This window comes from Legionella steelei (assembly GCF_001468005.1).
Lineage (GTDB): Bacteria > Pseudomonadota > Gammaproteobacteria > Legionellales > Legionellaceae > Legionella > Legionella steelei.
Genome location: NZ_LNYY01000016.1, coordinates 57,672 through 115,342 on the forward strand (window position 1 = coordinate 57,672; position 57,671 = coordinate 115,342).

Below are 57,671 nucleotides of genomic sequence, written 5' to 3' on the forward strand. Positions count from 1 at the left end.
GCAGATAAGGATTATCTATGAAAGATGCCTGGGTAAGCTCTGGGTTATTTAAATAACCTTGAGCTAATCCAATTCCAGAAATGAATAGTTCCCCAGGTTCGAAACCCGTTAAATTAAGCTGCTCATCTAACACAAATAATTGCGTATTTTGGATAGGTTTTCCAATTGGGATAGTTCGATAGCGCTTGTGCTGCTCACAAATAAAATAAGAAACATCTATTGTGGCCTCTGTAGGGCCATATAAATTAACTAATTGTGTTCCCTGGTTTTGAAACAGCTTATTAAATAAATTAGCGCTTCGCGCATCAAGCGCTTCTCCGCTTGAAAAGACATACTTTAAAGATCGTAAGCGATTCATTGAAAAATCCTGCTCAATATAACTTAAAAAGATACGTAATACAGAAGGTACAAAATGAATAACATGAAGCTGATAGTGCTCTATCATCTGAATAAATAACTTAATGTCATGTTCTTTTTGGGGTGGCAAAAGGGCCACTCCTGCGCCCGCAACAGACCACCAGAAAGTCTCCCAAACAGAAATATCAAAACATGTGTGTGTTTTATGAAACACAACATCATGGCTTTGTAAGGGAAATGTGTTTTGCATCCAGAGAATTCGGTTAGCCAGAGCCTGATGCGAAATCATAACCCCCTTGGGTTTTCCGGTAGTTCCTGAGGTATACATCACATAAGCTAAATCATGCTTTTCTCGCAGTAGATTCAAATTATGGCATTTTTCATCACACACCTGATCACGAATGCTTAATACCTGAAGATTATCTAATCCAGATTTGGCGGTTAATAATGAAGGATCATCTACGATTAGAAATTGGATTTGGCTGTCTTCAATGATGGTTTGATTTCTCAGTACGGGCGCTAGAGGATCGATTGGTAAATAGGCACCTCCCGCTTTTAATACCGCAAAAATAGCCACAAGCATTTCAAAAGAACGCGGGAGTTGAATGCCAACAATTCCATTTAATGGCAGCCCTTTTCTTTGCAGATACCGTGCATATTGATTGACTTGTTTATTAAAGACCGCATACGAAATGTGGCGATCTTCTAGGAAAATAGCAGTATTTTCTGGATTTTTCCTTACTTGTTCCTCGAATAAGGAGAAAATTGTTGTGTGCTGCACTGAAGAGTTCATTTTATAAAACATCCTCTATGAATTGCTGCAAAGCTTAGAAATAAGAATTTCGTGCATTTGTGAGGTTCCTTCGATGATCTCCATGACCTTAGCATCTCGGTAATATCGTGCAACAGGATATGTTTCCTCAAAACCCGCTGCACCAAATATTTGCAGTGCATGATTTGATACAAAAACAGCCATTTTTGACGCAGCGTATTTGGCGACTAAAGTTTCTGCAATGTATGCCGGATTTTTTTGTTGTCTCAGCACCCCCGCATAAAAACACAATTCGCGGGCAGCTTTAACCTGCACAATCATTTCAGCAATCATTTTTTGAATTAACTGATGCTCATCTAAGGTACGGTCAAATTGTTTTCGTTCTTGCGCATAGCGAAGTGCTGCATCCAAGCATGCTTGTCCTAGACCAACACATCCATATGCGGTTGTATAGCGCCCTTCATCCAAAGCTGCCTGGACAACATAGCTAAGCCCCATACCAATACGACCTAATACATTGGTTTTGGGAATACGGCAATTATCAAAAGAAATTTCTGCCAACATATTAGAGCGTAACCCTAAAAAATGAGACATAGGTGAAATAGTTACGCCTGGTGTGCTTTTTTCGACAAGAATCGCTGTGGGTTGATCTTGGCAGTTTGCTAAAACTAAAAATAAATCCGCGATTTGTCCTAAAGTGATGTATTTTTTGCTCCCTTTCAGAATGAATGCATCCTCTTTATCCACCAACTGAGTTTCAACATGTTCCAAATCACTACCAATATTTGATTCAGTTAATGCCAATGCTGCTAAAACATCCCCAGATGCAATCTGAGGTAGCCAGGTTTGTTTCTGCACCTCGGAACCAAACTGAATAAGCGACTTACTCACCATGCCCAGTACAGTTAAAATATTTGCCATGGAACACAGCTCTTTAGCAAACGACTCATGCATGATACCAACAGTCAATTCATCCCATTGCTGCCCACCAAATCGCTTAGGAATGCCCGCACCTAAAAAACCATTTTGGGCTAATGTATAAAAGAAATCGCGCGGAATCTGTTGTTCTTTATCAAAGCGTGATGCATAAGGATGCAAGCAACTTTCTATAAATTGCTTAAAGAGTTGCTGTTGTTTCACATATTGAGGTTGGTAGTTAGGCAAAATTCCTCTCCTTAGGATCTTAAGGTTTGTTTACAATTTGCTGGCTTGAGTGAAAAACACTGCCGCGTCATCCCTGTATATATTAGGTAATTCGTTGACAAAAATAGCACGGGCAGGCTGGGCTGTTAAGCCCAGCATTTGCAGAGTTAATTCTTACACTCCAAATCCTTAGCTGGCAATGTTACATGCTGGGCTTAACAGCCCAGCCTACGATTCTTGAGCTTTGGCAACGAATTACCTAACAGATACAATCCCGCGATAACGGGTAACTTTTGGCTCAAGCTAATGCATTAAACAAACCTTATTCATATTGATAAAATCCTTTTTTCGTTTTCTGCCCAAGAAGCCCGGCATCGACCATATTTTTTAATAACCAGCATGGTCGATACTTTGGATCATTGAGCTGTGAATATATTGATTCTAAAGAATAGAGAACCGTATCCAAACCAATCAAATCTGCCGTATGTAATGGCCCCATTTTATGGCCAAAACATTGTTTAAATAAAATATCAATGTCTTCGATTGAAGCAATGTGTTCCTGTACCATAAAAATGGCTTCATTAATAAAAATCATCATTGCCCGATTACTCACAAAACCAGCGGAATCCTTTACAACAATCATTTTTTTATGAACTTGCTCAAGTAGCGACCTGGTTTTTTCTATAGTCAATTCGTCAGTGTGATACCCCTTAATCACCTCGACCATAGGCATTAATGGCGCTGGGTTCATAAAGTGTGTCCCTATAACGCGTTGAGGATGCGCAACAAGTGATGCGATTTTAGTAATCGAGATGGACGATGTGTTTACCCCAAAAATACAGGTTGTACTGCATTGTTCATTTAATACCTGGTATAACGCTTTTTTCTGTTCCCAATGTTCAGGGATGTTTTCAATAATGTATTCAGAGTGCTTAAGCTCATCGAGTTGTGTTGTAAAAGAAATTGATGCCAATATTGTTTCAATGGAATGTTTCGAGGGCACATTTTGCGTTAATAACAAATAGTGTAAATTTTTAGCTATAACATCTTTTGCTATATCTAATTGCGATTGGAGATTATCAATTAAGGTGACATAAAATCCACATTGTGCAAACAGCTGGGCAATGCCTGTACCCATTGTCCCTGCACCAAGAAGAGTCAGTTTTTTTTGTTTCATGTCGTGTGTCCATTTCTACATACATTGATCCGGCCAAAACTTTATCAGTAACCATTTGAATTATAGTTTATTCGCAATAAAGTCAGCAATCGCATCAATACTCGTTAACTGCTTTGGCTCAAACTCACCAACCTCAAGATCAATTTTATATTTCTTCTCGATAAAAACTAATAATTGAATGAAAAATAACGAATGCATCGCCCCTGTATCAAAAAGATTATCCGCATAACCAATATCCTTAATTCTAAAAGAATTAAGTAAAAATAGTTTTACTTCTTTTTTAATGTGGTTAATTTTCATCAGCTTGCCCTGTTTGATAAAGGTACATCTTAATTATCGTAAAAAAAACTGTTGGCTTCCACTATGAATATCTACTGTCGTAAGTCGGGCCAAGGCCCAACCCACTTTTACTTAGGATAATGGCTAGTAACTGAAATTGAGCGTAGCATATAATTCTCGATGGCCGCATAATTATCTTTAAGATACAAGGGAGTAACGCCATTCATGCCAAACGATATTGCTATTTCGATTACAGAGCTGCAAAAGATTTATGCCAATGGTTTTAAAGCACTAGATGATATCAACCTAGAGATTCGCCGGGGTGAAATTTTTGCGTTGCTTGGTCCGAATGGCGCAGGCAAAACAACGCTCATTAATGCCATTTGCGGCATTGTGCAACCCACTAGTGGCACTGTTGCCATAGCGGGCTATGATAACATCGCCCAATACCGCGAGGCACGTGCGGCTGTCGGCTTAGTCCCCCAAGAACTCACGACTGATGCATTTGAAACAGTATGGGACACAGTGACCTTCAGCAGAGGTTTATTTGGCAAGGCAAAGAATTCTTTATATATTGAGGAACTACTGAAGCGTCTTTCACTGTGGAGTAAAAAAGACGAGCAGATTCAACATTTATCAGGTGGGATGAAACGCCGAGTCATGGTAGCCAAAGCGCTATCACACGAACCTGAGATTCTCTTTTTAGATGAGCCTACAGCAGGCGTCGATGTGGAATTGCGCAAATCCATGTGGGCGCAAGTACGTACCTTACGCGAAACAGGTATTACGATTATTCTCACCACGCATTACATCGAAGAAGCACAAATAATGGCCGACCGCGTGGGTATTATTGATAAAGGCAATTTAATTCTGACTGAAGATAAAACAACGTTAATGCAGAAAATGGGTAAACACCAGATGATTTTCGTTTTACGCGAGCCACTAGCAACCATACCCCCAGGATTAAAAGACTATCCGTTGACGCTGGAAAAAAATGACAACGGTGGCAAATTGATTTTGACTTATGATGCTGAAGCGGAGAATGATATTTCAGAGGTATTGGATAGTCTAAAATCGCATGGCATACGCCCCAAGGAAATTAATAGTCATCAAAGCAGCTTAGAAGAAATTTTCATTGGATTGTTGGAGACAAAATGAATATACGTGGTGTTCGTGCAATTTATACATTTGAAATGGCGCGCATGTTGCGTACGCTTGGGCAAAGCATTGCCTCTCCGGTAATCTCGACTGTCCTTTATTTTATTGTGTTTGGATCTGCTATCGGTTCCCGCATGCAAGATATCAATGGCATACCGTATGGTGCTTTTATTGTGCCGGGCCTGATTATGCTAACCGTTTTGGGACAAAGTGTATCCAACGCATCATTTGGCATTTATTTTCCGCGATTTACAGGCACTATCTATGAAATTCTCTCCGCCCCGCTTTCTTTTGTCGAAATAGTGTTAGGCTATGTGGGTGCAGCAACAACGAAATCGGTGATCATTGGAGTGATTGTACTCACAACAGCCTGGTTTTTTGTGCCACTGCATATTGCACATCCATTTTGGATGACATTTTTTTTAATTATGACCAGCGTGACCTTTAGCCTATTGGGCTTTATCACGGGCATATGGGCCGATGACTTTGAAAAATTGCAACTGATACCGCTCCTCATCATTACACCACTCACCTTTCTTGGCGGCAGTTTTTATTCCATTCATATGCTACCTCCCTTCTGGTATCGCGTGTCACTAGCAAATCCAGTTGTTTATTTAGTAAGCGGCTTTCGCTGGAGCTTTTACGGGCATAGTGATGTGAGTCTCACCATTAGTGTCACCATGATTTTAACATTTACCGTAATATGTCTGGCAATTATTAGCTGGATTTTTAAAACGGGATATGGCTTAAAGAAATAAATCTTTATCTAGCGCGTAGTCTGGGTACAACGGAGTGAAACTCGGGGTTTCGATGCTTCGAAGTACCACGCAGACCACCCCTGGCTATGCTTTATGCACTTGATTAATCAACGATAACAATTTTTTGTCTTCTTCAGTTAATTGACTGTCTGAATAATCAGGATTGGGCTCGTACCACCATTGTTTTTTAAAGTAACTTTGTAAGTCAGGAGAGTTAAATTGTCGTCCGTATTGAGCATAAATTGTATTGCGTAAAATCTGCAATTCTTTAGTCCTCAATTTTGCTAAAGCACGCACAGGATGTTCTGAATTGAGTGCGGGATAAATCATGGTATGACGAACATAGCTTATTGGTGTATATAGGCACAGCAACAGATCGGACTTAGGTTGAAAATGAGCCAGATCCCATACATATTTCCTTTTTTTGCCATCACCAACAATCTTGATACCAGCCGGTGTAGGCTGAAGATACTCTTCTTTAGGATTGATTTCAGAACACAGACGAGTAGGCGTGTTGGGAATAACCTCTAATTGCGTATGACCAATGGTATTCTCATGCCATAGTGCTCCGGTCTTGAGAACATAGGACACCCAATGATAACCCATTACATCATAAGTTGCTCCAGTCACATAATCATGGTGAATGTTGACGGTTGCCAAAGATGGAAAGGTGGTATCCCATAAGTAAGCATCTTCGTAATTTAAATTTTTTTCCTCATTCGGAGCAATTTTTTCTCTATGTGAAGAAACTGGAGTATCATTCACGCGCACCTGGAAATCATAAACCAGGGCTTTTCCTTCATTGGTTTTTTGACCTTGGGGAAGAGCGATCTCACTCATTCCATTATTGATTGGAAAAGGAAAGCCCATAGATACCTTGAGCGCTTTGTTTAAGGTATTTTTAAATTGGAAATCACAACTAAAATGCCAGGAACCATCCCATTCAGAATTATTTAAGTTCTTACCGGTGATTATAATGACTTCTTTAACCATCTTGATGTCAGGTTGTGACATAGGAATTGGCAACGCACCACTACCCCCAAACGAACTGTCATTCGCATACATGCTTTTAGCAAAAAGCACAGTTAAGAATAGGGCAAAATATTTTGCTTTTTTACTCATGATTTGATTAAGCAAATTCATATGATCGTCCTGAATAAGAAATAAACTCATACTTTATTTTTTTATATGTTTCATAGCAAGAGTAAGCCTAATCTATGTTTCTTGATACCGACCTTGCTTTATGACACGCAAGGTTACACTCGATAGTGAATAGACATGCTATAAATTATAAGGGTATCTGATTAAAAATTTTAGGGAGAATCATATGCATACAAGAATTGATTTTTATAAATCCGCACCAGATGCGATTAAAGCGATGTTAGGCGTTGAAAAGTATGTCACCAGTTGTGGGTTAGAATCATCTCTTCTTAATCTGGTTAAACTACGTGCCTCGCAAATTAATGGCTGTGCCTATTGTGTTGATATGCACAGTGCTGAAGCAGTAAAAGAAGGTGACACTGAACGCCGCATTCATTCAGTAGTCGTATGGAGAGAATCTCCTTTTTTTAATACACGCGAGCGCGCCGCCTTAGCTTGGACGGAGGCAGTTACCTTATTACCAGAGTCCCATGTTCCTGATGATATTTATAATGAAGTCCTAACTTGTTTCCATGAAAAAGAACTCGTTGATCTCACTATGGCAATTATCGCTATTAATAGCTGGAACCGCTTAGCGGTTAGCTTCCGTAAATTACCAGGCTAAAAATGATAGTAAAAACAGACAGCGCTTGCATTGTCGGGCCTTAGCCCGACCTACACCGTTTAATTGACATCATCAATTTTAAAGGTACTATAGCAACTCTTGGTTAGAACTAGCTCATCAAAAGTACGTTCAGCAAACCAAAATCTTATTTTAAAGGAGTGTGGTTAAATTTATTAATCACGAAAATCAATTTGTCCCTGATCAAGGAGTAGTTCATATGTATAGCCATTTCGATCAAAATAATGATGACTCTTTCTCAAGTGCTTATATGCAATTTATCCTGCTGACAGGCCTTGCTTTAGCAACGTGTGCCGTCATTCTAAAATACGCTGAGTCGAAGAATCGTCTTAACTACGAAGATCGTTTTGCCCGTGTCGCAGCCGGCCTTTTGGTGCTTATGATGCGTATGATGCATACAAAGAGTGGCGATTTAGAGATTGATAACACAAAAGATGAAGGCAGCCTCATTGCCATAGGCCCACATCAATCTGGCCTAGTAGATGCAGCGGTTGTCGCCTCAAAAATGCAGGGCAAACCACCTCGTTTTTTTGCCACAACGGGTTTTAATGGCCTGCCCGGCGTTGCTCGTTTTCTGAAGATGTTTCAAACGATACCAGTAGAAGCCACTGCAAAGAAAGGTGAAGGACGAACTGCTAATGCTGGCGCGATAGAAAAAGCAAGTGAAGTACTGAAAGAAAAGGGTTGCGTTGCACTGTTCCCACAAGGTAATTTTTCAAGAATCGGTCAAGAGCCACCCAGAGTCTACACCGGGGTAGCCAAGCTAGCATTGATGAATAACATGCCTATTCAGGTTATTCGACTTGATGGTTTTTGGAGTTTACAAAATCCGCTGATTCCTTTATTTGTTCGCAACAGTGCTGCTTATCGTGCCTTTGCAACTGCATTGCATATGAACAACGTACGCGCCACATTATGTTGTGTAATTGATTTTCACTTAAAGCCAGACAGTGAGAAACTGACTGAAGAGGAAAAAGTTGAGGAGATATGTGCGCAACTGTATGCGTTCTATCGCCATACACAAGAACTCTCTCCGAAACAAATTGAAGAGATTAAGAAAGAAATCGCCAATGGAGCTCATCGCAAACTTTGGGACATGAAAGTCCAGCGAGAAAAACTAGGAAAAGAAATTGTGAGCTTAAAAAAAGAAGAAGAGAAACTGGAAGAAGCTACTTTTGCATCAATGACATTAAGTTAGCGTAGGTCGGGCCTTGGCCCGACAAAACCAAAATTATTCTCGAAAACAATTCGCTATTGTCGGGCCAAGGTCCGACCTACACATATCATTTAAGAATTACCTAGAGATTGGCGTCCTATTTTCAAAGTCTTAGCAATTTCAGCAACATGCTTTCCATAATATCGGTTGACGCGGCACCATTTGCACCAGCAAGCGTTGTTGCGCCCATAGGGCGTTCCGTCAGTAATTTCAGCCACTCTGGGGTTAACTGAAGGAAAAAGATTTTTGAGAGTATTGCGTACCAAATAAATAAACTATACTGATTGGGAACTTCTTTTCGAGGCAAGAACAATGCTTTGTGATTAAAAGGTTGCCCCAAATAACTTATTAACAAGGAGAGTAAAACATGTCAGCCAACACCATAAAACCTCTAGTAACTGCAACAGCGATTAATACAGGAGGGAGAAATGGCCATTCGGAAACTACGGATCATTCTGTGAGCGCCAATTTTTCTGTTCCCAAAGAGATGGGAGGCCGGGGTTTACCTAACACGACAACTCCCGAGCATCTTTTTGCTGCTGGTTATGCAGCATGCTTTGGTGGCGCATTGGAATTTGTGGCAAGCCAGCACAAAAAAAATGTTGAGGGTACAACTGTAACATGCCACGTTTCTATTGGACCACGTGAAGGTGGTGGGTTTGGCCTTGCGGTGAAAATGAATGTCAATGTCCCTTCCCTGCCAACCGCTGAGGCACGTGAGTTGGTACAGGAAACACATGACAAGATTTGTCCCTATAGCCATGCTACCCGCGGTAATATCGATTTTACACTGGAAGTTAGTGGAAACTAATACCTTCTTAACAAACTCTGCATGCTGGTTGGATCCAATAATCCAACCAGCATGAGTGCTCATATTTCAGCAAATTTGCTTTCCTATTGATGAATAGAATATATTCAAAAAGATGCATCATATGGGGAACATCATGATCGAGATAAAAAAACTAGACCAATCACATATCGAGGAATTGTCATCCTATCTCAATCATTATCAAGAAACGACCATGTTCATGAGGAACAATTTATATTACTCAGGAATCACCTATCAGGATGCACCATTTCATGGCGAATATTATGGCTCGTTTGAGAATACCCAACTTAATGGGGTTTTAGCGCATTATTGGAATGGAAATGTCATGATGCAAACTGAAAATTTTTCCATATTATCCGCTTTGGTTGATACGTTTAAACTGAAAAGAACAAGAGCAATTGCTGGCATATTAGGCGAAGATTCGCAAGCTCGTTTTGTCATGGATAAGCTGGAATTATCCTCGTCTCAATTCGCCATTAATTATCAAGAACAATTATTCTTACTTAATCTTGAACAGATGATAATACCCAAAGCAATGCATTTATATCATTGCGCCCTCAAAACAATGCAAGAGTGTGATATAGAGGTCATCAAAGAATGGCTTATTGCTTATCATATAGAAGCACTAGGAGATGACGCTGGCGATCCTAAACTTGAGGAATCTGTGATGGATGAAATTCAAGATACGCGGCTGAGTCAAAATCGGTGGGTTTTATTTGTAGATAATATCCCTGTTTCACTATGTGGATTCAATGCCCAGTTACCGGATATTGTGCAAATCGGTCCAGTTTATACCCCCCCTCCTTTAAGAAATAAAGGTTTTGCCAGAATAGCTGTGTATTTTTGCCTACAACAAGCGATGGTGAAACAAATCAAAAGAGCTATTCTATTCAGCAATGAGCGTGCTGCTGTACGTGCTTATAAATCACTTGGCTTCCAAGAAATAGGAACATATCGATTAGCCTTATTAAAATAAATAGCCTTTGATTGTAGATACTGTCTTTAAAAACAAACCTTAAGATTAAAGACAGTATCTGCACTCTTAAGATCAGTTTACAATTCGGCCAAAATGATGTGATTTTAGCGCACCGAAACGCGGTATACACTAAGTATGTGAGTATCGGAGCGCTAAAATCGCGTCATTTTGGCCAAGATACAAGATAGTAGAACTTATTGTCCCTGTAACATTTTTGCTATATTTGCAGCAACTAAATAAGCTGTGGCCATAGGAGTACCATCCATCGCAACAGGATCAACGGAAGCATCCGCCACAATAAGATTTTGCACCCCATATACATGGCCTGTACTGTCTACAACCCCTCCTTGATTTAAGGGTGCCATACGACAATGGCTTTGAAAAACCATGTTACTCCCCACTTCTTGCCTTATAAAATCAATTAACTGCGGAACATCATCAAGCAACCCTGGATCGGGAAAAATCATCTGATAAGTCGGATCAATACTTTGTAATTGAGCATTGATATTCTTAATATAATTTTGCATCGTACTGATATAAAGCGCGAGATCAGATTGCGCTTGAAACTCGCCTAAGTTCACAGCAGGTTCTACAAAAGGATCTCTGCTTTTAATCACGATAGAACCACGACTCGCTGGTTGTACCAGATCCAAGAAGACCACGGTAATGCCAGGAATTGGATTTATTGAGGCAAATCGCACCGCACGTACTCCAGGATTGGCTCCACTAGGATCTGGTAACCATGCAATTTGTGCAAATAAACCATTTGGTACATTCACCTGAGAACCAATGTATTTAATAAGTTCTTGGCCAATGGGCGTATTGGCTAAAGCAGAAATAATATTGCCTGCAATCTGCAGCAAATACGATGAAGGAGTATCATTAGGATTCGACGTATAAATCAGTATCACATGTGGTTGATCAGCCAACCCCTGACCTACGTTCGGGTTATCATAAACCACAGGAATGTTGAGCGATTGCAATAATGAGGCCGGACCAACCCCAGAGCGCATAAGAATTGAACTACTCTTAATTCCCGCACTGACTATGATTCCTTTTGTTGCATAAAGACTCTTTGCTGCATTAAGCCCCCTCTTCATACCATCCTGATAATATCTAACGCCAACGGCAGTATTTCCACTCCAAATCACATTATCTGCAGTAGCATTAAATAGTACATGTAATGGACGCCCATTTACTCCATTTCCTTGTTGGTCCATCACTTCACTATTCAGAAAAACAATGGAGCTGCTTGCACGTAACGCCCCATTTGCACCCATTTGCGTATATTGCACCTGTGTCGAAGCACCGATAGGGGTATTGGGATCATTATAATCCAGAACAAGCCCCACTCCCGTAGCATTCATAATGGCTTGTGAGAATTTAATTGAAACTTGGGAGGGACTAGTCTCTTGCCGAACCGGAAGAGGTCCACTAAAGCCTCGAGCAGCAGGATTAGTCGTTTGACCGGTATAATTTTCTAATTCAACATAGGCATCCTGAATATTGGCCACCGACCAGTTTGGCCCTGCTAATGTTTCCCATTGCGAATAAACTTGATTCGTACCACGACACCAAGCACCCGCATTGATCGATGATGCTCCACCCAACGGTATTGCATAAACCCAATTTAACATCCGATTATCAGCAAATTGTTGTGAAATTGTGTCAGAAAGTGCATAAAGTGGCGGTCCAATTAATCCTGATGCCACCGTAATAACGGCATTTTTTGAAAGATTAATCAGCGGATCTTGATTCAGATTGGGCCCATTCTGTAGTGCCACGACAGAAGTGTGCATGTCATCACTTAATTTTTTCGCTAAAACAGCACCCGCAGTACCTGCACCAATAATAATATAATCAGGCGCTTTAATCTGAATTGTTGCTGACGATCGGTGACTCACGTAAAACATACAAAATCCATTACTTAACGGAGTGCACCCTGAACCGATTGAGTAATAAGGAGAATTAATCTTAATTCCAGCATAGGGATAGATATGCATAGGCACAGTTAATAAACTTAAATTAACCGCAGAAACAGTATACTCTTGGCAACTTGTAGGCACTTTCCCTTTGACGTTGAGGCATAAGGTCACATCAACATCAACGGGCGATCCATAACTGGAAATGGTAAAAAAACGACCAGGGCTAGGGTCTGCCGAAACAACATGATGGATGCAAAAAAGAAAAACAACATGCCATATCCTCTTTATCATGAGTCTTTTCATCATGTAAAATACCTTTTTAAGTCAATGACTTATATAGTTATCGCACACACCAGGGCATTAGCATAGGTATCACCGGTATTTAAGCTATCGAGGTATTGATCATTAACCCTATTTAAATGACCTTGGCCTAAATAAAAGAAACGATAACCACATTCCAATGGCATGGGCCCAATTATATTGTTTAAGCGAATTCCAGCCCCAGCTGTGACAGAAAAACTCGTTGTGGAGGTTCCTTTAAATGCATGATCAGGGATAACAAAGTCTTCTAATGGGGTTTCATGATAGTCAGAAGTCCACATAAAATTAGGGCCAATCCCCGCATCTATTGTGAAGTTGTACCTGGGGTTATTTGTGAATATCAGTGCTTTGGCTGCGGCATAAACAGGCACGTTTTGAATGCTGTATTTATAAGATAAGTTAGTAAACAAGTCCTCTTGAATAATATCGCCGCGTACTGTGGTTTTCCCTAAATAAAAAGCATCAACTCCATAAGACAGCTGAAACCAATTGTAAGAGGGACCATTAAAATATAAACCAACACCGACAAGTCCACTAATTTGCGAGTTGTTGTCTACGGTATAGTCGTTACCTATCAGGCCATCAATATCAACGTGCTGTTCTTTACCTTGAGATGCCCCAAAAAAGCCCCCTTGAATAGGGATAGACCAGAGCTTAGAAGGACCTACATTACCCATAGTACCAGCGGAACAAACAAGGGGTAATACAAGACTAGTACAAAATAATTTATTAAGTAAGCGCATCATTATCCTTAACTATTTAATCCATAACCTCATACAACATGAATACGCTATTATAAATTGAAATGGACGTCAATTAGTCCCAACCATAGCTTAATAAAAATCGCTCAATAATTAGGAAAATTAGGAGCTAGCTGATGGCTATTTATATGAAAATTAAAATGAATGTTTGCCCCATTGATATCATTTAAATAAGGGGAGTATAGTAGTAGCGCAACTTTAACATCATGATTTTAAACAAGGAAAAAACATGCCAAGGTTTTTTGGTGATTCTACACCAACATCAACAGTTCATCATAATGTACAAGTTTCTAATAGTATTGTTCAGATACTTACTACAACTGTGGAGTCCTATGCCCCTTCAATTGTTATACCTGGTACCGTGGCGCAAACACTAGGATCAATTTATGCTATTTCCCATAATGACTCCCATATTTCAGAAAAACTTCTACATTTACTCCAAGGACTTATTGCATTAGCCCGATTTGGATTAGCAATTGCTTTAATGTTTGAGAAGCAAGAGTGTGATACTTCTTCTCAGGCAAATATATGCATTGCTTCGTTTTTGCTGCTGTTGATCTACTCAGGTGTTGTTTCAGTAGGATTAGCATCCAGTGCTTTGTCAAAAGACATCAAGCCCTCACAAGAATCTCATGAAAATACAGAACATCAAAGTCTAATTCAGAACGTGTAGAACCTAGAAACACAGTGGAAGTGTTGCAAATACTGCCAAACCACACAACAACCTGGCTGCTTGCAGGCAGGTTTATCTTCATTTACATTGTATGACGCAAAAAAATTAATCATGATTATTGTTTATGAAAACAGTTTGTGTCTATCTTGGTGCACGTTTTGGAAGTAATCAATTATTCGAACAAGCAACGATAAAGCTCGCACATGACATTGTTGCTATGGGACTAAGCCTGGTTTATGGCGGCTCGAGTCTAGGCATGATGGGACTTTTAGCGAGCACAGTAAAAGGATTAGGTGGTAAAGCAATAGGAGTTACCACGATTCATCTTTTAGATAAAGAAAAACCATTAGGCATCTTAGACGAACTGCATGTGGTTGACTCAATGCAGGAACGAAAAAAAATGCTACAACAATTGGCTGATGTATTTATCGTCATGCCCGGAGGATTAGGAACTCTGGAGGAGGCAATTGAAACATGGAATGCACTAAAAATAGGGGAACTCGATAAAAAAATGGGGTTCCTAAATATCGATAATTATTTTGATAAGTTATTTAATTTTATGAATCATTGTGTCGTTGAAGGATTTATGAATGCGCAACAATCAGCAATTCCAATAGTACATAGTGACCCCACTTTATTGCTCAGCAAGTTAATGCATGCAATTGGAGAAATTGGCACTTAAATCAAGCATAGCCTAGCTGCTGCAGCCAGGCTACCTTTGTTCGGTTAATTGAGCTGCTTTTACAGGAAGTTAATGTGAAAAGAATTATTATTGTAGGTTTCACTTATCTCATTTTAGCTACAACGACTGATCCAGTCTGGGCAAAAGAGAGAGCTATATCAAGCCAAACTACATTAAAATGTGATCCTTATATCAACTATGCGTGCTTAGATAGTTATTTAGGTGAACAGATTATTAAGCGTTTTTTTCGTTATTACCAGTTGGAAATGGGGCATGCTGCCGCACCTTCTGACCTGCAGGCTCCCTCTGCGCATAGAAGAGGTTGGCCTGCCACCCCACAGTCTACGCCCCCCATGCCCTTTACTGAATGGCCTTATGGCGCCACCACGTCATTAGGGGTGAGCCTACCTAACTCTGTTGATAGCCCACTGATGGTCGGCATTGCCAATACCGCTACTGGAAAATGGTTACAAAAGAGTCATATTCAAGTATATGGTTGGGTAAATGGCGGCGGCAATATCAGTTCAAACACAGTCAAACCAGGCGGCAACGCACCTATGGCTTATTTGTATACGCCAAATACCGCTCAATTGGATCAAGTAGTGCTTTATATGGAACGCGTTCCCGATACAGTGCAAACAAACCATAGCGATTGGGGGTTTAGACTATCAGGGATTTATGGGGAAAACTACCGCTATACCACTGCCTATGGGATTGCCAGTTATCAGCTTTTAAATCATAACTCAGTGTATGGTTATGACTTTCCCATGGTTTATGGTGAAGTATACATCCCTAATGTAGCACAAGGATTACTTGTGCGAGTGGGACGTTATATTTCAATTCCTGATATTGAGGCACAACTTGCACCCAATAATTACATGTACTCACACTCGATGACTTATACTTTCGATAACTATACCAATGAAGGTGTAGTAGCAAGTTTAGCAGTTGCTAAAAATGTCATTTTCCAATTAGGTCTAGTAGGTGGCACAGATACCGCGATTTGGAATATAGGGAAAAAAGTAAATAATCCTGCTCCCAATCCTTTATACCCCAATGCAACATTTCCCAAAGATCCAGGCGCAAGACTATCCGCCGTTGCTTGCGCGCGTTTTACCTGGAATGATGGTAAAGATACCTTTTATCCTTGCATGGACGGTATCAATAATGGGGTTTGGGGTTACAATAATCTGCAGTGGTATGGATTCACTTATTACCATAAATTCAACGACCGCTGGCATATTGCCTATGAAATTTATACACTCCATCAAAAAAATGTGGCGAATATCAATAATCCGATTGCAGCAGCTGCTATTGCGGCTGGAGGAACGCCTTTTTCGCCACAATATATTCCGTTTAACGCACCGAATGCAGCACAATGCAATAGCACATCGACACTTGCTTGTACTGCTTCAGTATTCGCTACGTTAGCCTACATCAATTATCAATTCTCACCTCTTGATAATATTTCTTTTAGACCTGAATTTTATGACGATAAGCAGGGACAACGCACAGGTGTCAAAACTCGCTATCTGAACTTCGGTCTTGGTTGGCAGCATTGGCTCTCACCACAAATCGAGTTGCGTCCAGAAGTTGACTACGATTATGCGCTGGATAGAAATGCATTTAATGGCAATGCCAATGCAGGAATTTCACCAAATAAACGCTATACAGTATTAGGAGCAATGGACATTATTGCACATTTTTGAACCCAAATAGATTGGGTCTTAGACCCAACATGAAATCTACATTCGTCACAGGGTTCAAAATAACCCAGTCTTGTCTCTCTTTTATGCAATATAGATGTATGAGTAAATACTCTACCAACAACATAACGCTTTTAAAGAAACAATTTTTAATTTAAATTTAGCAATTGAAACGATGAGGTACTACACTAAAATACCTAAGGTTTTCAAGAATAGATTTGTGTGCTTTTTTATAATTTTATTTAGGCTCGCTATTTCAACGTTTAAAAAAATCTGAAAGGAGAACAATATGGGAAGCTACGGATGTGCCCAAGAACACTGCCATTGTCCATGTCATGATATGCATGAAGAACACCACCATCATGAACACGGCCATTGTCATCATGGCGAACATGCTGATGGCGATGATATGAAGGCAAACTATTTTTTAGAACTTGCTGATGAAGCATGGGAAGAAGTATTAAAAGAGAAAATTAAAGCGCACGTTATGAAAACCCAAGGTGATCGTCTGGATAAACTGGCTCAAATAGTTGCCGAAGGAAACAATCACCGTTGGAAAAATATAATGGATAAAAAACAAGGTTATACTGATTTCATGGAAGAGATTTGCAAGTTTTTTCACGAATCAAAGAAATAGTAAACATGCGACCTTATTTATGAGTAACCGGATCGGTAAAAATCATACCGATCCGAGACGCTCATCAAAATCACGTCTATGCCTCATTCAAAAGATTCTTCACTTCGCTCAGGATGATGTACTCCATGTATGCAATTACTGCTAACCTTTTTTTTAGTATTGAATACTTTTAAGCCAGGCTTTTGCTTCTGCACTGACTTTATCGTCTTTAAAAACGATTTCGTAAATGTCTTTTTGGCGAGATGTCTCTTCACCATACATATCAACCAGTACCTCATTCCAAAGAGTTAACACGCTTGCAGCAGAGGTTTTTCCTACCTGTTGCAAAATGCCATAAATTCGTTCTCTCCAATAAGCATCCATCGCTTTATCCATCCATGCTACAATTTCTGGAGTCAAACCTACCTCATCGAGCCCCTTCCCCTCTCCAAAACCCTTTTCAAATTTTTTGGTTCTTAAATGGGCGTATTTTTTACCATATACCCCATTCACCCAATCCATAATTTTCTTCCCTAAATCAACACCAACTTTTGAGCTAGGATCGAACTGCAAATTATTGCTTACTTCTGTCACCAACTGATGCCAATTCTTTTCAAAAGTAGCTTGTTGTTCCGGTGTCGCATTGGCTTTCATTTCTTTTTCAAACTCAACGTACTGCTTTAATTCATCGGGTGTGAATATTTCTTTGACCCAGTCATGTTCAAGATGCGCTGTCATTCTATATACCTCTATAAGTTGAATGATGGTTTCCCATGCAATGGATTGATTGTTGTCAACAGAGTCAATGATGCGTCGCAACGTTTTAGCCCCCTCAAGCAGAGCGGCTGCTTTTTGTTCTAACACTTGGGCTTGGCTGCTAAAATGTTTCAGCGCACTATGTTCATCAGTAAGCAAGGTTTTGATTTGTGACAACTCAAAACCAAAGAACTTCAAAGCAATAATCTGTTGTAGTTTCAATAAATCCTTCTCGGAGTAAACACGATACCCATTAGAACGTCGTAATGAAGGTATAAGTAAACCGATGCGGTCATAATGATGTAGCGTTTGCACCGAAACACCGGTTAATTTGCTTAGATCTTTTACGAACCATTGAGTCATAATGTTCCCTCCTTAAATACAAAGGTAAGGTATATAGCAACAATAGGGTCAAGCATTTTTTTTCAACTTTTTAAGCCCATTGAACCTCGCTCAAAACTCGCTGCAGAGAGACAGATACCAGGAAGAACGGAGCGCAGAACTGGAGTGTACAAGTGAGTACCTGAGAATTCGAGCACCGTAGCGACGACGCAGTTATCCTCTGCAGTAGAGTGATGAGAGCGGTCATTATTTTTCCAACTCATTAATCAAATAATGTAGTTTAATGAGTACCTCATTTTTTGCTCTAAAACTCGCAAAAGTAGTTTTTTCTTTGCTGTCAGCGATATGGTTCACAAAGGTAACCAAGCGACCATTCTTTTCAATCCAACCCACAAACCATCCATGTTGCAAAGGAAGTTGATGGCTTTTGTCTCTCGTTAATTGTCGACCAGTTCCAGTTTTTCCATACAGTTTCCAACCACCAGCTAATTCTTGAATATAAAGAATGTCTTTAGTCATGCTCAAAGACTTTTTGCTCACAGGTAGTTTGTTGTAGACTATTTTTTGTAGAAACTTGATTTGCTCTGCCGGCGAAATAGCAAGCGAGCTTGAAAGCCAGGCATGGGTTAATCCGTTATTCTTGCCTTTATCGCCTGATACATCTTGATTGCCGTAGTGAAAGGCTTTGACATAATTCTTAAATCGATTCATCCCTAATTGCTGTGTCAACACTTGCGAATACCAAACACAGGAATCCCTTATCCAAGTACGTGGATTATGAGGATCTTTCCACACATTGAGATAGAGTTCGTATTCTTTTTTATAAGGCCATTCAGGATGAAGCGCATCTTTTAATATCCCCGAATCAAAACCCATAAGACTTAAGGCAATTTTAAAGGTCGATGCCGGCGAATAACGCTGATTACACTCGTTGCCCTCGTGTTTTAGCACTGTTTGATTTTCATATGCTAAAAAGCAGGTGCCTTGAGCCCAAATAGTAGTACACAATAACAATCCCATACCTATTAATAAAATATTTTTTTTCATTACGACCTCAAAATCATTTCAAATGACCAGTAAAAATCCCTTCTCTCCAGGGGGAGAAGGAGCCCTCAGGGCGGATGAGGGTATTGAGTACAACTACAAAAACCTCATACCTACCTCACTCCCGCAAGTGGAGAGGGAATTTTAGTGATTATCGCTTTGTACCATCCAAGCTATTTACCGCAACCTTACGGAATACAGGCGCTGCCAGTTCTCCCCCTGAAGTTAATGTCTTGCCATTTTTACTTAAATGCCCGTCTTCAATTACGACTAACATGACATAACGGGGTTTATCAGCAGGTGCATACCCTGCAAACAACGCAAGTTGGTTATCCCTGTTTTCGATAACAGTTCCTGTCTTACCCGCCACAGCAACACCAGGAATCACTGCGGGTTTTCCAGTACCATTGATAACCGCATTCTTAAGCATATGATTTATCGAGTTTGTCGTTGTTTCGGAAATAATTGGTGAGTCCCCGCGAGTAAAAGGACGTCCTTTGTTGGCAAGAATGGCGTAGGATTTTGTTAACGATTCAATAGTGACAGGGATATTTTCACCCAGTGACGCCATTGCAAGTTGTAACTCATCGCTTTGATTCGCTTGCCACCAAGTGTTCATGTCAAAACCAAATTCAGCAAGTTTTTTACGGATTACTGGTGCCCCAGCCTCTTGCGACACCTTGATAAGACATACATTAATCGACTTTGCCATCGCCTCTGTTAAAGAAGCAGAGCCCACATTAGGATTGTAGTTGGTAAATGTTTTACCCTCTAGGGAATAAGGTGCGTGACAATCATAATTCTTAGTTACAGAACTTGTACCGGCATCAATAGCTGCGGCAGCAATAAAAGGTTTTATGGTAGACCCAGGTGAAAAAACACGCGAGGTCCAACTGTTGTCCTTCGTACCAGACTCAGCAAATGCAATGATATTACCTGTGTTGGGATCAGCAATGGCAATAACCCCTGATTTTGCGTGATAGCGCTTGACCGCGGCGGTAATTTCTTGCTCTGCAATGTGTTGCATTTTAGGATCCAAATGCGTTGTATCCACTCTTTTTGTCTTAGGACTGGTTAAGGACCCTACTGCTGAATAGGCCACACACATAGGTGCTAAAATAGAAAACCCAACAAATGCAATCCCTAGCAGCAAAGGCTTAGATGCATTAAATGGATAAGTTGATAACATGGAAATTCTCCTTATGATAAAAGTACAGTCTTCATTTTCATTGTTCAAAGCCATACCCACCGTGCATGCTAATTCTCGATTAGATGACAGAGAACTCTGAGATACCGTCTGGATCACTTGAAACAGACAGTGGCCATAGTCATGTGCTGAAATATTTGGGTGGCCAACCAATACTTCATCACATGAAAATTCTTGTAATTCACTTAAAACGCTGCTCCAGCGTGTAACACCTGGATTCCCAAAGAAGATAATGCGCAAAGATTCAATAAAATAGGCCCACAAACAATCGCCATTACGATGGTGTTGTCCCTCATGAGCAATCGCAATCCGCACATTTTTAGCAGAAGAAAATAAGGATACGGGCAAAACGATATACGCTTTATTCAATAAAAATACTGAGAATGGAATATCGCAGCGGTGAGACACTTTAATAACTAGTTTTCCAGCACGTCGATAAGGAATTGCTTCAGCTAACAGCGCTCGCAACCCCCGCAAACCCGATAATACGTGATAAGCACGAAATAAAGTGATGAGACAAAACAGCAGATAAAAGAGCTGGCAATAACTCACATTATCCAGTGTCAATGAAGGTGCTGATGCCTGTGCACGCTGCGTGGTTTTTTCCTTTAAGATAGGTTGATTAATATATTCTTGCAGTACATCAAATGATACATAGTTATGATGCTCAGGTTTTTGATTAAAACTCACACAATGAACAATTAATGGAGAAACCACACAGCTGATTAATAAAAAGCGAGCAAGTTTCAGTTTAAAAGACGGTTGCTTGGTAAGCCAGCGCCCTCCGATAAACCATGAGCTTATCAAGAGCAAACAATGGATGCTCAATAAAATTTCTATGAATAACATTATTCCACCCCCACTTTTTTGGTGTCAGAGGCTAATTGTTTCAGCGCTTGCTCTATTGCTTGCAGCTCATCGTGTTGTAATTTTTTAGCCATCAAAAGTCTTTGGACAAGGGCTACAGGCTCACCATCAAAAACATTGGCAACAATGTGATCAAGGCAGGTATTTTCATAGTCAGACTTTGTCACTATAGGCACAAAAACATGGGCATAAGAGCTTTTCTGGCATTCAAGAAATCCTTTTTGCTCAAGCACTTTTACCACCGTTGCGACAGTGGTGTACGCTAAAGGCCGTTCTTGAGACAGATGCGCAACAACCTCTTTAATCGTTACTTTATTAAGGCTCCAAATAATATTCATTAATTCAAGCTCTACTTCTGTAAGCAGACGATCATGGGCTGACGATACTTTTTTTATGGACATTTTCCTCTCCAGAAACCAAATAGAGCATGCTCTACTATTTTTTTAGTAGATCCTACTATGAAAATAGTAGGATTGAAAGCATTCTGAAAAAAGTCTTCTGAGGGCTGTTTTTTTTATCTGTAAAAACTATGATATAAACCGCTCTTTTCGGTGAACGGTTTATATCAGTGGGTGACATTCTATTTATCTGATTTTTAAGAAGCTTACATAAGTATCTTCAGCAACATGGTGTTCGGTTTCCTTTTCTAACGCTTGATTACCCGAATATTGAGCAATTTTTAGCAGAGTTTCCTTTTGTGTTTCCTCGACGGTCTTACCACGCTTCGTTGCAAAATCCTGTTTCTGCTCAGAAGACATTCCGCTGGAAAAAAGACCTTGCCGATAACCTTGGCACAATACTTTGGTATTTCTACGAATGGTCATAAAATCCTGAGCCCCTGGGTTTTTTAGGAAGCTAAGGTCGTCAGAAGGATAAGGTTTTCCACCTAAATTTTCTGCTAATGTAACCGCATTAACAGGGTCAGAAACTAATGAATCAAAATTAAATGCATCTAATTTTCCACCATATGCCAAACACTGAGCACCACTATACAATGTCTTAATGAATGATAGTTGTGGTAAAAGTATATCTAAACTCGACTGCTCTAGAATTTTAGCTTCTTGCATCAGTTTCAGTAGTTGCAGTAAGGATTTGTCTGTTAATTTCGCTTTACAAACAGCGATAATATTCTGTTCCTTATGTAAATTATTTTTTTGTAAAAATTCAATCACCTCAGCGGTGTAAGCTGCACATTGTGGCCGTTTCAGCATCGCTGCGCGTTGAGATGCATCGACACACCCAGCATTAGTATATTGAATCCAAAATTGAGCCAGTCCTAAAGCGTGTTCTGGACTTAAACACACATATACTTTGGTCGCATCATTATAACATTGAGCTTTTTGCAAGGTCACAAGAGCTGCCGCAAGTCGGTGAGAAAACTTAGGTATTGCAATTGCAATTTTAAGAAATGCTACATCTAGCCCCTCTTTTAAGTCCTCTTTCTGCAGTATTTTTACGGCATCTAATAATTCCGTACTTTCATGCGAGTGAGTCAAAATAGCTGGTAAAATTAAGGCTAAAAGCTCTGGTTTTAATTTCAAACGCATTAATTCCGCGGTCACTCTTCTCACGGCCCAACCATTAGTTTTCCCGCTAAGAAGATCCTCTAAATAGAGCTGTAGATCCCAGCCTGCTTTTTCAAAATTCTTAACGATGTCTTCAAGCCAATAATGTTGCCCCAAAGTATAAGTCTCATTTACTCGCAATAATATATCGAGAGACTTCTGATCAAGCGGCAGAATTTTTAACACCGTATGGAAATCAAAGTGATGCTGTTTCATTTTTAAAATGTTTATCAGGTTAGGGAGGGTAAGTAACGATGGATTTTTTGCTGCCAATGTTTCTAGTATTTGGCTAATAATTATAATATGTTCCTCAGTCCCTTTTAATAAAGGCATTACCTCATCACTATGTACATCGTGCTTATTTAAAAGAGATAAAGTATGAATGAAAAAATAGGCATTTTCTGAGTGCGACATTAATTCCAATTCTTTAAAAACGGCAATTAATTCCTGTGGATTTTTCAGTTTCTCTGCTATAGAAAATACCTTCTGCCTCTCGGAGGCTATCGTTGTTTTTGAGATAGATACGATGAGCGGTGCTAAATCCGTCGCCTCCTGGGGGTGTTTTTCCAGAAATACTACATTATCTTTGGTTAGCTGTTTTGAAGCGTTTAAGGTATCAAGTGCTGTATATCCCCCTAGTTTGCTAACCAGTTTTTCGAATGCTTTACCACTTTCACTCGTGTCAGTGCGGGTGTTTTTGCCAATTAAAATCTGCGCTAATCTCAGTAACGAGGCGGGAGATAAATCATCACCCTTTAAATCCTCATAAAAACTGCGCAATTCTTTAATATGAGGCTCTGCTTTAAGAAGCGCTCGTCCATAACCTTTATTAGTATCATATTCTTCGAGGACGGCTTTTATAGTAATTCTTTTCATCTACTACTCCTATAGTATATCTAGCTCCTGCTACAAATAATTACTTCGGGTTTCCGATGCTTCCACCGTCAGTAAATATTACTTTTAGCAACATGAAAATTTTGTGAATTGTTTTATTTGCCGTTCAACATTACCAATAATTTGGATAAACGTCACATGGTTCGCTTGGATCTTTTTTCTCTGACCCACTTACCCCATATATTCTCTAAAAAACCCAGCGAGTCGATTGGGCCTATTGGCATAAAACGATTTAAAGAACTGCTGATCGACACAGTGAATGATACGATAATAAACAAGTGCCGAATAAATGGGCCATAACTTTTTGGCCAGCATAAATCCTTCCAGCAGCGATTTATTAGCCGTCAAGTCCAGCCAGTGTTCAAGACACGTGTCTTGCAATTGATGATAGGTTTGATCACCTTCTTTCACACCATGATGGATAATGGCTTGGCGAAGAAACGTATGTAAGGAAAAAAAGGGATGGGTGATCACCACCTCTCCCAAATCAATGAATGTCAATTTTTGGGTATGTGACTGGATCAAAATATTGTTCGTGTGAAAATCAGATTGAACAATGGTTTCTGGAAGCTGGTATTGAGATAACGATTCGATTTCTTCTGCAATTTGCGGACTTAAATCGCGTAATGTTTGCAGCTCTTTGTTGGTTATCCCTTCTGTTTTTAAAAACTCTCCCTGGCTAATCATTTGCTCATACAATTGGGGTAATTTATCTAAGCGCCAATCAAGGACTCCCAGTGCCAATAAAGATTCTATATCGCTCTCTACGGAGCGTTGCATCGCGGTGAACTGCCGAATGGCTTGGCATAATAAGTCCGGCTGCCATGCTGTTTTTAGATATTCGCGCAGCGACTGTCCAGCATCACTCATCAGAAAACAATGCAACTCATCGTTACTTGCGATCACCATCGGCACGCTGGCATGAAATTGCTCCGCCAATAGTTGCATAATATTTGCCTCTTGGGCTATAGATGGCGCCGGTTGCTTTAAATAAACACTACCTGTTGAGGTTGAAAATCGGATCACATTCGACCAAGGTGTTTCGAGCATGATTTCCGCTGCATGCACTAATAAATACCCTTTAGACCGTAGGCAATGAGTTGCCCACTCAAGAATATGTGTATGATTTTTCATTTTTTAACTCAAATATCAATTGAATCAATCAGTAGGTTGGCCTGGAATCGCTAATTTGTTCTTCTCCAGACTCAACGTGTTGTACTGGATTTTTTAGAGAATCTAAATGAGCTTGAAACGATTGATCCGCCTGGCTTAGAAACTCAGATTTTTCGATTTTAGGCCCACCTTGCAGCGCATGGGATTTATGTGTTTGCCACGACGTATCAAATTGTTGCTTTTCACCTGTTCTTGGCGACAAACAGTCTGAGTAACTTTGGGCAAGCTTATTTACATTAGAGTCTTCATTTTTGAGGTTTTCCCCGGGACGATTAACCCAAGTGACTTGAAAAACCATAGGTGGACCTGGTGAGTAATGTGTCTGTACATTATCATCATCAACATTTAATCCAAGGCCTTTCATAAGGCTGAGCATAGCATCCTTTCCAGCCTCTTCACCTTTCACAGGATGATCCACGTTCTTTAAGCTTGCAAAAATGTCTTTTATTCCAGCATGAAAACCATTATCTACTTCTATGGCTCTTTGTTTGAGCTGTTCTTCTATATATTTCTTTTTCTTTAAAAGATCTAATGGATTCGGGAATTGTGCATTTGCCTCATCCAATATTTTTTTTGCTGCCTCTTCTCCCTTTTTGCCATTAAAAAGATAAGCCATTTGATTCGCATAATCATCATCTTGAAATTTATATCCTTGAACTTCACCATTTTGTAGCGAGGTTTCTTGCAGTAATTTCTTTTTGGGTTTCGGCATTATAATTTACTCGTGGTTATAACATACCCTACATTATAGCTTATTTGGATTCGTGGATAATCCATTGTTTTTAACAAATTTATCATGTCCAAGGTGTTATAGTTCTTTGATCAAAAGCCTTTTAGGCAGTGTTTTATAAGAATACTCAATGTAAATGTTTTGATACATCGGAATATTTTGTTTATAATTAGAACAAATATTAACTTGGTTGCTAATTATGAAATCACCTTTAGAGCTGCTTAAAAACGCCCCCCCAACACGTGAAGAAAACAAATCGAATGCACCCGATGAAGCCCCGGTTAGTAGTAAACCCCTGTTTTCTACACCACCACCTTCTACTGACTTTTTTTCGCATCCAGACATGGGCGATTTAGCACGAGTTGGTAAAACCAAAGCATTGGGATATTTACCCTTACATTTAATTCGTAGTTCTGGGTTTAATGAGCTACTACCAGTGATTCGAGCATTGAAAGCAAATGGGCTAAAAGTTTTTATTATTCCTAATGCTGCTGATGAAGACATATATGCTTATAATCCCAGCAAAAAAAAATACGTGCATCTTGGTGATAATAAAGAATACAAAGTAGTTCCCAAGGGTAGCTTTGTAAGTATTCGTTCCGGAGCCCTGGTTGCGTATGATGAAGAAGCGGTAAATACTTTTTTAAAAGACAATGTAGATCTTATCAATGAAGAAAATCGTGGTGAATCCAATTCTGAAAACCAATGGCCACTTGTAGCAGCAGATTTTGTTAATATGTTGTTCAGAAAACAGGCCGAATCAAAAAAAATGGATGATTTTGTGCATCAGGTTTATGTAGAAATGCCAGCTCAGCCCAAAATGAGTCCTGCTGAAGATAGTCCCCCTTCACCATAAACCCTCTTCCCCAGGGAATGAGGGAGCAAATACCGTAGGTCGGGCTAAGACCCGACCTACGCTGTTGTGGCTGCTGGCAGCCAAGATTGATGGCAAATCACACCAACAGCACCTACTCTTAGAAACGATATTGCATGCCAAGTGCGATGCTGTAGTTTTTATTGGATATACCCGCTGAGTCATCCTCATAACCGTGTTTACCGGTATCATTATCGATTATTTCCGTATCAGCACGCCCATTAGAATAATGGTTGTAGGACGCCTCAACAAAAACTTTCGCTTGAGGGGTTACAAAGTAGCCCGAATTAAGGGTTGCCGCATAATATGTGAAATTATTTCCACGCTCATAGAATGTTAAATTGCGGTCGTAATGCTCATCATGATCTCGCGCTGCAACCCAATTGCTATATTTTAAAAGCGCATTGAACTCAAAATTATTGATGAAATATTTTCCGGCCAACCCTACATAAGGCGTACTAAATTTTTGTTGGTAACCAATTCCTGGTTGGTCACTAGCAAAACACCCCGTATAGGCTCCATTGTTATATTGGTAACAACCACCCTTTGCACGCCAGCTAAAAGAACTCCATTGGTAACCAGCAGCCAAACCTAGTTTGTAATCTTGTTGTTGCATCAACCATGCTCTTAAGCCCAGATCCAATTCATTGGCATAATTAAGATGCGTGTTTTCATGATGTGACCAGTCAGTCCAACTTTCTTGATAGGGATTAAACCAGTCATAATCATCCATAACCGACTTACTTTTGGCTAAAGTTGTCCAGCCTCTACCATTGACACTGAACCAAGCGAGAAAATCATAATTGAATTCAGCGTTAATTATGGCGGCATTTTTTATGCGCCAATCCAGCTGACTTAACTTGCTCTCTGTTCCTGAATAATAAACGTATTCGTGGGCCTTACCAGAGAGGATCCCTAAAGAAGCACTTAGTGACAAACCATCCTCACGATACTCGGCAGCATAAGTATTAAGAGAATAAGTAATAGATAAGGAAGTTAGTGCCAACATAACTATTTTATTTTTCATTTTTTTTCCTAGTTAGGGCCGGCAATCCCTGCAGCAACTTTTTTCAACAAATCGGTCGAATTATTGTGATTCACAATGGCGATGTCAAGAACAACGTAGGTTAATATTGATCACTAGGGGTGAGAATAAAACAACCTCGTATTGCTAAATGGGGGGATAAAAGCAAGGTAGGCTGGGCCAGTGTATAGCCCAGCATGGAACAATACTACTTCCAAAACATTCCTTCGCAAGTACGAAATGATGCGGGGCTTAACAACAGCCCAGCCTATGCCAGTTGAGATAACTTTTTCGAGCACACATACGTTTACGTAATGAACTCGTTGTTCAAGTATGACGACCCAACCCAGTATCTACTAATTCAAGTGTTCTTTTGCATAGATTCTCATCGCTTCAACTAAAAATATCACTAAGTCTGGATGGAACTTATCGTAGAAGTTTTTAAAATCTGGATGTTCAAGATACATTTGACTGAGTCCAATATAACTTTCCCTGGTAGGTGTCCAGAAGTGTTTTACCCAACTATAATGTCTTTGGATTAGGTCCTGAACGTTCTTGGCCTCTGGCTTGTCGTGATGAAGAATACAGCGAACTAAACCACGATTAATATCCTCCCCTTCTTGAGAGTGCTCATCCCAGTTATCTTTTTTCCAATGCCGAATATTTTTCCAACTTTCATTAATTTCTTGTTGGGTTATGTTACCGGTTTCAATTAAGTACTTTTCGTATTCCTGCTGCTTTATAGAATCAAATCCTTCATACATTTCGATGTCGCTCATTGTTAAATTTCCTCTAATATGTGACATGGTTTTATCGATTGTCTGAATAAGAGCTTTCGTTCTTTCAAGACTTTCTAAGAGGATAGATTTATGGGTTGTTAATGTTTCGATTTTATCAAACCCATCACTACCAATAATCCTCTGTATGTCATTTAGAGGAAATCCAAGTTCACGAAAAAATAAAATTTGCTGCAACATCAAAAGTTGCTCTTCTTCATAATAACGATACTGATTATCCCCATAATAAGCAGGTTTTAATAAACCAATTTCATCGTAAAAACGGAGAGTTCGCGAGCTCACCCCGGAAATTTTAGCTAATTTCTTTACTGTGTACGGCATCTCATATTCCTCTAAATCAACAATTCACACGATAAGGGATTACGTAACGGAAAGGTCAAGAATTAAATTTTTTTAAACTCTTACCTGCTTACTTAATAATGAGTTAATTTTAATCAATTAAAATACATATAAAGCACTATGTTTTGCTTTGTATACTATGAAATTAATTGAAGTCAATAACGCATTACGTGATTTAAATCGCTGCATTGAAGAAAATGTAGCTAAGTTAAGTCTGCCTAAAAAAAGCGAGCAAACATCTCTTGTCGGAAGCAATGATCTTCAAGAAGAGTCTAGTCAGCGACAAAAAAAAGATTCAATAACAGTTCTCCAAAGAATTTGGCGTAAAAGAAAAGTAAAGCAATCAGTTGTAAAAAGCCCTTATTTTACCTACCTCTCCCTAATAGATCAGGATAATGAACATCGCTTACTGTCAGAAATTATGTTTGGCAGGCATGTTGCAGAATTGAATCCAACCTCTAAACATCGAATACAGAATCCCTATATTCATAGAGGCGCTTTTTATCATCGAGATGATAATCTTTCAGGTCGTTTACTTGATCAACTGTTAGACGAATTTAAGATAAATCTAAACGAAAAGAACAAATATACCTTCGTGCCTATTACTTTGTTGAAAAATACGCCCATTTTGGAGATATATAAGAATTTTTTTCCATATGAACATCCTTGGATTATCGAAGATAACAATCATTCAGTCGGTTTTCTCGTCCTCCCAAAATCTGGCTATCATCACATTATTCGTGTACTCAGGGCAGCAGGGCTAATTGCATCGCCTTGGGAGATAGCAGTTAACCTTCAAAAAAAGAAAGACAAACTTACTATCCCCCAAGAAATAACCCTGGATGATAAGTTACCTAAAACATCTGAAGAATTAATCGCAAGCAGCATTTACAAAAAATTATCATTCATCGCGCATGATCCTCACCATCCAACGCAAAAGTTGGCAGTATGTCTACAAAAAATTTTAAAAAATCTACCTAAAAATATAAAACCTGAAGCGATACAACGCATCGCCTGTATGGTAGACATGGCAAATACGTTTTACGAATACGATTATCCTAAGTTTGCCTTTTCCGTATACGCAACGATTCATGAGATTAGTCTTTCCCTGCTAGAGCAGAAGGGAACAGAAGATTTGGAACAAGGTTTCAATGATTTTCTTAGTGAATCGCAGCACACGTTAGATAATGCTTTATCAATAGATAGCGCTGCAATGGACAAAGTCACGTTTATGGCATGCCCCGCAATGTCTGGCACTAATGCGTATATGCAAGCAATGAAGCTAGCATTGACAATGAAAACGTCATCAGGAAATCCGCCATTAGTCAAAGTATTTAAACCGAGCTATTTTGAATTTGATTATGTCACTCGAACAACAAGTGATTCGGATGCGGATATTTTTGTGTTATCAGCTGGTCCTATAGTAAATCCAGAGGGTCTAACACCTGGAATTGATATTAATAAGTTTGTAAAACGAAATATTATCGCCGCCAAAAGAAAAGAACCTGCCACTTTGATTGTTGATGCCACTACAGCTCTGTATAAAAATATGCATTTAGAGCCGGAGGTGCAAAAATTAGTCAATGAAGGAAAGTTATCCATCATTATTCATGAAAGCCACCAAAAATTTGGGATGATGCATACGGATCAAGCTCAGTATGGGCGAATGATGGCTATTTGTTCAAAAGATCAATTTGGTAGCAATGCAATCAGTGAGATGCAGAAACGTTCTCAGGAAGACTATGCACAGCATTTAGATCTTCGCGTTGGAGCTTATATCAGTTCAATTTGTGGCGATACCTTAGAAGAGATTAAAGAACAACATTTTAGTAATGGTGCTTTATTAAGAAATATTTTAACCCAAACCTCGCTTGCTTCTAAAAAGGTTGTAAAGCATAAGGACATGTTATCCAATCTAAATGAACTTTATTTTGTTACCTCAACACAAGCAGAGCTAAGAGACGCTTCAAAAGGCGTTATCGATACCAGAGATAGTTTTGGACATTTTGGTACGGCATTAGCCCGAGTTGTTGATCAAATAAGACTTAGTCCTGATGCATCCGATGCTTTGGATTGTCTCATTCAAGCAGCACAAATATATCTGGCGCATCACTTTGAACCTCAAGATGCTCTCAACTTGCTGATTACCCACGCTCAAAATGCCAAAAATCTTTCAATCTCTGAACAGGTTATCGTAACCGCACTGGCCAATAATGTCTTAATTACTTTACCTAATATAAGCGAATCAGATACCTTAGCCTTATTGTTTACATTACATAATTTAATGAAACAATGTGATGCATTAAAAGGAAGGCAATATAGTAATAACATTGCAAAGTCTTATTTTGAGTCTCGTCAAAAAATCATTGATACCTATCAAGTTAAAGCACCAAACGAGTTTTTTAACGTCGTCCAACTCTTAATGGATAAAAGTATCCCATTAACCTCGAAACATTTGCATCTGCTATCAGATAACGAATTGATTAGAAAAACAATAATCCAACATCATACTCAATTATCAAACAAAGCTCTGACATCGATATTAGACTTGGGGGGAGAAACACTCACAACCGAACAAATACAGTTAATGGTTAATAATAAAAAATTTTGCACCAGCGTAGAAAAAATCAACACCACAGTAAAAGATATCTTATCTAATTTAAAAAATGATGCAAAAAAACATCAGAGTGCGGTAGAACATGCAAAATTATATTTCCCTGCATGCTTCCAAGCCTTGGAGGCTTTTCATAAGAGCCCATCAAAAGATGCAAGTCAGGAAAAAACTCTAATTGACAGTCTAACTTTAGCAAAGGATACGTACTGTCGAGATGTTTTAGGTAAAGATAGAAGTCCCGCATCGAAAGTTACTCGCTATCTATTGAAAGGAGTTGTTAATTTTATTGCAGGGATTACATTTGGTGCTGCTCATTATATTCACTACAAGACAGTAGGACATGCAACATTTTACGCAAATCCAAACAGTCAGGATCAATTAGAAAAATTGCATTATAAAATGTCAAAAAAAATAAAGAATGATGACTCAGAAAACAAAAAAACAAATGCAATGAAACTAAAATAACTCTGGGGACTGGTTGAGGACGGATAAATCGGTAAGCTAAACATGCATTAAAGCGGGTGAATCATCGTACTTAGGCTTAATTAATTCTTCGAGCTTTCTCATTTCCGTATCAATCGCCGTAGAAATACCTTCGTGTGTTTGCACCGCATCACTTAAAACCGACTTAATTGCTGCTTCATAAGCAATAGCCCGCTGCACAATTTGTTCCGGTTGAGAGTCTTCTGGCTTGAACTCGCCAATATTTAATTCCAAATGATTTTTTGCAACTTCCAAGCAGGTCAGTCCAGCCTTAGAGGCTTCAAGAATAGTTTCAATGCATCGCAATGCTTCTGGGTTTTCAGTAAGGGGATGACTCGCCAATATGCTTTTTATTTTAAGCTGATGAGATTTGATGACACCGATTGTGACATTGAGTTTCTCCATGGCTTCTTCATAACAACTGTCGGAATGCTCTTTGGAGTTTAAGAGTATGGAGGATAATTCACGGACATTGGCGCTATCTGGAGTATATTTTAGCGCATTAATTAATGCACTTAAGCCACCAAAAGCAGCAGCAACGGGTCCTGTCACAACGGCAGAAGGAGGAGCAATGATTCCAACAGTACTTGCATCCTTAGACATAAAACTAGTGAAGGTACTGGCTTTGCCTTTCGTTTTATCGTCGTGCTCAAGGCGCTGACCTCTACTCATGAAACTTGCAATTGTCATTTCATCTAATACACGTTGCGCGAATTCAAACGCCTCCGAAAGTGCGCGATTATTTGGCATTTCGCTAATTTTTCGCTGCAAACTCGCTCTCATCTCAATAAGTATGTTTTTATACGCTTCAACTTCTTTAATGTCTTTTTGTGGATCTAACATCCCCATGAGGATGGCTACCTTTGCCATACTCACTGCTTGGGTGGCCTGAGGCGCTGGATTATTAAAATTTGCTAATTCTTTATTAAATTCAACCATCACTTGCCCTATCTTATCAGGATGGTTTAAATGGTCGTTATAAAATTTGAGGGCGTCTGCTCTTTTTAGTGGCCCATCTGGATTTTCAGGCAGTGAAGAAATACCTGCTACTTCAGGTAATTGACTTAAATCCTCTCCCTCAGCCAGAGATGGGGCCAACCCCTCGTAAACATGCTGCAGCGATTTTTGATAACATTGATTCAATGCTTGGTTCAGAGCACCAGATATTTCTGGGCTTTTTAGAATCGCATCGACTTCTTTTGCCAATGAACTATTTGGATCACAGGTATTAAGAAATTCAAGAATCCTATGAAATTTGAGATCAGTAGTTGCATGAGGATCCGGATTCTCCTCATTTCGCCTCATTTCCCCTATAAAATGTGCATATTTTACGGCACTATCTGCCAGAACAGAAAAAGGATCCATCCTCGCAAAAATTTTACTTTTTGCTAAATCACCATATTTTTGTTTTTCAACATGACTATAGACGGCAGGCTCTTGGCCAATATAATCCCTCATTTCTTCGTTAACCTGCTCTATTTCTGCATCAGTAAACAAATTTCCATTCCCATTTTCTTGTATTATTTCACTTTTTATTCGTTGTGCTTCCAATTGCAGCTTCATGGGGTCACAAATGGCTAAAAACTCCGGCTTCCATAAATAGGCATGCCTTAGATTATTTGGAAAATTAGCGGCCTCCAATAACCTTTGTGTTTCGGGAGTAATTTTATGAGCAGACAGATATCTTTGTTTCAACTCACTCAATATCGAAGGTCGTACTACTTCGATTAGCGCACTGATTAAATAGAAAGAACTTGCTGATTGTTTCGTGCTTGAACTTTCAAGGGAGCGGATACATGCCTGGTTAAATAATTCAACTAATTCTGCTCTTTTGTCAGGAGGTAAATCGCGTAATGCCTCTCCTGTTTGTTTCAGACCAATCACCCCTGGAGGGCGTCTGGAAAAAGACATATCGCCTAATACCACTTTGTGCAGCGTTTCCGCCTGCGACGGTCCAAGTCCTTGTAACATAGAATGAAAGTTAAAAAGTAAATTTTGTGTTGTGGCCTGTTGTTTTTGATTGAGATTTTTGTAGAAAGTAGATTGATCTACTTTAGGAAGCCCTAACGATTGCCCTAAATCATCCCTCAAATGTTGATTCCAAAATTTCATCGCAGAAGGAACCATGCCTAGCGCTTTTCCAGCTATTCCTGTAGCCTCTAGAGCAACATTGCCGCCAACTGCCAATAATTCAAGCATATGAGAGGCGCCAACAGTAGCCCCTGCTGACATTTTAAATCCATATAGAAAGCCATACTCTAAGTTTAGTCAAAAATAGCCAATAAGATTGTAAAATGCACAAATATTTGTTATTAAAACACAGAGATATCTTGAGTGTAATAAGCCTCAAAATCATCTTGATTGACATAAGTGTTTACCTGGAAACTATTTGGCTTTAAAATACCCAAAATGTACCATATTTTTTTTAATAAGTTGTTCATATTTCCTTAATATTAGTGAGCTAAAATGTGTTTTTAATGGGCTTTATTTGTGTAACAGAAGGTGCGATTGACACAGATATCCCGAAGAGATTCAGAATACAAGGTCAAATGTGGGACGTCCTCCGTCTTTAGCCTAACGAAGTACACCTAGAGGAACAGTAGAATGGCATTAAGTTTAGAGTATAAACAAAAGAGTCTAAAACAGCTAACGGAACGTTGTGAAAAACTTCGTAAATTAAACAAAAAAAAACAACAACTTTTAACAGCTATTAATGATTTTTCTGCCGCTAATGATATGCCTTTAGGCCATCAAAGTGATGCTGTAATTAATTTCATCAGTGAACAACTCGAAACCCATTTTGACGAGTCTACGCTCCAGCAAATTGCTGTTTCTATTTATTCTAGGATCACCGACATATTTGACCGCGAACGAGTTGAAAATCAACGCAAACACCGTAACCAAGGCTCTTACGATCGAATATTTGTTCATCGACGCAGTTTACACGATCAATTACAAGACCATGATATGACCTTGTTAATGCCCCAGTCTTACGGCAATATCGAAGTACTGGGCATAGTCAACCGTTTCGACTCAGGCTCCATTGACGCAGTGCAAGAAGGGTTAGTCACAGCCCTTGGTGATAAAAAAATTAAACATATTTTTATTCCAATTGGTCCTGGACATTGGCGTGGCTTTTATTTAACCAAACCCAATGATGGCGAAAACTACCAGCTTGAACTATTTGACCCGTTTGGACCCAGTGGCGCAGATGCACTTAGAGATATGTCTCTGGCTTTGTTAAAAAAATGTGGCATAAAAGAGAATCAAATAACGATTACAACCTCAGGCCCAATTCATCCACAACGAGATGGTTATGCTTGTGGTGATTTCACCTGCGCTTATAGCCATAGAAAAATGAAAGCGCTTGGTGCGCCAGGTGCTGTTTACAATCAAGATCTGATCACGGTGCTGGATAGCCAGGGTAATAAGGGAGACGTGTTACGTCATGAAAGTCGTAGAATATCCACGTTATTAGAAGCCAGCCCCTTAGCGCCGCTAGCCGCACGCGCAGAAGTTGAACGAGGCGATCTTCCGTTTGCAGAAGCAGATAAACGTGAGTTTTTGCTGCAATTAGGTAAACAACTCGCAAATCCAGTTAAGATAGACAAGGTTGTTCTTGACAAAGAAATTGCCAAAATAAAAAGTGCATTCGGAACACATCAGTTCGCATCGTTACGTGAGCTTGATACCTATGGCGTATTTAAGGCAGACGGTTCTTTAAATAAAGCCATTGCAGCACAATATGAGATCCAGTTTGAAGAGAGTAAAATAAAAACGCGCTTGGAATCTTATGGCCTTAGCCACCTCTCATTTCGAGAAATGATCATTTTTGAATCGGTTATTAGTTCTGTAATCCAAGACCTCACTTACGAAAACAATAACAAAGCGATGATGCTCGAAGCTGAACTTCAAACCTTAGAAAATGGAGGTCCAAGCGTACGCAGCAGAAAAGAAGCATTAAAAACAGAACTCGCGTACCTTCAGTCTCATCCACCTGCACGGGGATTAGCTAAAGCGTGTTTTGCTGAATTTGGGACAGCATCTAAAGAGTTTAAACTGACTAATCCCTTAGGCATGGAGCTTGCTACCCCCGCCAAGCAATTGCTAGGAATGGGCTATTTTAAATTTAAAGACATCAACATTTCTATTTCACCAGGCCCCTCTGCAGCCAGGTCACTTACCCCTTCCGAGCATCCAGAACTTTACGAAGCACAGCGAGATATCGCCAGATATTTAAATAACTTACTCGCCAATAACGTGACTCATGTTTTTGCTATGGGGAGCGTGCGTCCCTATGCTTCGATGCAAGAAGGTTCAGATAATGATTTTATTAACTATTTCATACCTGATGCCTCTGGACGCGTAAAGCTTCCTAATATTCCTGAGCTTAAAGACATTCATATTACTTCGCATCCAATTGCAAAAGTAGGTCGATTCATAACTTATGAAATCAGTATCAATGGCAATAAGCCCATCCAAGTACATCATTTTCCTATTCAAGATCAACAACCCTTGAAGTTAACTCCAGAAGAATTAGCCTATGTCCAAAAAATAGGTATGACCGCTGCTCTTGGACAAAATATTCACACGCATTGCCGAGATGGAAAAGGATGTAGCAAGCAAATCGCCTATCTATTGGCCTCATTGAATCCGCAATACAAACAAGCAAATCATGCAGAACTAATCGCACAGATGAGTACAGAGAGCGCTGAAGTTGCCTCTCTCGACGCAGAAAATCTCGAGCTTTATGTCATTTATAGTACTTTATTAAAACAAGAAATAGATAAGTGTCTTCAGCAGATTGGCACATCTAAAAAATTAGTTAAAGAAGAGCACCCCGCTCTTTTCGACTTGCTGAAAAAACATCAAGACTTAAGTTCAACTCCCTCTGGGCAATTAGACGCCTGGGTTAGAGCAGTTTGCCAAAACCCAATTATTGCTCGCTCATCGACTAGAACTTCATTCACTTCGATTAAAAACGCTACCGAGTTCTTACTACACATATTTAATGAACAGCGAGACCTTAATGAGTTAGAGTTATTTTTTGACTTACAGTCTCAAAGAGGAGGCTATCAGGGAATTTGTCGAGAATTAGCTTTAATTGCAACTGCTGCTGCTGCTGAGCAAACCCGAGAAGAGCGAGAACAATTAACAAAATATGGATCTTTATTTGTTGCACGTCTACAAGATGCCTATTTAAGAAATTGTCCGAAGGAAGACCGGTTATTAGTTTGCATTGATGTAAAAAACAATGTTGCTAGAAAACTGACTGATATATTGACTGCAATTACCCAACACGATCCGCAAAGATTCACAAAATCATCGTTTGAAAATTTAAGAAAAGAATACGAACGCTGTAAACAACGTATCGAGCTATTAGAAAAAGTAGAAATTGATGATTATGAAGCGCTTGATGCTGAGTTAATACAACGCAGCAAAGTCATAGAACAATTACTTCTTTTAGGTTATGAGCAGTTTGAAGTAGAACCAGCACCAATTATTACCAAAATGCACCTGATTTATCAGCAATTAGGTCAATTAAGTGTTACTAATGAACTGAGCCCACAACAGTGGAATATGTTGAAAAAACAATTTATTGCACTGCAAACCATATTTAATTTTACGAAGACAGATGACATAGCGGTACCTGGAGTACTCTTAACTTTGGATAAGTTATTCCAAGGAAACAGAGAACACACCACCCATCCATTTAAATTAGCCATTTCGCAAGCCAGCGCCAAAAAACAACACCTCAATGATTTTGTAGCGAGCTTAGGTTTTGCGGTATTAGATGCTGTAATTAATGAGCTTCCAAGAGAGTATTATGGTGAGGATGCCAAGGGTTTTTATGCTAAAGAGATTAATCAGCTACTTGAGGCTATTACTCATTTAGCAGCAACTTATGAACGACCAATACCAGAAAAAATTGATTTAAGTCGAATCCCCGAATTCCCAACTGCAGAGGAATACGAGAAAGCACGACGAGAAGTGATGCAATTGGTTGCAAAACATGTTCCACTTCTCATTACTATGACAAATGCTCTTAGAGCACAGCTTGAAAATTTAGAGAAAGATTTCCTGCGTTTAGAGAAACACGCTCAATTAGGAACTCCTGAGTTTAAGGAATTAAAAAAACGCTTTGCCGCATTGAAATCAGAATATCTGAACAGTGATGAACAAAATGTGTTGATGACTCAATGGATGGAACAAATAGAAACGCGCATCAACAAAGTTGTTGATCCCGATGCGAAAGACAGACTTCTACTTGAATCAGCCGCACAAAAATACAGTAAATCGCTAGAAAATCTTTTAAGAATTAAAGCCATAAAAGCTGGGGCTTCTCAAACAACTCTAGATGAAATTGATTATTTTGAATCGCGTATTGAAAAAAACATACCTAGAAAGGTTGCCCCTCCTAAACCTCCCAAGCTTATTATATTTGACATAGATGATGTACTCACTGATTTGAGCATCAACGAGCAAAAACGAGTAAGAGAACTAATCCATGTTCTACAATATGCTAATGCACATCATATAGAAGTAGTTCTCACCACCAATCATAGTCCATCCCTATTGGCTGAGGAACAAGCGCTCATCACCAAATTAAAAACCATCATAGCGCAAGAAACAAAGATTGACATTTCGAATATGTTGACTTTTTTAAACGCTGTTCCTTTACGCCAAGAAAAAGAAACCGTAGTTAAATATTTTCAAAACAAAGTTGCTGCATTGCAACAAGAAATTGAACGCCTCAAAAGCCAAATACCTGTAGACCTGACACAAAAAGCAGATCAGGAAAAAAAGGAACGATTAGAAGCAACGATTAGGAAATTACAATCAGAAGTTGTTTCTTTAAAAGAAAAATCCGTTGCACTGAGATTAACTTCAAATAAACTCTTAAATTTAGACGTCATTAGACATTCTCATGGGTTTAAAGACCTGGACAGTTATTATCATGCAGTTGAAGGGGGCATTTTAAAGGATTTTAAAAACCCTGAGTTAACAAAGAACATAAAGATTCCTGATTTTATAGAAAGAGCAGCAATTTGGGCTGAGCTATTTAAATTAGCAAAAATCATCATGCAATCTAAGTCGCTTACAAACCCTAAACCTTCATTACAAACCATATTAAAAGATCTTATCTTTGATGCTCATAAACCTGAGGTTCTGCAGAAAAAATATACTGTTCTCCAGGAATTAGCTGAAGCGATACAAAGAATTAATGTCGGTCGAGAATATTTTAGAAGGTATGTCTCACAAATCGACGCATTTTATCAAGAAAGACTTGCTGTCCAAAAATCAGAGTATGAACTCAGTGCTGTTTTAAAAGAAGAAGATATCGTATTCTTTGAAGCGGACCAAGATCTTGTAGATCAAGCGCGTCAACACAGTAATTATCGACCAATTAAGTTAAATGAGCACGAGCAAGACTCATCGCGCTACATGGTTGATTTGAATTATGAGATAGGTGCCTATAATGGTGTCATCGCATACTTAAACGACGACAAAACCCATTCCCCTAAAGCGTATGGCCCCAAAGCTATCAATAAAACATTGAAGGCCTACTTAAACACCATTCCTGATTTTGCAAAACAAGAATTTCGGCATACTCCCATTGTATTGCATGTAAGCATGTCCACGATACTGGCCAAATTACACGAGCTAAGTTCAGAGGAAGCAGACCAGAAAAGCTATATGGAGCAATTTTTTGAGGCGGCCATTGAGCGCTTCGCCCAATTACCCAAAGCATTACAAGATGATTTTGTGACAGGCTATTATCGCGGCACGGACCAAGCTTTAAAAGCAATGCATCAAAAGCTTAAAGAACTCATCACCTCTCCTCCTCCGCTTCTGCAATTTCAAGAGGAGTTAACCAAGCTGCAGGGACAGGCCGATAAAATTATCGCAAGAGATGCGAAATTTTCACGCGGCGTGTCACCAACGTTCTTAAGTTCTGAAGCAAAGCTACTCAACTTAATGATTCAAAACATAGCCGACGGACATATCGATCAGTTGAAGATAGAGGGAGCACAAGTACAGTTCCAAGTAGATCATGATAAAACCCGCTCACAAGTTTATATAGAATCTATAACAGAAAAACCTCATGTTTATCTGCAAGCGATTCATCCGACTCTGCAAGCAATAGATCTTTTTAATAAAGGGTTTATAGCGGAGCAATACGAACTGTTTGTTATGCAACAGTTGGAAGAGGTGATTAAGAGTCGTATTAATGAGAATGCCTGGGATTCGGTAGCTCCTTCTTTAGAATCAATTTTAGCGTTTGTTGAAGAACGTCTAGTCAAAATGGATCCTAACAAAAAAGACAAGTTAAACGTCATCAGAACCTATGACGCATTGCCCGTTGTGAAAGCTATATGTTCTGACTTAGCCCAAATTGCTCCATACCAAAATAGAGCACTCAATTTAAAAGAAAAGCCTGATGGTGATTATCTTCCAAAAATTTCTGCCCTACTGGAGCAAGTAACTCGTTACACAAATACAATTGAAGCATCCGAAGAATATAAAGCCAAACTCTTTTTGGATAAAGCGAAACAGTATCTGCTTGCTAACGATTGGCAGGTTGGTTTTCAATGGAATGCCCATACAGTAAAAGTGCGTGGTAAAGAAAGGGCAATTCCAGAAACTGTAGCCGAACAATTGGCAGTTATAGAAAAAGCACAAAAAAATGGGAAATATCTAGAAGCTAAAAGTGCTTTTTTACAGTTAGGCCAGGATAAAGAAGATGCGTGGACCTCTTCGACAAAAGCAAGAAAATATTATTCTCTGTTTAAGAGTGAAAAAAGCAAAAGTGATGCAGTTTTAGAAAAAGAGTTTACAAAAAAAAATACAATATAGTTTTGGTGCAGTAGAGCGATTCTTAAGGCCATAAGCTTTTTTATAGGCACCATGTCCGGATTACAGCCCCGCCTAATCCGGACTTTTAAAAAATTTTCTGTTAATAATTTCTTAATCTTATTCCATTACAATGCTGATCAAATATTGTTCATTATGTAATTTGGAGTAATGGTATCTTGAAGAGAAGGCTTGATTTAGAAAAACGTGAACAGCACTACTACAGAGAAATTAGAAGGAAAATTACTCCCATAGAAGACGAGGGTGAACAAAAAAAAATCGATGACTTTATGAAGAGGCATTCAACCACCCCTGCCAGTACAAGCCGAGAATCAGGCTATTCAGCGTATCTCTTCGAGGGGAAAAAAGTCGAAATCAATGCTTCTATGGTAAAGAAAACAAAGGTAGATAAAGAGCATTTTCTTATTTCAAGAGTTACAAAAGCGCCAAAATTACCCGTTTCCTGTTTGGCTTCAGCAGAGCATGTAGTTGCGATGCAAGATGCAGTGACCGATTTTAAATCGGAATTAGAACCCAAAACAAAACAGAACGTGAAGTATCTCATTTCATTATCATGTACTGGGAAAAAAACTAATGACATCAATGAAAAAAAAGCAATTTTAAAGCTAATACAAAAACATGATAAAACATTAAATAGCAAGAATGTCAGCATCTCCTACAATAAGGAAAAAGCGATCTTTGAAATTAGCGTAAGCACCCAAGTTGCTGATATTCAATTACTTGTTCGTGCACTGGGCAGCAGCACAAAATATAATATTGTTAATTGTGATTTTAAGGATGTAGGTTTAAATGAAGGCGTTTGCCTTGTTAAGAAGGATGCATCCAATCCAATTCATGCCCTGGTTAATATCGCAGATTCGGATACCGCCAAAGGATTTCTTGAACGAGATGCAGGGACAACGTCTGGACGCTGCACTGCGTCTTATCAAGATAATAATTGGACTTTTAATTTCTTTAAAAGTCTGCAAGACATGCGAGAAAAAACGGAATACCCTCCAAGTACCCTTGCTATAAAGATTACGAATGGTAGCTAATCAGTAAACCCACGATCTATTCCCCTAATCGTATGCGTGCCCGAAAATGCGTTGCTTATCAAAAGCATGAGCTTTTCTAGGCAGACAACATGCTGTGAGGCATAAATCCACTGTCGTTGAGCCTTCCCACCATTGATGATAAAGTGTACATCAATATTAAAAAATTGATTTCCCTGTTAAGACTACTGATTAATCTCTAACTTTTTTATTAACTTAAGGATTAGGAACACTCATGTCCAGAAAAGAATTAATGCAAGCGATTGTAGGTATTAAACATAAAAAAGATAAAGATATAGCGAGGCAATTAAAAGAGATCGCCAGCCGAGCTGGGAAAGTCCTAAAAAAATACAAGACACTGGATCTATTCTATGAGCATTCTTATTCTGTACATACCCCCCTTGAAGCCACAATAGACGCAGCCTCTCTACCAGCGTTTCAATCTCTAATACGCCTTGGTGCAGATCCATTTTTTAAGCCAAAACCTGACATGCCATCTGCGGTAGATCTTCTCGCAAAGAATTATTTTGAACGATTTTCTAGCAAGGAAACGGCACCACTATTTGAATGGCTGACAACAGATAAAGAAAGCCCTCTATTCACCTGGAACAAACTCACTAGTCATGAACCGTTGTTTGAAAAATTTAAACAAGCCAATTTAATTCCCCAAAAACAGTATGTCAATGAATTACCCATACACGTAGCAATTGCAGCAGGCCGTATGGATTTGGTTCAAGAGGTATTATATGCGGCTGGTAATGTCCAAAAAGCAGGTGATATTAGGCACTTGAGTATTCTTCGTCCAGCGATCCACGCCGTACTTAAGGGCCAGAAAAACTCGCTCGAGATATTAGAATACTTACTGAGATTGGGAGCCAGCCCCAAAACATTGGATTCGAATAGCGCACCCGCAATCATACAAGCAATCACAGCTGGAATTTTTATCGAGAATGTCAAAGAAGAGGCAATATTGGCTGTTCTTGATTTACTCTTCCAACATGGTGCATCTCACTATGCGACCAACACTAATGGTTATACGCCCTTGATGCTCGCAATGATGAACGGGTATCCCAAACTGTTTGCTAACTTTTTAGATAAAGCAGATGCAAAAACTTTAAATCATCAGGCGCAAATTAAACCCAATTATTTGCTCTTTCAATTATTTGATCGCAGCGAAAATCGATTGTGGCAATTGGATATTCTAAAACTCTTACCCAAACTCAAAGAGAAGGGCTTAGAATTTAATAAAACGATTAACGGTCAGCCTCTTGTAGCCCCCTTCAAAGAGTCTTCTTATAGTATAGGAGAAGTATACGCACAAAACATGTCTGTATTGCACTTCTATGTTGAAAATATGGCGCAAGCAATAGATGACCCGGTTCTATCGATGAATAAGCATCTTGCAATCATTCAAGCCTTAGTCGCAAATGGAGCAGACCCTAAAGTTAAAGCTACATTTACTCAAACTAAGGAGGAAAGGGAGGCATCATCTTATAGGACGAAACAAGTATGCTCTAGCATAGAACTTACCGCAGCAGAGTATGCCAGAAAAATCGTTGATAAAATCTTTAATCACCATAGTTTGGGTTATGATACTTATTTGCTTAAAATGTATAAAGAGGAAAATGACTTTTTAAAAAATATTACCTATCGAAGCAAAGAAGAACAAATAAGATTACACAAAGCATTTCATCAATTCAGAAACCTAGAACTTGTTTTATCAGGAGAAAAGCCTATCCCCTATTCTGGTTTACCGGACATAGGAAAAATTGGGCGAGTGGCTTTGAAAAAAGAATCGCCACCAGTTGTAGTACCTGAATCTGGCGAAGCTAAATCAGCTATAGAAACAAATCACTTTGACCCCATACAATTCGAGGCTGATTTAACCAAAGCCAGAACTGAGCAACAGCAAGATAATTGGAAAGCGCTTAAAAAATCCCTCGTCACCTACACTAAAGAAGCTGGGTCATTAAAAGACTTTTTAGCACGAGTAGAGCAATTTAAAACGCCGTTGCAACTTCATTTCGATATAACAACCAATGACAAAGGTGAAATAATCCGCGGCTCAATGATATATCGTTTCTTCCACATCTTTGATCCCCATAAATTTCCAACTTCCTGGGAGACTCTAAGAAAATTTGGACAAGATACCTATGGTGTAGACATTAATACTCCATATGATCAAGCGATTGAGCTACAGCGAACCATTTAGAGATGAATTCCCGTCCGTGTGGAAATGGCAGAAATAAATTAACATAAATTCAATGAGTTAGAAAAAAAATTCGTTTATTGACAGAAGTGTTCTTGATATATACAATGCTCAGCCTGGCGAATTATTTGTCACTCAATCGATCAATATGGAGGCTATAGCTCAAGTATGGTCAAACGTAATCCCCTTCAATTTTCAGTAGTTAGAGAAGATCCTGAAATTGAGAGAAAAGTCATTCTCTCCTCAAATGCAAAGGAGGTTTTACTCATTGCGTCAGGAGGTTGTACTGCACTTTCATTACAAGCTTACTTTCCTCATCTGAAGTTCACTTTAGTCGATCCTAATCCTGCGCAAATTCAATTAATACAAGAAAAAATGCACACCTTAAAAAAAGCGTCTGCGACAGAAAGAAAAGCGTCTTTTAATGTAGAAAATAATGCTTTGTCTGGCCTCAATGAGGGTGGAAATTTTGAATCTCTGTTCCGTTCGTTCAGAAACTTTATTACTGAGTTTATTTTGAATGCCGAAGAATTGAAGGATCTTCTGACCCAACCTTTAAATCATGCCTCTCGTGTGAGAAGCATGCTGTTTGAACACAAATATTGGCAGGTTGCCTTTGATTTGTTTTTTCATCACAATTTTCTCGAAGCCATGTTTGGGCCTGAGGCAGTGCAACATGCGCCCAAAGGTTCCTATCCACAATATTTCAGGAAGGTTATCGAGCACGGGCTAGAAAAAGAAAACAGGTATCGCAACTATTTCATTCATCATATATTTTTGGGACATTATGTCGACCAAGAGATTTGCCTTCCTTATTACCTCTTGGCTCCAGCACCAGAATATCGCTTTGAGTTTATTAATAATACGATTGATAAGGTCGAAAATTTTCACTCATTTGATCTGGTAAACCTTTCTAATATTTTTGATTGGATGGATGAGGACAAAATTGAGAGCCTCGCAAATCGCCTCAATCGTGAAATGAAACCCGGAGCACGATTGCTGACACGTCAGCTCAATAACCAAAAAGATTTTATGCAATACTTTTCTGGTCATTTTGAGCTTTTACGCGAGGAAAGCGCTGAATTACTAGCAAGCGATCGAAGTTTATTTTATTCACAAATCAATTGTGCCGTAAAAGTAGGATAAATATGAATCAGTTAATCGAACAAATTCTCCGCGAAACCAATTATTTGAATAATCCTTATTTTGTACATCTGCATAACGGGACTTTTGATAAAAGTGATTTTGTCGAAACACAAATCCAATTTTATTCTGCTGTTGAATTTTTTGCCCGCCCCATGGCTGCCTTGGTATCCAAGATTCCTTGCCCCGAACAAAGACTTGGAATTTTGAGAAATGTATGGGAGGAACATGGTGAAGGAGATAGTGAGCGATTTCATAAATTCACCTTTCTGACTTTTCTGCAGCGATTAGATGGATGTACTTTTGCAGAGGTACAGTCACGTGTCTTATGGCCAGAATTGCGAATTTTTAATTCAACGCTTGAAGGCGTATGCAACTCCGATAACTATTTGATTGGGGTTGGTACAATGGGAATCATCGAAAGAATGTTTTCTGATATTTCGTTTTTTATCGGACGTAGCGTGGTCGAACGGGGATGGATCACTTCCAGCCAGCTCATTCATTATGACCTTCATGAAAAATTAGATATTAAACACGCAGAAGACTTCTTTGCCATTCTGCGAACAGCCTGGAATACAGATCTTCAAACACGCGATGCGATTGCGCAAGGACTACGTTTGGGAGCCACACTTTTTAATGGATTATATGAAGGACTTTTTCGTGCACGCAGCAGACGTTGGCTTCAGGGAGGTTTTGCAAATCATCACTTTGCGAAAGAGGAAAAGCAAGTACAAGAGGCTTAATTAACTATGAAATTAGTGCGTTTAACTCCCGAAAATAAAACGCTTTATCTCGAACAAATCCTCGATTTAGAGCGTGAAGTGACTTATCCTTACGGAGCGCATTTTTTTAAAATTGATCATGGTGAAGACTATTTTGCTTTTTTTGAGCGCCTAGGAACACTCTATTATTACGTACTCGTCGACAAAGATCGGGTTGCTGGAGTAGTTGCAACTGTTTTGAGAACGCTTCCATCCCATATGGGTTTAAAAAAAATTTGGTACTATGGCGATCTGAAAATTCATCCGGATTATCGTGGTCGGCACTTACCTATTAAGATGGCGTACCAAATTTATTTGCGACACTTCCTAACTTGTTGGAATGGTTTTGGTATTTCGATGAACCCTGCTTCAGGTGGTAATCGAATCAAAAAACTTTCTCAGCGGTTTAAGTGGGTACCCGTAAGAGCAGATACTCAGATTAACCTATTTTCCTTAGATCACGTTGCCATGCAAAAAGCTCAGCCCCTTTTAGAGCAGCATCGAGGAGCAGTACGATTTCTCTCACTGGAAGGAATCAAAGATCTGATTCTGACGCACGATCAAAGTAGAATTCCGGTTTTGCATGCTCAGTTTGGCTATCTTGGAGAAACAAATGGACATGAACGTGAACCTCAAGAGGGTCATATCCACATGTTTTGTGCTGTATCAACAGATCCTCTAGTCGCAGAACTGGAACAGATGCAGCTTGTTCCTTCGTCTACAATCACCTTACTGAATCATGGGAAAAAACTAAAAAACTGGGATTGGATATTGACCAGTGATCTTTAAACGATGCGGAAAAATAAATTTATGGGACAAGCACATTTTAACGGGTTGGTATACACATTAACTAATGAGGATTCGCTCGTTGAAGCAGAGCTTCTTCCTGATAATACGGAACGAGTCATCGCGATTGCAGGCAGTGGCAGCAGAATTGTGCCGCTACTAACCAAGTCACCTAAAGAACTTGTTTGTGTCGATCTTTCTGTGGAACAGCTGTACCTGACTGAATTAAGAGTAGAAAGTGTACGACACTTGAGTCACGACGAGTTCATTCAATTTTTTGGTTACCCCAGTGCCAGCGATTCTGCGCAAAATAGGGAAGCTCTTTTTAAGAAATTAGTGACTTTGAGTCCCACCGCTAAGGACTTTTTTTTAAATTTATTTAGCAACACGTCCTGGAAACCACTTCTTTATTCTGGAAAGTGGGAACAAAGCGTGCGCAAATTTAGCCTATTTATCCAGAAATTCGTAGGAAAAAAGGGCTTAAAAATTTTTGATTGTGTCACGTTGGAAGAACAAAAAGCTTATTATGCTCAGCAATTTCCCCAAAAAGCGTGGCACTGCTTTTTGCGAATTTATGCTATGTTGATGCGAATCACCTGGAAAGTAAAACCCAATATATTCCCGCAAGTCGACCCAAACATCAGTTTTTATCAGCTTTATAAAAAGATTTTTGACGAGATGTTTTTCAATACCTTGGCTAGAGAAAATTACATCCTACAATTGATTTTTTATGGAAAAATTATGTTTCCCGAAGCACTTCCAGCAGAATGTGATCCACTCCTGTTTCAGAAAGCAAAAGAGGCGCTGTTAACAACTCAGATCAGTTATGTTCAAGACGATATTATTTCCGTTATAGAAAAGAGTAAAACCAAAAATGGATTTATTTCTTTCTCAAATGCTCCCTCTTATTTTCCACAGGCAATGGCAAGGAACTACCTTGAACGAATTGCCTCCCAACTGTCTGAATCGGCGATACTTGTAGTACGGCATTTTCTCAATGATCCCGCCATTGCATGCCTCGATGGCTTCACCGATGTCTCAGAACGTTATGCAGATATTCTTGCCAAAGAGATTACCAAAACGTACGAGATACAGATCCTACACAATATAAATCACTTATAAATTTTCTCAATTATTGGGAGCAACAGGCGCTTTTTGATCAAAGTCGATTCAAATTGATTGAAGTGCCAACCTTGCATCACATAATTCCAAGTTCAACTTTGACAAGAAATTGCCTATTGTAAACATCTGCTGTCTCGCAGCTCTCACTCCTTTTGGTGACACCCCGTACGGAAGCAATGCCACAGGAGTCGAATACAGCTATTTTAAGTTCTCTCTTTAAGCCTAACACTGCGCTGAGCAGTAAGTGGGCAGTGCCTTTCCCATCATGTTCTATACGTACGACCATATCAAACGTCCCCCGTCTGGTGGTGCTTCTTGACGATTCAACCAGCCGTATTAGAGAATGCATTTGTAATATCAGATATCCCTTAAAATGATTAATCCACTATAATAATGATGATTAATATTTATTCAGGAGGAAAAAATGTTTATTAAACCGTTAATTGCTGTGCTTAGCTTTACCCTGTACTTTAGTCCTATTTTAGCTGTAGCAGATCAAACAAAGATGTGTCATACCACCCAACAAGGAAAATGTGGTCGTTTTTGTCAAGCACATCAGGGCATGAAGTCTTGTATCATTGATATTACCACTAAAAGTGGTACTTGCACTTGTGTCGATGGGACCAGCCATACTAAATCATGATTCAGGTGACTCAAAAAATATACACTATAGATACTGTCTTTAAAAACGCGCTTATTTTTAAGGCAGTATCTAAATATTTTCAACGGCCGTTGGCTATTTTTGATGTTGTCATTAAAACGCTATATTAAAACCACACTGATTTTAATATAATTTTTTTATTAAATTGATACCTACTTTAAAATCAAATTCGTTTTTGCCTTAGAACGGTAATTTAACCCAATATTTGGATAAATTATAAATGATGAAAAATTCAGTTCCAAACTCCAGTTTAGCCTTACTGAGCTTTTCAGCTTTGGGTATCGTTTTTGGCGATATTGGCACAAGCCCACTTTATACCTTCAAAACAGTATTAACACTCATTGATGGTCATCTCAACACCAATGCAATACTAGGCTCGCTGTCATTGATTGTATGGACCCTTATCATTATCACCACAATTAAATATGTTTATTTTGCCATGGGTATTGATAACGATGGAGAAGGAGGCATTTTAGCTTTAATGTCTTTACTGGGTATCAAGCTTCATACTAGGCCTATTATCGTTGCTATGGGATTGTTTGGGGCCGCACTGATATACGGTGATGGTGCCATTACTCCGGCAATCTCAGTCCTCTCTGCACTAGAAGGTTTAAATATCATTACCCCCTCCCTTTCTCCCTATGTTTTACCCTTATCGGTTGCCATTCTCATTGCGCTGTTTGCCATTCAGTTCAAAGGAACCGCTAAGATTGGGAAGATTTTTGGGCCAGTAATGGGGCTATGGTTTATCACGCTGAGTGTTTTAGGATTATGGGGTATTATTCAGCATCCCTCAGTGCTGAAAGCACTTAATCCATATTATGGGCTTCATTTTCTATTTTCCCATGGCCTCAAAGGATTTCTGGTACTCGGAGGCGTATTTTTGTGTGTCACTGGAGCGGAAGCCCTCTATGCAGACATGGGGCACTTTGGTGCAAAGCCCATTCGCTTTGCATGGTTGGGGCTTGTATTTCCTAGCCTTGTCCTTAACTATGCCGGACAAGCAGCATTAGTGCTCGAAGGTGTGCCCTTATCAGATAATATATTTTATCGACTATGCCCTTCCACCTGCTTGATACCTCTGGTGATATTAGCAACCATTGCAACAATTATCGCCAGCCAGTCAATTATTAGCGGTACATTTTCCATGACGCGTCAAGCGATCCAGTTAGGATGGCTACCCAGATTGCGTATCACGCAAACCTCTTGTGAAGGATATGGACAAATCTATATTGGCGTTGCCAACTGGTTGCTTATGATAGCAACCGTTGGTCTTATTATAGGATTTAGAAAATCAGATAATCTGGCCGCAGCTTATGGTATTGCCGTATCGGCAACGATGCTGGCAACATCAGCACTACTATTTATCGCCTCGCGTGAAATATGGAATTGGGGTATCCTAAAAACTGGAATAATTGTCGGTACCTTCTTAATCATAGATACTGCTTTTTTCGGCGCCAATTTGTCAAAATTTATGGAAGGTGGCTATGTGCCGATTATTTTCGCTGTTTTTGTGTATGGGATTATGCTTATTTGGCATACCGGAACAAAAGCCGTTGCAAAACGGCTTAGTGAGGTGGTAGTTCCCATCAATACCTTTATGACCCATATCGCAGATGAACAAATTGCCCGAGTGCCAGGTGCCGCTGTTTTTCTCACCCGCACATCAGAGGGTGCACCTTCGGCGTTGATATGGCATGTCAGGCAGAATCGTGCTTTGCAGAAAAATGTTTTTATTTTAAAGGTGGAAACCAAGTCAATTCCTTGGGTAAAAAGCAGCGAGCGAATCACCTTAAAGGAAATTTATCCTAACGTCTGGCGAGCGGTTGCCTCCTATGGATTTATGGAGCGTCCGAATGTACCTAGAGTGATTAGACAAGTCATTAGTAAAAAAGCTCTTGCTCTCGATGACATCACCTACTATGTCGGCCACGCAAGAATTATCTCACGTGAGAAGGGAAAACGATTGCCTACCTGGATAGGTAAGCTCTACGCCTTCATGCAGCGAAATGCATTACATGAAAGTGAATACTTTCAAATGACCCCCGATTCAGTCGTAGAAATTGGCAGACAAGTGGATGTTTAACCTGCGCAACCAGGCCAGTTCGATTCAATCAAGATTTAACACAAGGGTTTATTACTGATGAAATGATTAAATAAGCCAAATAATCTCGCCGGTTGATCAATAGGCGCAAGATGCCCTGCATTACGCACCTTAACCTGGGTTAAGCCACCTGCGGTTTTAGCATAACCAGCCACTTTGCCATCTGTATGCCATACACAGGTCGCTGCATGAGCAAATTCATTTTTGAATGGCCATTTGAGTGCAGAAAGCCATAATTCAGTACTTATAAAGTTTGAGTCCTTTCCATCTTCTAGACCATTATAAATCAATACCCGAATGCCCTTGGCAAGGATTTTAGGATATAAATCGGCAACAGAATCCTGTTCGCCAATTTCAAGCTGATCTGCTACTTGTTTACTAAAAGTATTAAATTGTTGAACACGCTTATCGATATGCAAAGCATGACGAACTTCAGGTTTATTTAAATAATGAATCATTAGCGTATCATCAGGTTCTGCACCTTTGGCAATATTAGCCAGATTAAGTCCACCACTTTCTTTCTCAATTAATTCCTGCATTTTCATACAAACCTGGTTTGCTTTGCGACTTGATGGCATGGTTTTGTCTATTTCTTTTGTACATAAATCATATAATTTTAATACTTGGTCTCGAACTTGACGGTCAATAAGACCATGTGAATAAGCAAAATCAGCATTAGCACGTTGTTGCAGACGAGGATTAACCCAGGCATCCCCAATTAACAGTCCTTTTAAATTAATTTTGGGGGTCGTCCCTGTTTCAGAAATAATTCGCATGGCTAATTGAGGCAAATATTTTCCAGCATAGGATTCACCGGCCAAATAAAATGGTTTCGATTCAAGCTCAGGATGCTGCTCAAAAAAAGTCTTAAGTGCAACATATAATTGATCGATTGCTTCTGACTCATTTGAAAACGTATGAGGCTCCCCATAAGAAAAACCAACGCCAGCAGGTTGATCAATGACTAAATAATTGGCTTTTTGGCTCCAAGAATAATGACGCTCTGATAACGTGCCATCTTTGTTAATGGCATAAGGACCATTTTCCATAAAAAAACCATACAGCGACGCTGCTCCAGGACCGCCATTTAGCCATAATACCAGCGGTGCATCAGCATTATGCGCTCTATTTTCAACATACCAATAGAATAAATTACCTGGTGCAGCATTACATTTTGGTTTTGAACAAGCAGAAGTCGCAAGAGGAAGATAGCCTGCATACTCTATATTCTTAAGCGTACCAAAGCCCGGTAAAGATACAATTCTATCATGTGAATTATCAGGAATATTAGGTAAAGAAGCAAAAGCAACTGTATATACGAAGAATAAAAACAAAAAAACAACATGCATAGCACTTCCATTATTGAATGATCAGGCATCTCTAATGGTAACACAAGAGTTGAAATGCCTTGAACACGCGTGGCCCGGTTGGCTTGCAACCGGGTCTAATAGAAGCGCTGCTGCAAATTTCCTATCGCATCCCTTAAAGATCAAACATTCTATTAATGGAAACATTTACAGATTGCAACAATGTCGTTTTAAAAGTATCTTTTGTTGCCAGTATTCCTGTTGTTAAGAGGTTATCACCATTCATTGTCGATGTATTAGTAAATGACTGTTCATGTCGACTTACACGGCCTCCTAAAGCTGAAAAAGTATAAGACGCATCGATAAACCATGAAGGGGTAATAAAATAGGACGCTCCAATTTGAGCACCACCACCCCATGCCCACATAGTAGGCGAACCATAATTTACCAAACCGGTTACATTAAGAGTTTCACCATTGATAATGGCATAACCTATGGAATTATAGTTTTGCGATTGCAGACTGATTAATGAAGGTCCACCACCTAAATATATGCTTTTATTGCCAAATTGTTTGCCAATTAAAGCGAATAAATTCATATCATGGTTAATGGTTGTTTCAACAGAATCAGCAATTGCATATCCAAACATAGGGCTCGTAGTACCTGATGCACTAGTAAGCACACCGGTTTGAGGAAGGTAAACATCACGATTAGTTGCTATACCACCAAGATATTGATAAGTAAATTTAATCCCATAATAAACACTGTCATTATAGTTTCTTAAATACCCAGCCTGAACTTCCGGTGCTAAATTTTGGCTCTTATTTTTAAATGGAGCAGCGTTACCTTGGGCAATCCCAGTTGAGTTGTACACGCCATCAATATATAAACTCGAAATTCCTAGACCCCATGAATCTTGCTGAATTCTTAATGAGTTGTAATTTCCACCTACGCCAATAAAAAAACCTTGAGGGTTAGGTGCGGCGCCCATGGTACCTGCGAAAGCAGATGTTCCAAAAATAGAGAGAGATAAAATTGTATTTGTTAATTTGGAAAACACTTATAATCCTTTATAAAAAATGGGGAAATTAGTGTATTCACTAATTGACATGATTACAATCCTAATTAGGGAATTGTCAGCCAAGGCCCGAGCAAGGCTTGCTATCGTTCGAGTCGTTTCATTGATTGGTCAACACTTCCGCTGATCAGCAAAATGGGGACGGTTCAGGTCCTTCCCCATTTTCAAGCAGCTGGTGCAAGTGGCGCATTTTTTGAGGGAGCAGCAGTTAAATCGTTTGCAAGTATAAGATGATGCGACTGCAAATTTTTAAAGAAACGATCACGGCATGTAGTGGCAGATAATTTATTGGAAAGATCGACCATTTCGGGTATTGAATTAGACGTTAAATAAGTCGATACCGATAAAAACATGGCTGCAGCTAATTTTTTATTCTTAATCAGTTGTGGCCCTTGTAAAAGCCATACTTGCATCTCTGGCTGTAGCCAACCCATAGCTTGATTAAAATTAAGTTCCTGGGCCTTCATGAGCGTATTTAGTTTTGTTGCTTTGGGAACTAAGTGGACTACGTCTATTTTTGCTGCAGATTCTTTTAGTTCAGAGGCAATGGTGTATTGGAAATCCGAATGGAATGTTGCCAGTGTTTGCAATGCATCGCGTTCAGTAACAAACACAATTTGCGACAAATTAGCAGCAATTGTTTTTGACAATGTAAGTCGCTCAGCAGCATTCTGCGCTAACACTAAGACGTTATTTGCTGCCGTCACATGCCCGCCGCGAGCATAGCCAACTGCCATTTGCTGCAACAATAAGAATCGGTCAGCAGAATTCCGCACTAACGCTAAGACTTTATTTGCTTCCGCCACCTGTCCACCGCAAGCATAACCTTATGCCATCCACAACAATGAAGCATTGAATTCTTTTCTTAAAAAATTAACGGCCTCTACATCACCTTCAGCTGCTAATTTACTCACAGCTGTATCATTCATTGTGACATGATGTACATCAATAGCAGCCAAAAGAAGTATTTCATTAATCGCTATTTTGGCTTCATTTCTATTAGGATTTTTTGCCAACTTGTAAATCTGGTCACAGAAACATGTATCACCAGAAATGGGCTTATTTTGTAGTACTTCTTTAGAATCATCTTTAGACTCTAACTTACTGGCAGGCGTTGGCATAAAATACGTACTCCACTACATAATGGCTTTAAGCCCTCTAAAATTTTCGGCGTATTTAGCACACGTCATATTATGATTCTTTTTCATGCACACCATACAGTTTTACGGGCATTAGTTTGCCCTTCATTGTGACCTCGCCTATATCAATAAATTCATGTCGTTCAGGACGTTTCATCGCTTGGTAAACACTTTCACTGATCAGGATATTTTGCTCATATGTTTTTGTCATGGATTCTATGCGTGCAGCGGTATTCACTACATCACCAATCACCGTACTTTCCAGACGATTTGTCTCCCCAACAATGCCCAGCATTAATGCACCTGAATTAATTCCTATGCCTACATGCACTTCTTGAGAGGCAAAAAGCCATGAGTTGGTTTTATTTAATACAGTAAGTTTTTTTAAAATGGCTACTGCTGAATTCACTGCATCATCGGCACACGTCTCTCCAGGAAAGAGTGCCATGATCGCATCACCCACAAATTTATCAATAAATCCTTGATGTTCAACAATTATTGGGGACAACTGCTTAAGCACCGAGTTCACAAAATCAAAATTTCCTTGTGGGGTTAAGCTTTCAGATATTGTTGTAAAATTTCTAATATCTAAAAACAATACAGCAATGGTATGTTTTAAATTATCCCCAAGCGCCACTTCAAGAATATTTTTTTTGTTTAATAATTCAAGAAACTCATGAGGAACAAATCGCTCAAATGAATTAGTAATGCGTTCTTGTTTTCTAAATAATAGGTAAATTAAGATTGCGATTAATAATAATCCCACCATAGAGACAATAAACAACAAGGTTTGATTTCTAACTGCTGCTTTTTGTATGCTTTGATGCATATCTCTTGATAAATCAGTACGTAATAATCCTATTGGTTTAAATTCAAAATCCTTAAGTAGGCTATAAACAGCTAAACGTTGATTGTTAATTGGTTCAACATAAGAGCTACCGCTATCAATCATTTCTGCTAACTCTTTTTTCCCTTCCGGAGTTGTTGCAAGAATAGATGGTGCCTGCACAGAAATCGTATAATCTAATTTATGGCCTATTTTTTTAAGAAACTCTGGAGTTAGCGTTTTTCCAAAAATTATAAATCCATTGGGGTCCTTATTTTCATTAGAATCATCCGTGTAGTTAACAACATAATAACCAGGATAGGGCTGCGAAGGCAGTTGTAAAAAACCGGATATACCTACCGCATTGTTACCTGAATTATTGTATTTCTCTTTATATTTAATCAGCGATAATGCATTTTTTTTAAAGTAATCCAATACGCTTGGATCAATTGGATAAAATTTATTTGTCTGTAAATTATATCCTTGAGACCAAATGACATTGCCATCCATTGACAGAAAAATTACTTCATTAATATTTTTATCTTTAAAAAAGTCCTCAGCATAATTCGTGTTGATATATTCATTGTTAGGTTTTTGTATGTAGTTATAGGTATCATCCCAATAAGCCAAATCAGCAATCAACACATCGATATACTGTGAGTCTGAAATAACCGTACGCGCAACTCTTTGGCTTGCTTCTACAGCATCGCTATATTCAAGGTGTTCAAAATCAGTAACAATGAGTTTTTTCGCAATGAAAAAACTTGCCCCAAACAGGACAAGCCAAATGGACAGGACAGCAATGACATACTTAGTCCTTAGATTCATCATCTTCATCCTTTTTATTGATGTACGTTTTTTGCATTGATTAGAGGAACGTTTAAGTTTGTTAAAAATAGTTAAAATTTAGAATCCATTTTTAACTAGTATAGATTGATCTTGCCTTGGATTGATAGACAACCTAGTCAAAAGAATATGAAATGAGACATGAGATTAGAACGCAGCAACAAACGCTTGTTATTCCAATTAAAAAAAGTGCTAACCTATATACAAGTAAAGAATTATTTGTTGAGAAATGAGGTCATAATGAAAGAAGGAACGAAGGCTGGCAGTACCATCTCGAAAACAAAGTTATTTTTGGGCTTTATCATTTTAATGATTTCATTTTTAGTACCCTTTTCAGTACCTCTAATCATGGAATTAAACATATCCTCTTCTATGAAAACGATTATTTCCGGCCTGTTAATTTTTGGCATCCCTGAATTTGGTATGTTGCTTGCTGTAATTATTTTAGGTACTGAAGGCTATAGCTATCTTAAATCACGCATCCTTTTTTGGTTAAAAAATTCAGTTCCAACCGTTAATAGTCGACTACGATTTCGAATTGGGATCACATTTTTTTCAATATCTTTAGTGCTGGGTTTCCTGTTGCCCTATATCAGTTATTTTTTGCCAATCTCCATGCAAAAGAATTTATATTTTTATATTTTATTTTTAGATCTATTGTTTTTTATTAGCCTATTCATTCTCGGCCAAAACTTTTGGGGAAAAATAAAAGATTTATTTATCTATGATGAAGAGCAATGAGTTTTTTTCTCACCTAAACGGTGTGGTTTAGAGTAAGTAAAACGCGTGTATCATCACCAACCTAAAATAGCACATACGATAGCATAATTAATCTTATTGGTGGTCACTCATAAGGCGTCAGCAAGCATGGCCTTGCTGCTTGCCACCTGGAACTAATAGAAGCTCTCTAAGTGATTTATTTTCAATTTAAATTGGGAATAGCATACACTTAAATAAAAAGTACATAAAAAACGAAGAGAAAATCATGTGCGGATTGGTAGCTATATATAACGAAAAGACCCCCATATCTCAAGAAAAACTTTTATTAGCAACGCAGCTTTTAAAGCATAGAGGACCGGATGCACAAAACATCTGGATTGCCTCTAATGATCATGTTGGACTTGGTCATGCTCGCTTAAGCATTATGGATTTAGAGCATGGTACTCAACCCCTGCACAATAAAGATCTTCAATTGCATGCCATAGTGAATGGGGAATTCTATGATTTTGAAATCATTCGCTCTATGTTGATAAAAAAGGGTTATCAATTTTTTACCAACAGTGATAGTGAAATAATATTGTCCCTATATCACTGTTTTGGTTTGAACTTTTTTAATTATTTAAATGGCGAGTTCGCGTTTATTCTTTTTGATGAAAAAAATAAATTAATTATAGCTGCTCGTGATAGATTTGGTGTAAAACCTTTATTTTACACACAGCAAGCCGGAAGTTGGTGCTTTGCTTCAGAAATAAAAGCATTATTGGCTTTAGGTATTAGCAGTCAATGGAATACAAATGCCGTGTTCCAAATATTCAGTGGCTTTGCTTTACAAGAAGAAACCTGTTTTGAGGGTATCAAACAAGTAAAACCAGGGCATTGCCTTCTGATAGACATAAAAAATCAAAATCAAACCACGCATCAATATTGGGAATGGTCCTTTCCCTCTAAAAACTCAGTAGTTAGTTCCTACAATCCATTTGATTTTATAGAAGAGTTTGAACGTTTATTCCAGCAAGCAATCACCCGTCGGCTCAGATCCGATGTCCCTATAGCATGCTATTTGAGTGGTGGTCTTGATTCTTCTTCAATATTATCTGTAATGACGGAAAATTACCCCGGAAAAGTAGACGCTTTCCATGTTTCATTTAATGAGTCAACGTATTTAAATGAATATGATTATGCACACTTGGTGGCCAAAAATCTTCACATCACTTTTCATT

At 39.0% G+C, this 57,671-nt stretch carries 46 protein-coding genes (2 of these 46 cut by a window edge); 23 read left to right on the forward strand and 23 right to left on the reverse strand.

Translation table 11 applies throughout. The features are described 5' to 3' along the window. The 4 genes from Lste_RS03405 to Lste_RS03420 form a co-directional block, all read right to left on the reverse strand. Positions 1-1,150, reverse strand: partial view of an amino acid adenylation domain-containing protein gene (locus Lste_RS03405; RefSeq protein WP_058509687.1) — the 5' portion only. 383 nt of this gene lie to the left of the window's left edge; the window shows 1,150 of its 1,533 coding nt (coding positions 1-1,150); it begins with the start codon at positions 1,148-1,150; the stop codon falls past the left edge of the window. A 15-nt stretch (positions 1,151-1,165) separates the two neighbouring features. Then, positions 1,166-2,293 (reverse strand): acyl-CoA dehydrogenase family protein, encoded by a 1,128-nt coding sequence (locus Lste_RS03410; protein WP_058509688.1) that lies wholly within the window; start codon positions 2,291-2,293, stop codon positions 1,166-1,168. A 301-nt stretch (positions 2,294-2,594) separates the two neighbouring features. Beyond that, on the reverse strand, positions 2,595-3,449 hold the full coding sequence (locus tag Lste_RS03415) for a 3-hydroxyacyl-CoA dehydrogenase family protein (RefSeq protein ID WP_058509689.1): 855 nt from the start codon (positions 3,447-3,449) through the stop codon (positions 2,595-2,597). A gap of 60 nt (positions 3,450-3,509) precedes the next feature. Then, the gene (locus Lste_RS03420) at positions 3,510-3,749 is read right to left on the reverse strand and encodes an acyl carrier protein (protein ID WP_058509690.1); all 240 of its coding nucleotides are present in this window, start codon (positions 3,747-3,749) and stop codon (positions 3,510-3,512) included. A gap of 204 nt (positions 3,750-3,953) precedes the next feature. Here Lste_RS03420 and Lste_RS03425 point away from each other — a divergent pair, with 204 nt between their 5' ends. Both Lste_RS03425 and Lste_RS03430 read left to right on the forward strand, forming a co-directional pair. Next, a complete protein-coding gene (locus Lste_RS03425; protein WP_058509691.1) occupies positions 3,954-4,886 on the forward strand; it encodes an ABC transporter ATP-binding protein in 933 nt (310 codons plus the stop codon). Then, positions 4,883-5,644 (forward strand): ABC transporter permease, encoded by a 762-nt coding sequence (locus Lste_RS03430; RefSeq protein WP_058509692.1) that lies wholly within the window; start codon positions 4,883-4,885, stop codon positions 5,642-5,644. Before Lste_RS03425 ends, Lste_RS03430 begins: the two co-directional genes overlap by 4 nt. An 84-nt stretch (positions 5,645-5,728) precedes the next feature. Here Lste_RS03430 and Lste_RS03435 read toward each other — a convergent pair whose 3' ends face one another. Next, positions 5,729-6,787 carry a YARHG domain-containing protein gene (locus tag Lste_RS03435; protein WP_237760410.1) on the reverse strand — a complete coding sequence of 353 codons (1,059 nt, stop codon included), beginning with the start codon at positions 6,785-6,787 and terminating at the stop codon, positions 5,729-5,731. Positions 6,788-6,971: 184 nt separating this feature from the next. Here Lste_RS03435 and Lste_RS03440 point away from each other — a divergent pair, with 184 nt between their 5' ends. Beyond that, on the forward strand, positions 6,972-7,409 hold the full coding sequence (locus Lste_RS03440; protein WP_058509693.1) for a carboxymuconolactone decarboxylase family protein: 438 nt from the start codon (positions 6,972-6,974) through the stop codon (positions 7,407-7,409). Between the two features lie 217 nt (positions 7,410-7,626). Then, entirely contained in the window at positions 7,627-8,625 is a 999-nt protein-coding gene (locus Lste_RS03445; protein WP_058509822.1) for a lysophospholipid acyltransferase family protein, read from the forward strand. 121 nt (positions 8,626-8,746) lie between these two features. Here the strand turns inward: Lste_RS03445 and Lste_RS19385 are convergent, their stop codons facing one another. Continuing rightward, a complete protein-coding gene (locus Lste_RS19385) occupies positions 8,747-8,950 on the reverse strand; it encodes a hypothetical protein (RefSeq protein WP_157070691.1) in 204 nt (67 codons plus the stop codon). Positions 8,951-9,010: 60 nt separating this feature from the next. On the opposite strand from Lste_RS19385, the gene Lste_RS03455 reads away from it, so the two are divergent. Together Lste_RS03455 and Lste_RS03460 are read left to right on the forward strand one after the other, a co-directional pair. Beyond that, positions 9,011-9,454, forward strand: a complete 444-nt coding sequence (locus Lste_RS03455) for an organic hydroperoxide resistance protein (protein WP_058509695.1) — start codon at positions 9,011-9,013, stop codon at positions 9,452-9,454. 133 nt (positions 9,455-9,587) lie between these two features. Then, complete coding sequence (locus Lste_RS03460) at positions 9,588-10,448, forward strand: GNAT family N-acetyltransferase (RefSeq protein ID WP_058509696.1); 861 nt, start codon at positions 9,588-9,590, stop codon at positions 10,446-10,448. Between the two features lie 194 nt (positions 10,449-10,642). On the opposite strand, the gene Lste_RS03465 is transcribed toward Lste_RS03460, so the two are convergent. Both Lste_RS03465 and Lste_RS03470 read right to left on the reverse strand, forming a co-directional pair. Then, positions 10,643-12,679 carry a GMC family oxidoreductase gene (locus Lste_RS03465; protein ID WP_058509697.1) on the reverse strand — a complete coding sequence of 679 codons (2,037 nt, stop codon included), beginning with the start codon at positions 12,677-12,679 and terminating at the stop codon, positions 10,643-10,645. A gap of 26 nt (positions 12,680-12,705) precedes the next feature. Next, on the reverse strand, positions 12,706-13,440 hold the full coding sequence (locus tag Lste_RS03470) for a hypothetical protein (RefSeq protein WP_058509698.1): 735 nt from the start codon (positions 13,438-13,440) through the stop codon (positions 12,706-12,708). A 244-nt stretch (positions 13,441-13,684) separates the two neighbouring features. Between Lste_RS03470 and Lste_RS03475 the strand changes: the two genes are divergently transcribed. The 4 genes from Lste_RS03475 to Lste_RS03490 all read left to right on the forward strand — a co-directional run bounded on the left by Lste_RS03475 (position 13,685) and on the right by Lste_RS03490 (position 17,153). Then, the gene (locus Lste_RS03475) at positions 13,685-14,128 is read left to right on the forward strand and encodes a hypothetical protein (protein ID WP_058509699.1); all 444 of its coding nucleotides are present in this window, start codon (positions 13,685-13,687) and stop codon (positions 14,126-14,128) included. 124 nt (positions 14,129-14,252) lie between these two features. Then, entirely contained in the window at positions 14,253-14,810 is a 558-nt protein-coding gene (locus Lste_RS03480) for an LOG family protein (RefSeq protein ID WP_058509700.1), read from the forward strand. A 74-nt stretch (positions 14,811-14,884) separates the two neighbouring features. Then, a complete protein-coding gene (locus Lste_RS03485) occupies positions 14,885-16,519 on the forward strand; it encodes an outer membrane beta-barrel protein (protein ID WP_058509701.1) in 1,635 nt (544 codons plus the stop codon). A 286-nt stretch (positions 16,520-16,805) separates the two neighbouring features. Further along, positions 16,806-17,153: a hypothetical protein gene (locus Lste_RS03490; protein ID WP_058509702.1), complete on the forward strand. Its 348-nt coding sequence runs from the start codon at positions 16,806-16,808 to the stop codon at positions 17,151-17,153. 153 nt (positions 17,154-17,306) lie between these two features. Here Lste_RS03490 and Lste_RS03495 read toward each other — a convergent pair whose 3' ends face one another. The 7 genes from Lste_RS03495 to Lste_RS03525 form a co-directional block, all read right to left on the reverse strand. Beyond that, positions 17,307-18,251: a MerR family transcriptional regulator gene (locus tag Lste_RS03495; RefSeq protein WP_058509703.1), complete on the reverse strand. Its 945-nt coding sequence runs from the start codon at positions 18,249-18,251 to the stop codon at positions 17,307-17,309. A gap of 225 nt (positions 18,252-18,476) precedes the next feature. Continuing rightward, entirely contained in the window at positions 18,477-19,277 is an 801-nt protein-coding gene (gene blaOXA / locus Lste_RS03500; RefSeq protein ID WP_058509704.1) for a class D beta-lactamase, read from the reverse strand. A 148-nt stretch (positions 19,278-19,425) separates the two neighbouring features. Beyond that, complete coding sequence (locus Lste_RS03505; RefSeq protein WP_058509705.1) at positions 19,426-21,330, reverse strand: M56 family metallopeptidase; 1,905 nt, start codon at positions 21,328-21,330, stop codon at positions 19,426-19,428. Further along, positions 21,330-21,749, reverse strand: coding sequence for a BlaI/MecI/CopY family transcriptional regulator (locus tag Lste_RS03510; RefSeq protein WP_058509706.1), 420 nt, complete (start codon positions 21,747-21,749; stop codon positions 21,330-21,332). The genes Lste_RS03505 and Lste_RS03510 overlap by 1 nt, the downstream gene beginning before the upstream one ends. 183 nt (positions 21,750-21,932) lie before the next feature. Beyond that, entirely contained in the window at positions 21,933-23,789 is a 1,857-nt protein-coding gene (locus tag Lste_RS03515; RefSeq protein WP_058509707.1) for a hypothetical protein, read from the reverse strand. A 189-nt stretch (positions 23,790-23,978) separates the two neighbouring features. Beyond that, the gene (locus Lste_RS03520) at positions 23,979-24,941 is read right to left on the reverse strand and encodes an aminoglycoside phosphotransferase family protein (RefSeq protein ID WP_058509708.1); all 963 of its coding nucleotides are present in this window, start codon (positions 24,939-24,941) and stop codon (positions 23,979-23,981) included. 28 nt (positions 24,942-24,969) lie between these two features. Next, positions 24,970-25,692: a hypothetical protein gene (locus Lste_RS03525; protein ID WP_058509709.1), complete on the reverse strand. Its 723-nt coding sequence runs from the start codon at positions 25,690-25,692 to the stop codon at positions 24,970-24,972. Between the two features lie 217 nt (positions 25,693-25,909). Between Lste_RS03525 and Lste_RS03530 the strand changes: the two genes are divergently transcribed. Next, a complete protein-coding gene (locus tag Lste_RS03530; RefSeq protein WP_058509710.1) occupies positions 25,910-26,566 on the forward strand; it encodes a hypothetical protein in 657 nt (218 codons plus the stop codon). Positions 26,567-26,684: 118 nt separating this feature from the next. On the opposite strand, the gene Lste_RS03535 is transcribed toward Lste_RS03530, so the two are convergent. Then, positions 26,685-27,611: an omptin family outer membrane protease gene (locus tag Lste_RS03535; protein WP_058509711.1), complete on the reverse strand. Its 927-nt coding sequence runs from the start codon at positions 27,609-27,611 to the stop codon at positions 26,685-26,687. A gap of 353 nt (positions 27,612-27,964) precedes the next feature. Beyond that, complete coding sequence (locus Lste_RS03540) at positions 27,965-28,726, reverse strand: MerR family transcriptional regulator (RefSeq protein ID WP_058509712.1); 762 nt, start codon at positions 28,724-28,726, stop codon at positions 27,965-27,967. A gap of 157 nt (positions 28,727-28,883) precedes the next feature. Between Lste_RS03540 and Lste_RS03545 the strand changes: the two genes are divergently transcribed. After that, entirely contained in the window at positions 28,884-31,823 is a 2,940-nt protein-coding gene (locus Lste_RS03545; protein WP_058509713.1) for a hypothetical protein, read from the forward strand. 36 nt (positions 31,824-31,859) lie between these two features. On the opposite strand, the gene Lste_RS03550 is transcribed toward Lste_RS03545, so the two are convergent. After that, positions 31,860-34,073 (reverse strand): hypothetical protein, encoded by a 2,214-nt coding sequence (locus Lste_RS03550; protein ID WP_058509714.1) that lies wholly within the window; start codon positions 34,071-34,073, stop codon positions 31,860-31,862. Between the two features lie 372 nt (positions 34,074-34,445). On the opposite strand from Lste_RS03550, the gene Lste_RS03555 reads away from it, so the two are divergent. The 9 genes from Lste_RS03555 to Lste_RS03600 all read left to right on the forward strand — a co-directional run bounded on the left by Lste_RS03555 (position 34,446) and on the right by Lste_RS03600 (position 50,517). Continuing rightward, positions 34,446-40,700 carry a hypothetical protein gene (locus Lste_RS03555; protein WP_058509715.1) on the forward strand — a complete coding sequence of 2,085 codons (6,255 nt, stop codon included), beginning with the start codon at positions 34,446-34,448 and terminating at the stop codon, positions 40,698-40,700. 176 nt (positions 40,701-40,876) lie between these two features. Further along, the gene (locus Lste_RS03560) at positions 40,877-41,752 is read left to right on the forward strand and encodes a hypothetical protein (protein ID WP_058509716.1); all 876 of its coding nucleotides are present in this window, start codon (positions 40,877-40,879) and stop codon (positions 41,750-41,752) included. 232 nt (positions 41,753-41,984) lie between these two features. After that, positions 41,985-43,961: an ankyrin repeat domain-containing protein gene (locus Lste_RS03565; RefSeq protein WP_058509717.1), complete on the forward strand. Its 1,977-nt coding sequence runs from the start codon at positions 41,985-41,987 to the stop codon at positions 43,959-43,961. Positions 43,962-44,126: 165 nt separating this feature from the next. Beyond that, the gene (locus tag Lste_RS03570) at positions 44,127-45,104 is read left to right on the forward strand and encodes a DUF3419 family protein (RefSeq protein WP_058509718.1); all 978 of its coding nucleotides are present in this window, start codon (positions 44,127-44,129) and stop codon (positions 45,102-45,104) included. Between the two features lie 2 nt (positions 45,105-45,106). Next, entirely contained in the window at positions 45,107-45,844 is a 738-nt protein-coding gene (locus Lste_RS03575; RefSeq protein ID WP_058509719.1) for an iron-containing redox enzyme family protein, read from the forward strand. 6 nt (positions 45,845-45,850) lie between these two features. Further along, positions 45,851-46,651 carry a hypothetical protein gene (locus Lste_RS03580; RefSeq protein ID WP_058509720.1) on the forward strand — a complete coding sequence of 267 codons (801 nt, stop codon included), beginning with the start codon at positions 45,851-45,853 and terminating at the stop codon, positions 46,649-46,651. Positions 46,652-46,654: 3 nt separating this feature from the next. Further along, positions 46,655-47,770, forward strand: coding sequence for a DUF3419 family protein (locus Lste_RS03585; RefSeq protein ID WP_058509721.1), 1,116 nt, complete (start codon positions 46,655-46,657; stop codon positions 47,768-47,770). Between the two features lie 424 nt (positions 47,771-48,194). Then, positions 48,195-48,413: a hypothetical protein gene (locus tag Lste_RS03595; RefSeq protein ID WP_058509723.1), complete on the forward strand. Its 219-nt coding sequence runs from the start codon at positions 48,195-48,197 to the stop codon at positions 48,411-48,413. 238 nt (positions 48,414-48,651) lie between these two features. Continuing rightward, positions 48,652-50,517, forward strand: a complete 1,866-nt coding sequence (locus Lste_RS03600; protein ID WP_162264120.1) for a potassium transporter Kup — start codon at positions 48,652-48,654, stop codon at positions 50,515-50,517. A 35-nt stretch (positions 50,518-50,552) separates the two neighbouring features. On the opposite strand, the gene Lste_RS03605 is transcribed toward Lste_RS03600, so the two are convergent. The 5 genes from Lste_RS03605 to Lste_RS03625 form a co-directional block, all read right to left on the reverse strand. Then, positions 50,553-51,884, reverse strand: a complete 1,332-nt coding sequence (locus tag Lste_RS03605; protein ID WP_058509724.1) for a S10 family peptidase — start codon at positions 51,882-51,884, stop codon at positions 50,553-50,555. A 133-nt stretch (positions 51,885-52,017) separates the two neighbouring features. Then, on the reverse strand, positions 52,018-52,902 hold the full coding sequence (locus Lste_RS03610) for an outer membrane protein (protein WP_058509725.1): 885 nt from the start codon (positions 52,900-52,902) through the stop codon (positions 52,018-52,020). Positions 52,903-53,084: 182 nt separating this feature from the next. Then, positions 53,085-53,726 (reverse strand): hypothetical protein, encoded by a 642-nt coding sequence (locus Lste_RS03615; RefSeq protein ID WP_058509726.1) that lies wholly within the window; start codon positions 53,724-53,726, stop codon positions 53,085-53,087. 21 nt (positions 53,727-53,747) lie between these two features. Beyond that, the gene (locus Lste_RS03620) at positions 53,748-54,041 is read right to left on the reverse strand and encodes a hypothetical protein (RefSeq protein WP_058509727.1); all 294 of its coding nucleotides are present in this window, start codon (positions 54,039-54,041) and stop codon (positions 53,748-53,750) included. Positions 54,042-54,111: 70 nt separating this feature from the next. Then, a complete protein-coding gene (locus tag Lste_RS03625; protein ID WP_162264121.1) occupies positions 54,112-55,716 on the reverse strand; it encodes an adenylate/guanylate cyclase domain-containing protein in 1,605 nt (534 codons plus the stop codon). A gap of 255 nt (positions 55,717-55,971) precedes the next feature. Between Lste_RS03625 and Lste_RS03630 the strand changes: the two genes are divergently transcribed. After that, complete coding sequence (locus Lste_RS03630; protein WP_157070693.1) at positions 55,972-56,472, forward strand: hypothetical protein; 501 nt, start codon at positions 55,972-55,974, stop codon at positions 56,470-56,472. 244 nt (positions 56,473-56,716) lie between these two features. Then, positions 56,717-57,671: the 5' portion of an asparagine synthase (glutamine-hydrolyzing) gene (asnB, locus tag Lste_RS03635; RefSeq protein ID WP_058509730.1), read on the forward strand. It continues 938 nt past the right edge of the window; only the first 955 of its 1,893 coding nucleotides appear in the window; its start codon is at positions 56,717-56,719; its stop codon lies beyond the right edge, outside the window.

Bases quoted from the DNA above. Each gene is read 5' to 3' on its own strand.
- Lste_RS03530 (WP_058509710.1), top strand. From the start codon at position 25,910: ATGAAATCACCTTTAGAGCTGCTTAAAAACGCCCCCCCAACACGTGAA.
- Lste_RS03625 (WP_162264121.1), bottom strand. From the start codon at position 55,716: ATGATGAATCTAAGGACTAAGTATGTCATTGCTGTCCTGTCCATTTGG.
- Lste_RS03540 (WP_058509712.1), bottom strand. From the start codon at position 28,726: ATGCCGTACACAGTAAAGAAATTAGCTAAAATTTCCGGGGTGAGCTCG.
- Lste_RS03480 (WP_058509700.1), top strand. From the start codon at position 14,253: ATGAAAACAGTTTGTGTCTATCTTGGTGCACGTTTTGGAAGTAATCAA.
- Lste_RS03495 (WP_058509703.1), bottom strand. From the start codon at position 18,251: ATGACTCAATGGTTCGTAAAAGATCTAAGCAAATTAACCGGTGTTTCG.
- Lste_RS03425 (WP_058509691.1), top strand. From the start codon at position 3,954: ATGCCAAACGATATTGCTATTTCGATTACAGAGCTGCAAAAGATTTAT.
- Lste_RS03580 (WP_058509720.1), top strand. From the start codon at position 45,851: ATGAAATTAGTGCGTTTAACTCCCGAAAATAAAACGCTTTATCTCGAA.
- Lste_RS03440 (WP_058509693.1), top strand. From the start codon at position 6,972: ATGCATACAAGAATTGATTTTTATAAATCCGCACCAGATGCGATTAAA.
- Lste_RS03445 (WP_058509822.1), top strand. From the start codon at position 7,627: ATGTATAGCCATTTCGATCAAAATAATGATGACTCTTTCTCAAGTGCT.
- Lste_RS03515 (WP_058509707.1), bottom strand. From the start codon at position 23,789: ATGAAAAGAATTACTATAAAAGCCGTCCTCGAAGAATATGATACTAAT.
- Lste_RS03575 (WP_058509719.1), top strand. From the start codon at position 45,107: ATGAATCAGTTAATCGAACAAATTCTCCGCGAAACCAATTATTTGAAT.
- Lste_RS03585 (WP_058509721.1), top strand. From the start codon at position 46,655: ATGCGGAAAAATAAATTTATGGGACAAGCACATTTTAACGGGTTGGTA.
- Lste_RS03605 (WP_058509724.1), bottom strand. From the start codon at position 51,884: ATGCATGTTGTTTTTTTGTTTTTATTCTTCGTATATACAGTTGCTTTT.
- Lste_RS03475 (WP_058509699.1), top strand. From the start codon at position 13,685: ATGCCAAGGTTTTTTGGTGATTCTACACCAACATCAACAGTTCATCAT.
- Lste_RS03455 (WP_058509695.1), top strand. From the start codon at position 9,011: ATGTCAGCCAACACCATAAAACCTCTAGTAACTGCAACAGCGATTAAT.
- Lste_RS03465 (WP_058509697.1), bottom strand. From the start codon at position 12,679: ATGATGAAAAGACTCATGATAAAGAGGATATGGCATGTTGTTTTTCTT.
- Lste_RS03535 (WP_058509711.1), bottom strand. From the start codon at position 27,611: ATGAAAAATAAAATAGTTATGTTGGCACTAACTTCCTTATCTATTACT.
- Lste_RS03490 (WP_058509702.1), top strand. From the start codon at position 16,806: ATGGGAAGCTACGGATGTGCCCAAGAACACTGCCATTGTCCATGTCAT.
- Lste_RS03570 (WP_058509718.1), top strand. From the start codon at position 44,127: ATGGTCAAACGTAATCCCCTTCAATTTTCAGTAGTTAGAGAAGATCCT.
- Lste_RS03420 (WP_058509690.1), bottom strand. From the start codon at position 3,749: ATGAAAATTAACCACATTAAAAAAGAAGTAAAACTATTTTTACTTAAT.
- Lste_RS03600 (WP_162264120.1), top strand. From the start codon at position 48,652: ATGATGAAAAATTCAGTTCCAAACTCCAGTTTAGCCTTACTGAGCTTT.
- Lste_RS03525 (WP_058509709.1), bottom strand. From the start codon at position 25,692: ATGCCGAAACCCAAAAAGAAATTACTGCAAGAAACCTCGCTACAAAAT.
- Lste_RS03460 (WP_058509696.1), top strand. From the start codon at position 9,588: ATGATCGAGATAAAAAAACTAGACCAATCACATATCGAGGAATTGTCA.
- blaOXA (WP_058509704.1), bottom strand. From the start codon at position 19,277: ATGAAAAAAAATATTTTATTAATAGGTATGGGATTGTTATTGTGTACT.
- Lste_RS03620 (WP_058509727.1), bottom strand. From the start codon at position 54,041: ATGCCAACGCCTGCCAGTAAGTTAGAGTCTAAAGATGATTCTAAAGAA.
- Lste_RS03510 (WP_058509706.1), bottom strand. From the start codon at position 21,749: ATGTCCATAAAAAAAGTATCGTCAGCCCATGATCGTCTGCTTACAGAA.
- Lste_RS03595 (WP_058509723.1), top strand. From the start codon at position 48,195: ATGTTTATTAAACCGTTAATTGCTGTGCTTAGCTTTACCCTGTACTTT.
- Lste_RS03555 (WP_058509715.1), top strand. From the start codon at position 34,446: ATGGCATTAAGTTTAGAGTATAAACAAAAGAGTCTAAAACAGCTAACG.
- Lste_RS03430 (WP_058509692.1), top strand. From the start codon at position 4,883: ATGAATATACGTGGTGTTCGTGCAATTTATACATTTGAAATGGCGCGC.
- Lste_RS03470 (WP_058509698.1), bottom strand. From the start codon at position 13,440: ATGATGCGCTTACTTAATAAATTATTTTGTACTAGTCTTGTATTACCC.
- Lste_RS03435 (WP_237760410.1), bottom strand. From the start codon at position 6,787: ATGAATTTGCTTAATCAAATCATGAGTAAAAAAGCAAAATATTTTGCC.
- Lste_RS03550 (WP_058509714.1), bottom strand. From the start codon at position 34,073: ATGTCAGCAGGGGCTACTGTTGGCGCCTCTCATATGCTTGAATTATTG.
- Lste_RS03545 (WP_058509713.1), top strand. From the start codon at position 28,884: ATGAAATTAATTGAAGTCAATAACGCATTACGTGATTTAAATCGCTGC.
- Lste_RS03505 (WP_058509705.1), bottom strand. From the start codon at position 21,330: ATGTTATTCATAGAAATTTTATTGAGCATCCATTGTTTGCTCTTGATA.
- Lste_RS03565 (WP_058509717.1), top strand. From the start codon at position 41,985: ATGTCCAGAAAAGAATTAATGCAAGCGATTGTAGGTATTAAACATAAA.
- Lste_RS03520 (WP_058509708.1), bottom strand. From the start codon at position 24,941: ATGAAAAATCATACACATATTCTTGAGTGGGCAACTCATTGCCTACGG.
- Lste_RS03630 (WP_157070693.1), top strand. From the start codon at position 55,972: ATGAAAGAAGGAACGAAGGCTGGCAGTACCATCTCGAAAACAAAGTTA.
- Lste_RS03415 (WP_058509689.1), bottom strand. From the start codon at position 3,449: ATGAAACAAAAAAAACTGACTCTTCTTGGTGCAGGGACAATGGGTACA.